This is a genomic window from Oceanobacillus luteolus (assembly GCF_042678205.1).
GTDB classification, from domain to species: domain Bacteria; phylum Bacillota; class Bacilli; order Bacillales; family Amphibacillaceae; genus Oceanobacillus; species Oceanobacillus luteolus.
In genome coordinates this window covers 1-41091 of record NZ_JBHUDE010000156.1, presented here as the reverse complement: position 1 = coordinate 41091, position 41091 = coordinate 1, and the positions used below count along the sequence as shown (strand labels likewise).

At 39.3% G+C, this 41091-nt stretch carries 39 protein-coding genes and 1 pseudogene; 26 read left to right on the top strand and 14 right to left on the bottom strand.

Going from position 1 to position 41091, the window contains the following annotated elements:
* Positions 1-118 precede the first annotated feature (118 nt).
* The 3 genes from ACFSBH_RS17530 to ACFSBH_RS17520 all read right to left on the bottom strand — a co-directional run bounded on the left by ACFSBH_RS17530 (position 119) and on the right by ACFSBH_RS17520 (position 3616).
* Positions 119-907, bottom strand: coding sequence for an IclR family transcriptional regulator (locus ACFSBH_RS17530; protein ID WP_379598877.1), 789 nt, complete (start codon positions 905-907; stop codon positions 119-121).
* Positions 908-1172: 265 nt separating this feature from the next.
* The gene (locus tag ACFSBH_RS17525) at positions 1173-2201 is read right to left on the bottom strand and encodes a PTS sugar transporter subunit IIC (RefSeq protein ID WP_251515190.1); all 1029 of its coding nucleotides are present in this window, start codon (positions 2199-2201) and stop codon (positions 1173-1175) included.
* Positions 2202-2398: 197 nt separating this feature from the next.
* Positions 2399-3616: a dicarboxylate/amino acid:cation symporter gene (locus tag ACFSBH_RS17520; protein ID WP_379598875.1), complete on the bottom strand. Its 1218-nt coding sequence runs from the start codon at positions 3614-3616 to the stop codon at positions 2399-2401.
* 191 nt (positions 3617-3807) lie between these two features.
* On the opposite strand from ACFSBH_RS17520, the gene ACFSBH_RS17515 reads away from it, so the two are divergent.
* On the top strand, positions 3808-4641 hold the full coding sequence (locus ACFSBH_RS17515) for a glycosyltransferase family 8 protein (RefSeq protein ID WP_379598873.1): 834 nt from the start codon (positions 3808-3810) through the stop codon (positions 4639-4641).
* Between the two features lie 131 nt (positions 4642-4772).
* On the opposite strand, the gene ACFSBH_RS17510 is transcribed toward ACFSBH_RS17515, so the two are convergent.
* Positions 4773-5318 carry a TetR/AcrR family transcriptional regulator gene (locus ACFSBH_RS17510; RefSeq protein WP_379598871.1) on the bottom strand — a complete coding sequence of 182 codons (546 nt, stop codon included), beginning with the start codon at positions 5316-5318 and terminating at the stop codon, positions 4773-4775.
* Between the two features lie 175 nt (positions 5319-5493).
* Between ACFSBH_RS17510 and ACFSBH_RS17505 the strand changes: the two genes are divergently transcribed.
* The 10 genes and pseudogenes from ACFSBH_RS17505 to ACFSBH_RS17460 all read left to right on the top strand — a co-directional run bounded on the left by ACFSBH_RS17505 (position 5494) and on the right by ACFSBH_RS17460 (position 15820).
* A complete protein-coding gene (locus ACFSBH_RS17505; RefSeq protein ID WP_379598869.1) occupies positions 5494-6417 on the top strand; it encodes a DsbA family oxidoreductase in 924 nt (307 codons plus the stop codon).
* 164 nt (positions 6418-6581) lie between these two features.
* Positions 6582-7306, top strand: a pseudogene (locus ACFSBH_RS17500) (ABC transporter ATP-binding protein).
* A complete protein-coding gene (locus ACFSBH_RS17495) occupies positions 7303-8325 on the top strand; it encodes an ABC transporter permease (protein ID WP_379598867.1) in 1023 nt (340 codons plus the stop codon). The pseudogene ACFSBH_RS17500 and the gene ACFSBH_RS17495 overlap by 4 nt, the downstream one beginning before the upstream one ends.
* Positions 8326-8401: 76 nt before the next feature.
* Positions 8402-9028, top strand: a complete 627-nt coding sequence (locus tag ACFSBH_RS17490) for a TetR/AcrR family transcriptional regulator (RefSeq protein ID WP_379598865.1) — start codon at positions 8402-8404, stop codon at positions 9026-9028.
* 136 nt (positions 9029-9164) lie between these two features.
* Positions 9165-10175, top strand: coding sequence for a GTP 3',8-cyclase MoaA (moaA, locus tag ACFSBH_RS17485; protein ID WP_379598863.1), 1011 nt, complete (start codon positions 9165-9167; stop codon positions 10173-10175).
* 34 nt (positions 10176-10209) lie between these two features.
* A complete protein-coding gene (locus tag ACFSBH_RS17480) occupies positions 10210-11220 on the top strand; it encodes a MoeB/ThiF family adenylyltransferase (RefSeq protein WP_379598861.1) in 1011 nt (336 codons plus the stop codon).
* Between the two features lie 14 nt (positions 11221-11234).
* Entirely contained in the window at positions 11235-12527 is a 1293-nt protein-coding gene (locus tag ACFSBH_RS17475; RefSeq protein WP_379598859.1) for a molybdopterin molybdotransferase MoeA, read from the top strand.
* The gene (locus ACFSBH_RS17470; protein ID WP_251516233.1) at positions 12524-12991 is read left to right on the top strand and encodes a molybdenum cofactor biosynthesis protein MoaE; all 468 of its coding nucleotides are present in this window, start codon (positions 12524-12526) and stop codon (positions 12989-12991) included. Before ACFSBH_RS17475 ends, ACFSBH_RS17470 begins: the two co-directional genes overlap by 4 nt.
* A gap of 43 nt (positions 12992-13034) precedes the next feature.
* On the top strand, positions 13035-14429 hold the full coding sequence (locus tag ACFSBH_RS17465) for an NAD-dependent succinate-semialdehyde dehydrogenase (protein WP_251516236.1): 1395 nt from the start codon (positions 13035-13037) through the stop codon (positions 14427-14429).
* 197 nt (positions 14430-14626) lie between these two features.
* Positions 14627-15820 carry a DUF4317 domain-containing protein gene (locus ACFSBH_RS17460; protein WP_251516239.1) on the top strand — a complete coding sequence of 398 codons (1194 nt, stop codon included), beginning with the start codon at positions 14627-14629 and terminating at the stop codon, positions 15818-15820.
* A 402-nt stretch (positions 15821-16222) separates the two neighbouring features.
* Here the strand turns inward: ACFSBH_RS17460 and ACFSBH_RS17455 are convergent, their stop codons facing one another.
* From ACFSBH_RS17455 to ACFSBH_RS17445, 3 genes are all read right to left on the bottom strand, one after another.
* Positions 16223-17539 carry a short-chain fatty acid transporter gene (locus ACFSBH_RS17455; protein ID WP_251516241.1) on the bottom strand — a complete coding sequence of 439 codons (1317 nt, stop codon included), beginning with the start codon at positions 17537-17539 and terminating at the stop codon, positions 16223-16225.
* A gap of 167 nt (positions 17540-17706) precedes the next feature.
* Positions 17707-18873: a nucleotide sugar dehydrogenase gene (locus ACFSBH_RS17450; protein ID WP_251516258.1), complete on the bottom strand. Its 1167-nt coding sequence runs from the start codon at positions 18871-18873 to the stop codon at positions 17707-17709.
* A gap of 164 nt (positions 18874-19037) precedes the next feature.
* Positions 19038-20507 (bottom strand): BCCT family transporter, encoded by a 1470-nt coding sequence (locus ACFSBH_RS17445; protein ID WP_251516261.1) that lies wholly within the window; start codon positions 20505-20507, stop codon positions 19038-19040.
* Positions 20508-20641: 134 nt separating this feature from the next.
* Here ACFSBH_RS17445 and ACFSBH_RS17440 point away from each other — a divergent pair, with 134 nt between their 5' ends.
* Positions 20642-21367, top strand: coding sequence for an MBL fold metallo-hydrolase (locus ACFSBH_RS17440; protein WP_379598853.1), 726 nt, complete (start codon positions 20642-20644; stop codon positions 21365-21367).
* 108 nt (positions 21368-21475) lie between these two features.
* Here the strand turns inward: ACFSBH_RS17440 and ACFSBH_RS17435 are convergent, their stop codons facing one another.
* The 3 genes from ACFSBH_RS17435 to ACFSBH_RS17425 all read right to left on the bottom strand — a co-directional run bounded on the left by ACFSBH_RS17435 (position 21476) and on the right by ACFSBH_RS17425 (position 23271).
* A complete protein-coding gene (locus ACFSBH_RS17435; RefSeq protein ID WP_379598851.1) occupies positions 21476-21676 on the bottom strand; it encodes a hypothetical protein in 201 nt (66 codons plus the stop codon).
* A 37-nt stretch (positions 21677-21713) separates the two neighbouring features.
* Complete coding sequence (locus ACFSBH_RS17430; protein WP_251516267.1) at positions 21714-22652, bottom strand: DMT family transporter; 939 nt, start codon at positions 22650-22652, stop codon at positions 21714-21716.
* A 64-nt stretch (positions 22653-22716) separates the two neighbouring features.
* Positions 22717-23271 (bottom strand): Gmad2 immunoglobulin-like domain-containing protein, encoded by a 555-nt coding sequence (locus ACFSBH_RS17425; RefSeq protein WP_251516270.1) that lies wholly within the window; start codon positions 23269-23271, stop codon positions 22717-22719.
* A gap of 233 nt (positions 23272-23504) precedes the next feature.
* Here ACFSBH_RS17425 and metA point away from each other — a divergent pair, with 233 nt between their 5' ends.
* On the top strand, positions 23505-24413 hold the full coding sequence (gene metA, locus ACFSBH_RS17420) for a homoserine O-acetyltransferase MetA (RefSeq protein ID WP_251516273.1): 909 nt from the start codon (positions 23505-23507) through the stop codon (positions 24411-24413).
* A 37-nt stretch (positions 24414-24450) separates the two neighbouring features.
* On the opposite strand, the gene ACFSBH_RS17415 is transcribed toward metA, so the two are convergent.
* The gene (locus ACFSBH_RS17415; protein WP_251516276.1) at positions 24451-24714 is read right to left on the bottom strand and encodes a DUF3006 domain-containing protein; all 264 of its coding nucleotides are present in this window, start codon (positions 24712-24714) and stop codon (positions 24451-24453) included.
* A complete protein-coding gene (locus ACFSBH_RS17410) occupies positions 24711-25964 on the bottom strand; it encodes an MBL fold metallo-hydrolase (RefSeq protein ID WP_251516279.1) in 1254 nt (417 codons plus the stop codon). Before ACFSBH_RS17410 ends, ACFSBH_RS17415 begins: the two co-directional genes overlap by 4 nt.
* A 239-nt stretch (positions 25965-26203) precedes the next feature.
* On the opposite strand from ACFSBH_RS17410, the gene ACFSBH_RS17405 reads away from it, so the two are divergent.
* Entirely contained in the window at positions 26204-26542 is a 339-nt protein-coding gene (locus ACFSBH_RS17405; RefSeq protein ID WP_251516282.1) for a DUF3006 domain-containing protein, read from the top strand.
* Here ACFSBH_RS17405 and coaW read toward each other — a convergent pair.
* Positions 26531-27328: a type II pantothenate kinase gene (gene coaW / locus ACFSBH_RS17400; protein ID WP_251516284.1), complete on the bottom strand. Its 798-nt coding sequence runs from the start codon at positions 27326-27328 to the stop codon at positions 26531-26533. The genes ACFSBH_RS17405 and coaW overlap by 12 nt on opposite strands.
* Before the next feature lie 200 nt (positions 27329-27528).
* Between coaW and ACFSBH_RS17395 the strand changes: the two genes are divergently transcribed.
* The 12 genes from ACFSBH_RS17395 to ACFSBH_RS17340 all read left to right on the top strand — a co-directional run bounded on the left by ACFSBH_RS17395 (position 27529) and on the right by ACFSBH_RS17340 (position 40461).
* Positions 27529-28170 (top strand): 5-bromo-4-chloroindolyl phosphate hydrolysis family protein, encoded by a 642-nt coding sequence (locus ACFSBH_RS17395; protein ID WP_251516294.1) that lies wholly within the window; start codon positions 27529-27531, stop codon positions 28168-28170.
* The gene (locus tag ACFSBH_RS17390; RefSeq protein WP_251516297.1) at positions 28170-29318 is read left to right on the top strand and encodes a toxic anion resistance protein; all 1149 of its coding nucleotides are present in this window, start codon (positions 28170-28172) and stop codon (positions 29316-29318) included. The genes ACFSBH_RS17395 and ACFSBH_RS17390 overlap by 1 nt, the downstream gene beginning before the upstream one ends.
* Positions 29319-29436: 118 nt before the next feature.
* Entirely contained in the window at positions 29437-30375 is a 939-nt protein-coding gene (locus tag ACFSBH_RS17385; protein ID WP_379598847.1) for a ketopantoate reductase family protein, read from the top strand.
* A gap of 157 nt (positions 30376-30532) precedes the next feature.
* Positions 30533-31519, top strand: a complete 987-nt coding sequence (locus tag ACFSBH_RS17380) for an NAD(P)H-dependent flavin oxidoreductase (protein ID WP_379598845.1) — start codon at positions 30533-30535, stop codon at positions 31517-31519.
* Positions 31520-31533: 14 nt separating this feature from the next.
* Entirely contained in the window at positions 31534-32307 is a 774-nt protein-coding gene (locus ACFSBH_RS17375; RefSeq protein ID WP_251516303.1) for an enoyl-CoA hydratase/isomerase family protein, read from the top strand.
* An 18-nt stretch (positions 32308-32325) separates the two neighbouring features.
* The gene (locus ACFSBH_RS17370; protein WP_251516305.1) at positions 32326-33267 is read left to right on the top strand and encodes an MBL fold metallo-hydrolase; all 942 of its coding nucleotides are present in this window, start codon (positions 32326-32328) and stop codon (positions 33265-33267) included.
* Positions 33268-33536: 269 nt separating this feature from the next.
* On the top strand, positions 33537-34361 hold the full coding sequence (locus ACFSBH_RS17365) for an aldo/keto reductase (protein ID WP_251516307.1): 825 nt from the start codon (positions 33537-33539) through the stop codon (positions 34359-34361).
* Between the two features lie 15 nt (positions 34362-34376).
* Positions 34377-34814 (top strand): hypothetical protein, encoded by a 438-nt coding sequence (locus ACFSBH_RS17360; RefSeq protein WP_251516310.1) that lies wholly within the window; start codon positions 34377-34379, stop codon positions 34812-34814.
* A gap of 442 nt (positions 34815-35256) precedes the next feature.
* The gene (locus ACFSBH_RS17355; RefSeq protein ID WP_379598842.1) at positions 35257-37152 is read left to right on the top strand and encodes a PrkA family serine protein kinase; all 1896 of its coding nucleotides are present in this window, start codon (positions 35257-35259) and stop codon (positions 37150-37152) included.
* 115 nt (positions 37153-37267) lie between these two features.
* On the top strand, positions 37268-38437 hold the full coding sequence (gene yhbH, locus ACFSBH_RS17350; protein WP_251516316.1) for a sporulation protein YhbH: 1170 nt from the start codon (positions 37268-37270) through the stop codon (positions 38435-38437).
* Complete coding sequence (locus ACFSBH_RS17345; RefSeq protein WP_379598840.1) at positions 38434-39831, top strand: SpoVR family protein; 1398 nt, start codon at positions 38434-38436, stop codon at positions 39829-39831. Before yhbH ends, ACFSBH_RS17345 begins: the two co-directional genes overlap by 4 nt.
* An 81-nt stretch (positions 39832-39912) precedes the next feature.
* Positions 39913-40461 (top strand): GNAT family N-acetyltransferase, encoded by a 549-nt coding sequence (locus ACFSBH_RS17340; RefSeq protein WP_251516321.1) that lies wholly within the window; start codon positions 39913-39915, stop codon positions 40459-40461.
* A 42-nt stretch (positions 40462-40503) separates the two neighbouring features.
* On the opposite strand, the gene ACFSBH_RS17335 is transcribed toward ACFSBH_RS17340, so the two are convergent.
* On the bottom strand, positions 40504-40980 hold the full coding sequence (locus tag ACFSBH_RS17335; protein WP_251516324.1) for a GNAT family N-acetyltransferase: 477 nt from the start codon (positions 40978-40980) through the stop codon (positions 40504-40506).
* Positions 40981-41091 lie beyond the last annotated feature (111 nt).

The window sequence follows — 41091 nt, the reverse complement described above, 5'->3', positions numbered from 1 at the left end:
TGGGCCATGGTTATGAACCAGCTTCTTCTTCATGATGAACTGAAAGATAGGGTGTTAAAGTACCTTGAATAAATGGGAACTTACACACTTTATTTGACAAGCCCGAATATACATCAAATCAGCCCAAAAATCTCTTGTCATACCCCATTCGTTCAGACGCTTCTTCCCCTGCTCGCATAACTTTTCTTGCAATTTCAGGGATTTTATAATCTTTCATTCGTTGAATCGGACCGACTACGTTGATCGAAGCGACTACTTTGCCGGTGTAATCTTTAATTGGTGCAGCTACGGAACGTGTGCCCTCCGTTAATTCTTCTGTACTTATCGCGTAGCCTCTCTCACGAATCACTCTTAACTCTTCTAAAAGTTTTTCCGGTTCTGAAATACTATTGGCGGTATATTTCTTCAAGCCTTGTCTAATAATCTCTTCTACAAGTTTTTTTTCATCATAAGCTAACAACACTTTACCTGAACTCGTACAGTAGGCAGGATTTTTCCTTCCTAGATGGGTAAGAATACGCACAGGATGATTACACTCTTCTTTATGAATATAGATAGTCGATAACCCGTCGAGAACTGCCAAGTGTGCTGTTTCACCAGTTTCACTTACTAGTTTGTGCATTACGGGAGATGCCTCGTTATGGATTTCCAATTCGTTTGTAACGATACCACCAAGGGTTAAGACGGATATCCCCAATCTATAAGCACCAGTCTTTTTATCTTTGACTACAAAACCTTCATGAGTCAGAGTAGATAGAAGTCTGCTTATAGTACTTTTTGCGAGACCAAGAGACTCTGAGAGCTCGCTGACTTTAAGTGTTGGTTTAAAGGTTGAAAAGCTTTTAAGAATTCGTAATGCATTACTGACTGAAGATAGAATTTGTGGGTTCTTATTTGTTTTAGACATGTTGATATCTCACTCCATTAGTGTCTTCATTTGGGAATTACTTTATAAAGGCAATGTTTTGTCCAAGTGTATTTCTAATCAGAAACTATATCATGTGGAGGTGTATGTGTATATTATATAATATATTAAAATATAAAGATAAATCCAAGTATTTACATTAGTTTAACCGTTTACACTAATTCTATATAATAAAAGACAAGCCCAATCCCACAAAAGAATAGAGCTTGTCCAAAATAACAAATCTATGAAAATTCAAATAAATTAATTAGCTAACTTCCATTTTTAAATCTCCGTTATAGGCCGCACCACGCAACTGCATTGCTTTGTATACAACAACAGAGATGATACCCGGCATAATCACACCTACGACAATATACATCATCAGTACGGATATGCCTTGGTTTGCAAGGATATTCAATGGTGCAATAAAGGAATTTAGTCCAAGTCCAGCTAATTGGTAAGGAACCTGAAAATCAAACATTAATATAGCGATTGGTGCACAAATAATTGATGATAAGAATGGTCCTGCGACAAGGCGCGGGTTTTTAACAATATTCGGAACTTGAACTTTTGGTGTTAAGAATGACTGTGCAATATTGGCACCTAGCTGATTTTGTCTCCAGGACATTGCTGTCCAGCCTGCAAATTGTGCGGTACAGCCAATCAATGCCGCTGCACTTGAAACTGGGTCAAGCTGCAATGCCATGGCAATTGCTGCTGATGATGCAGGTGACATAAGGAAAATACTCCAAACTAATGATATTACAATTGATGCAACAAATGGAGATCCTTCTACTGATCTTGTAATATACGCGCTTAAAGCTTCAATGAGTGGTGTAGTGACTGCGGCTATAAACACACCGCTGACTCCTCCAACAAATGTGGCTGCAAATGGGATTGCAAGCATATCCAATTTTGTTTTTCCGGCGACACGTTTACCGGCCCAAACTGCAATAACTGCAGCCAGTACAGCACTAATCGGTTGACCTGTGGTTAGCACCCAACTTCCATCGGCATTCATCTGAAGTGCATCGGCTCCTATGGTACTTGCTGCCATCGCACTAAAAATTATTAATGTATTTCCACCAAGCATATGAGCAATTCCGGCTCCAAATGCTGGTGCCAACATTAATTGGGTTGCTTTACCGACAGTGGTGAATCCTTCCCATCCCGTGAAGGTTCCAATCGTTTCAATGAGCAATCCAATCCCTAATGCTACGAGAACTGCATTTGCAATTCCTTGTGACGCTTTGTACGACCGATCTACGATGTATTTCTTAGTTGACTCCTTCAATTTACTCTTCCTCCTCATTCTATGCTAGCTCATCTAAGTTGATAGGATGCTAACTTGCTAATTAAGTAAATTAAAAATATAATACTAGTTTTCTGATTTAGAGTCAATTAATAATTTATTCTGACAATTTAGTGCGGAAAAAGGTCTATTGGACTGAATCCAATAGACCTTTATCATATTAAAAATAAACTTTAATTTTAACTAACATCCCTACGTTTTTCGTTTTCAGAAATGATATATGCACAGGCTGCATCCCCGGTAATATTTACAGCAGTCCGTAGCATATCAAGCAGACGATCGATACCGATAATTAATGCAATACCTTCCACCGGTAGACCTATTTGAGTCAAGACCATAGCAAGCATAATAAGTCCGACTCCTGGAACACCGGCCGTCCCAATGCTAGCTAAAGTCGCTGTTAAAATAATCGCAATTATTTCTGTGAAACCAAGATCGATTGCGTATACTTGTGCAATAAAAACAGCGGCGGTCGCTTGCATAATCGCTGTTCCGTCCATATTGATCGTTGCTCCGAGTGGTTGTACGAAACTACTGATACTTTTACTTACTCCTAGGTTTTCTTGTGCCACTTTCATAGAAACTGGAAGTGTTGCATTGGAACTCGATGTACTAAAGGCGACTGTCATCGCTGGAAAGAACCCTTTATAAAATGTTAATGGGTTTGCTTTACCGAGCATCCAAATTGCTAGGCTATAAATAAGAGCTGCGTGGACAATCAATCCTAATATTACTGTTCCCATATACGCCGCCATAGAACCGATGGCATCAAGTCCAGCACCACCTATGGCTGATGCGATTAGTGCAAATGCTCCATACGGTGCGAATTTCATAATTAAATTTACGAGAAACATTAAAATTTCATTCGCTTGCTCAAACAATCGGTACATTCCTGTAGTTTTATCCTTTAGAAAGGCGAGTGCTAGGCCAATAAAAATTGCAAATGCAATGACTTGCAGCATATCTCCTGCAGACATGGCAGCTACGGGGTTCTTTGGAATAATACTTATAATTGTTTCCATCACAGGCGGAGCTTCTTGAGCTTCAAAATCCGCTACACTGACATCGAATACACCTTCTGCTCCTGGTTTAATCATGAAAGCCAATGCCAGACTGATACAAAGTGCAAGTGCTGTGGTCACAAGGAAAAAAGTAATCGTTTGAATACCGATTCTACCCAGTTTTGCCGGTTCACCAAGACCGGCAGTTCCTAGTACGATGGATACAAAAACAATAGGTACGACGAGCATCATGATGAGATTGACGAATATTGTTCCGACTGGACTTAACACATACATATCAAGATTGGAGAAAACGCTTTCAGGAATGAATGTAAAAATAATACCAACAACAACACCAAGAACCAGAGCAATTAAAATCTTTTTGGTTAAATTCATCACAAAACCTCCTTTTTCATTAATTAGGTTCATTGATTTGGATAAAGGAGAGGGCTACTGTTATTTTTTTATATCCTATGTCTCAACCAGAGGAGTTAGAACCCTTGTGATTTATTTCTCGCTGTCGTTATTTTCCATAGTTTTTTAGCAGTGATGGTATAATAATAGAAATACAAAATAGAGGAGTTGGTATGAAGTTGAACATACTTGTTACACTTGATTCCAATTATATTAGACCGCTACAGGTCATGCTCAAATCGATGTTCCTCAATAATCCTGATGTAAAATTTTCTATCTATCTCATGCATTCATCTTTAAAATCGGAAGAAGTACTGCTGCTTCAAGATGGCGTGAGAGGTGAAGGCCATATCCTCCACGAACTTAAAATAACAGATGAATATTTCCGGGAGGCACCAGTGGTTAAACATTATACGAAGGAAATGTACTACAGGCTGTTGGCATTTAAGTTTTTACCAGAAACCCTCGATCGCATCCTTTACCTTGACCCTGATATCCTTATCATCAATGAGATTAAGAGTTTATATGATACAGACCTTACAGGCTACCTTTATGCCGCCGCTTACCACGATATCGCAAAAATAAAAGAACTGAATAAAATCCGCTTAAAAGCTTATGAAATGGAGGCTTATTATAATTCTGGTGTACTTTTGATGAATTTGGAAGAGCAACGAAAGAGGATAAGTGAACAGGATATCTTCGACTTTGTGGAAGAGAACAAGAAGCGGCTCGTCCTACCAGACCAAGATATTCTAAACGCGCTCTATTCCCAGGATATAAAAGAAATAGAGGAAGTGCTCTATAATTATGATGCGAGGTTTTATCAATATTACAAACTGGCCAGCAAAGGAGAATTCGGCATGGATTATGTAATTAATGAGACATCGATTATCCACTTTTGCGGGAAGAAGAAGCCGTGGTTGAAAAGTTATACAGGAAAGTTCCATTCTCTATATAAACATTATGAAAAGCTGACGTTTGGAAAGGCAGTAACTGTGAATAACTAGGGCTATAAGAATTTTCCTCCTGATACTATATATCACGGAACAACATCTGTAATGCCCTAAAAATAAACTTCGCCATCTTAACATTCAGTGGGGTAGGTAAAGCAATTCCCACTGAATGAAGTTTCACTTTTTTATGGCAGTAAGTAAGGGATGGCTGGTTTAATGAATGTTTCTGGCTCCACATCTGCATTGCCTTTTCGCCAATCTGCAGATGCTCCGTACAATCCCCAGCTAAGGATTGATGCAGTCCGCTCGAGCCCGTTCCTCTCATTCTCTGGGAATTGATTACTTAACATCTTTGCGAATATCACTTCCAGCTGATCCCTAATAATTCTAGCAATGGTCTCTTCATAACCACGATGGCAACGTGTGGATAAGGAAAGTTGAAAGTTAGTTATCTCCTTAAAGATGGCAGTCAATGTTTCTTCATTAATTTCACTCTCAACAAAATCCTCATAACTCAAGTTCACCAATAATGACTCTGTCAAAGCTTTGTCCAATAAATCGTAAATATCTTCAAAATGATAATAAAAAGTAGAGCGATTGATCTGTGCAGCGGTTGTTATATCTTTAATTGTGATGTCTTTAAATTCTTTTTTCGATGAGAGTTCTACAAAGGAGTCCATAATAAGCTGCCGCGTTCGTAAAATTCTTGGATCTGTACTGGTTTGTTTCATTTCGTCCTCCCCCTCTTTTTCCAACACTTTTGTAAATATGTAGGATATCCAACAGATTAGAGAAACTAATGGTGTTTACTGTATCTGCTATTGATTATACTAGCATTAAGAAATGAAGAGAAGAATTTTGATTACAATGAATTTTCTTCATGATAGTCTAGGGAGGAAGATAGAAATGGAAAATAGAAACAATCTTATTTGTGATATGGAGACAGGGGTATGTGGTCCTGCAGATGACACAGAAATGGAGTTGATTGATTTGAACGAACCGAAGAAAACAATTGAATTATATTATGTGACTGATCCGATTTGTTCCCATTGCTGGGCTATCGAGCCGACATTACGGAGATTCATGGAACAGTATGGTCATTACTTCAACGTAAATACCGTAATGGGTGGTTTATTGGAGAAATGGCATGATGGACCAATCGACCCAGCGAATGGTATTTATGGACCGGCAGATGTAGCGCCACACTGGAGAGAAGTTGGAGAGCATTCACGCATGCCGATTGATGGTTCACTTATGATTGATAATCCAGTGCAATCTTCATTCCCGGCATCCCGTGTTTTTAAAATTGTCCAGAAACATCATGGTGACGAAAAAGCATTCGAATATCTTCGTCGTGCAAGGGAAGCGTTGTTTGCTTTCAACGAAAATATTGGTGAGAAATCAGTACTAGTTGACATTGTCAATAATATGGGATTAGATGGTGAAGCAATTGTTACTGAGGCAGATGAAGAGGAAGGTATGACTCTTTTAAACGAAGACTTTGCACTCACACGCAGTCTTGGTGCGCGTGGTTTTCCAACCATCATCATGGCAAATGAGGAAAATAAAGGAGTCAAAATTGTTGGAGGTCGTCCGTTTGATTACTATGTCGCAGGGCTAAGACAAGTATTAGGAGAAGAACCTGAACCAAAGGAACAACCCAAATTGGAGGATTTACTTGCTAAGGAAAAATTGTTGTTCTCAAAAGAGATTGAAGTAATGTATAATTTGGAGCAGGCAGAAGTAAATGAATTCCTCGACAAAGAATTAACTCAAGGCAACTATGAAACAAAAGAGATATTAGGGGAAAAATACATTATAAGCAACTAAACGGAAGTGGATTAGTCAGGGGAAGTTCCTGATTGATCCACTTTTTTATGCGCACCCTATTTTGTATTGAAACTTAAATGAGTGATTACTCACTTTACAAATGGAACAACGTCAAGTATATTTAAAGTGAGTAATCACTCACTTTAAATAAGGGGGTACAAAGGGTGGAGGAATACTGTGTATCTATAAGGAATGTATCTAAGAAATTTGGAAAACAGCAAGTACTTTTCAATATCAATTTAGATATTAAGAAAGGAGAGATTTTCGGTCTATTGGGACCGTCTGGAGCAGGCAAAACTACACTCGTAAAGGAGTTAGCAGGATTAGATACTCCAACGACTGGTGAAAATATGGTTTTAGGAACCAAAATGCCGAATTTAAACGTAATTAATAGAATTGGCTATATGGCGCAATCGGATGCTTTATATGAAGATTTATCTGCTAAGGAAAACCTGCAATTTTTTGCGAGTCTCTTTGGATTAAAGGGAAAAGAAAAAATAACCGAATTCAAGCAGTGATGGAACTTGTTGATCTACAAAATCACACACAAAAACTTGTCGCAGGATATTCTGGTGGAATGAAACGTAGACTCTCATTGGCTATTGCCTTACTCCATGAACCTGAATTACTTATCCTTGACGAACCTACTGTCGGAATTGACCCGGTCTTACGTAAAAAAATCTGGGATGCATTTGAGAATCTAAATAAACATGGAACGACGATTATTGTTACGACACATGTCATGGGAGAGGCAGAGAAATGTCATCGACTTGGACTAATTCGTAGTGGAGAATTAATAGCTGAAGGAACTCCCCAGCAATTAAAGGAAAACACAAACACAGACTCTATAGAAGATGCATTTTTAGTTTATGGAGGTGAGGGGATATGAGAGTAAAAGCTGTAGTTACACGTATTTTACAACAAATCTTTCGGGATAAGCGGACTATCGGATTATTAATTTTTGCACCTATTTTAGTTTTAACGATGCTGCATCTGATTTTCAATGGTGATGATTATACACCCAAAATAGGAATGGTAGACGTTCCTGACATGATTTCTGATAATCTCGATACTGGTGCTGAAGTGACTTATTACACAGAGGAGGGATCGGCAGAAAAGGATTTGGAGAAACAGTTAATTGATGGCTATATAACTTTTACAGGCAATAAACCGAGCGCATATCTTGAAGGCAGTGATCCAATGGTAAATGGTGAAGTAATTCGTTGGATACACTCTACCTTTGCTCCCCTACAGAAAAATTCGCAAGAGGATTTATCGGTTCACTTTTTGCACGGAGCGAACGATATGGGGCAATTTGATTACTTTGGACCGGTTTTACTAGGTTTTTTTGTGTTCTTTTTCGTTTTTATTATTGCAGGAGTATCTTTCATTCGCGAAAGAACAACTGGGACATTGGAGCGTCTCCTATCCACACCAATCCGCAAATGGGAACTTGTAACTGGTTATACGATAGGTTTTGGAACGATCACGCTTCTACAGTCTACGCTAATTGCAGCATACGCAATCTTTGTCCTTGATATGATGATGGAAGGTTCCTTTTTCCATTTGTTAATGATTATTTTAGCACTGGCACTTACAGCACTTACCTTAGGAATCCTTATCTCATCCTTTGCAAATAATGAACTGCAAATGATTCAATTCATTCCATTGGTTGTTATTCCCCAATTATTTTTCTCTGGTTTGTTTCACTTGGAAACCATTTCGGATTGGCTAAGTTGGATTGGTCCATTAACACCACTTTATTATGCAGCCGAAGCACTAAGAGATGTCATGGTACGTGGCTATGGTTTATCGGAGATTTATAACGAGCTTGTAGTGATGATAGGTTTTTCATGTCTATTTATCTTTCTAAACATCCTTTCTTTACGAAAATACAGGAAAATCTAGTTCCAGTATAAATTGCAATTCATGAATAAAATAGCTTATCATAAGAATAAACACTTATGAATACGAGGAGATGCCTGTGTTTAATGATGCTGATAATTTAACGGAAAAACAAAAAGGTATATTGACTGCAGCCACTGAGTTGTTTGCTGAAAAGGGGTACGCAGCAACTTCAACTAGTGAAATTGCGAAAAAAGCAGGTGTGGCCGAGGGTACCATTTTTCGACATTATAAGTCTAAAAAGGATTTACTATTAACGGTTGTTTCTCCGGTAATGATAAAAATAATTGGACCATATATAAAAAAAGATCTTTATAATGTATTGGATGCTGAATTCGACCATTATGAAGACTTCCTTCGAGCTATGATTGCGAACCGTATAAATTTTATTACGGATAATATTTCATTTCTCCGTATTGTCGTCCAAGAGTTACCATTTCATGAGGAACTCAAAAATCAGGCAGTGGAACATATTGGGAAGGATATCTTTGAAAAGTTGCGTGGAGTCATTCGTTATTATCAAGAAAAAGGGCAAATTGTCCCAGGACATCCGGATGCAATTATTCGCATGGTCGGTTCATCAATTTTCAGCTATATTCTTTCGAGGTATGTACTTTTTCCGGAAAGCGCTTGGGAGGATGAAGAAATAGAGATTGACCGTATCATACAGTTACTATCTAACGGAATAGGAATGATAGATGAGTAAAAGGGCAATATTCTTGTCCTTTTTCTTATTTAACGAACTTACATATTTTATCTCTAAAAAATTCAAACTATTCGATATTGACAGGCATAAGGATTATAATAGAATTAGTTAATTCAATTGAGGGGAGTGGGTAACGATGACAATAATCACAGATAAGTTTGGCAGGCCGCTCCAAGATTTGCGGATTTCAGTTACCGATCGGTGTAATTTTCGCTGTACGTATTGCATGCCAAGAGAAATTTTCGGGCCGGATTATGAATTTTTGCCTAAAGACCATCTGTTATCAAATGAAGAAATTGTCCGGATAGCAACTGCTTTTGTTGCTCTTGGTGTGAATAAAATCCGCTTAACGGGCGGAGAACCACTGCTACGGAGAGATTTACCACAACTTATCGAAAAACTAAGTGTAATCGAGGGACTTGATGATATTGCACTTACGACGAACGCTTCCTTACTGCCAAATAAAGCCGAAGCCATTAAAGATGCAGGGTTGAAACGGATCAATGTCAGTCTCGATGCTCTCGATGACGAAACTTTCCTATCCATAAATGATAGTGGAGTACGCACGGAACGGGTGTTAAAAGGGATTGATAAAGCACTCGAAGTCGGTTTAGAAGTAAAAGTGAACATGGTCGTAAAAAAAGGGATGAATGAACAAGAAATCATCCCAATGGCGAAGTTTTTTAAGGAAAAAGGGATTACATTACGGTTTATCGAATTCATGGACGTGGGGACAACGAATGGTTGGGATTTCAGTAAAGTTGTAACGAAAAAGGAAATCTTTAATCAACTCAGTGAGCATTTTGAATTAGAACCAGTTGATCCGGATTATTTGGGTGAAGTGGCCAAACGTTACCGGTATAAAGGGACAAATACTGAGGTCGGATTTATTACTTCCGTCTCGGAATCATTTTGTTCAACTTGTACACGAGCGCGGATTTCTGCAGATGGAAAGATATATACTTGTTTATTTGCTTCAGGGGGATATGACTTGAAAAAGCTTGTCCGCTCTGAATCTGATGATGAAATAATCAAACAAACGATAGCCTCGATTTGGAGTAAGCGAACGGACCGTTACTCTGATGAGCGTACAGAACTTACAGCAAAAAATAAGAAAAAAATTGAAATGTCCTATATTGGTGGTTAAGAATAATCAGCAGGAACGAAAGGATCGTATTGTGATGAAAGAACGATATTCACGGCAAGCATTATTTAAGCCAATCGGAAAGACAGGCCAGGAAAAGATTAGTGATAGTCATGTCATGATTCTTGGCTGCGGCGCACTTGGTACGGCCAATGCGGCTAATCTTGCACGGGCCGGTGTTGGTAAGCTGACAATCATTGATCGTGATTATGTGGAACGGAGTAATTTGCAACGTCAGCAATTATTTACAGATAAAGACGCGGAAAATCAAGTTCCAAAAGTCATTGCGGCAAAAGAAAAATTAGAAGCAATCAACCCTGAAATTGAGGTTAATGCACTAATTTTAGATGTGACCGGAGAAGAGCTTGCTCCATACCTTAAAGATGTGGACCTCGTCATCGACGCAACGGATAATTTTGATATTCGATTCGTTATGAATGACTTGATTCATAAACACAAGCTTCCTTGGATTTTTGGCTCTTGTGTCGGGAGTACAGGTATGAGCTATACTATCTTACCTGGTGAGAGCCCTTGTCTTGCATGCATTTTAGATACGACGACTTTATCTGGTGCGACTTGTGATTCGGTCGGAATTATCGCACCAGCTGTGCAAATGGTTGTCGCACATCAGACGGCAGAAGCATTGAAGTTGCTTGTTGGGGATGTAAATTCGTTAAGAACACAACTAGTCATGTTTGATTTATGGACGAATCAATACCAGATGATTAAAGTTGATCGTGCCAAAAAAGCTTCTTGTCCGAGTTGTGGTGTAAATCCAAGTTATCCGGCCTTGAGTTATGACACCCGAACGAAAACAGAAGTGCTTTGCGGAAGAAACACGGTACAAATACGAGCAAACCGCCACATCGTTTTGGAAGAGCTGGCAAGCAGGCTGGAGAAACTCGGATCTATCCACGTAAATAAATTTTTGCTCTCCCTCCATTATGGTGACTATCGAGTTGTTGTTTTCTCTGATGGCCGTGCATTCATTCATGGTACAAGTTCAATGGAAGAAGCTAGAAAGATATATTATCAGTTGGTTGGTTAGGAAGGTGAGCAAAAATGGTAGAAATACGAACCCCGATTGAAGTGAACGATGCAATTAAACATGTTATGGAGTTCGCGAAAAAGGGTGAAAAAATATATGTTTCGTTAGAAGAAAGTCATGGCTATTTTCTTGCGGAAGATTTGATTAGTGATCATCCGGTCCCTCCATTTAACCGGACGAGGTATGATGGTTTTGCAGTGAGGGCTGTCGATACAGAGAAAGCATCCCAGGAGCATCCTGTCGAACTTGAAGTCGTCGCTGAAATTGGCGCGGGCAGTGTGTTTGGAAAAGAAGTTGGAGATCAAGAAGCAGTGCGTATTATGACAGGAGCCGAGATTCCACCAGGTTGTGATGCAGTCGTCATGCTTGAGGAAGTCACCGAATGGAAACGGGAAGGTAAAACTGTTATTGAGATTACTAGAAAACTCGATCACTTAGAGAATATTACCTTAAAAGGTGAAGATACGAAAAAAGGGGAAGTGCTCGTTAAAAAGGGAACGTATATCAATCCCGGTATTATGGCAGTTCTCGCGACTTTCGGTTATAAAAAAGTACCAGTAACAAAGAAACCGAGAGTTGGAATCATTTCAACGGGAAGTGAACTATTGCCGGTAGATGCTCCATTAGAGCCGGGGAAAATTAGGGATAGTAATGCGTATATGCTAATTGGTCAGATTGAACGGGCAGGGGCAACACCGGTTTCTTTAGGACAATTTGCAGATGATTTTGAGCTGTGTTATCAGCAGATTGTCGATGCATTGGAGAATGTTGATATTCTCCTTACAACTGGGGGAGTTTCTGTTGGTGATTATGATTATATTCCGGCTATTTTAGAGAAATTGAATGCGAATGTTTTATTCAATAAAATACGTATGCGTCCAGGATCCGTAACGACGGTAGCCGAAGTGGACGGAAAGTTGTTGTTTGGACTATCAGGAAATCCATCATCTTGTTATGTTGGCTTTGAAATCTTCGCAAGACCAGTGATTCGTTATTATCATACCGACAAGCCATTTTTGCAAAAAATTCAGGTGGCCCTAGGCGGAGAGTTTGCGAATTCAAATCCGTTCCATCGTTTTGTTCGAGGAAAACTCCATTTTGAGGAAGGAAATGTTGTTGCAAATCCTGTTGGATTGGATAAACCGAATATCGTCACCTCGCTGGCGGAAGCTAATGTATTAATATTGCTTCCGGGAGGAGAAATAGGATATCACCAAAGGGAAAAAGTGACGGCAATACTGCTGGATGAACAATCTGGATCTACCTGGGAAGACTGGTTGAATGATTTAGAGGAGTGTAACCTATGACAGAGAAAATGTTTGAAATTGTGGAGGAACCAATTGATGTAGATCGTGTCATTCAAAAGGTTATCCGCAGGGAGGCTGGAGCGATTACAACTTTCCTAGGCATTGTGCGGGAGTGGACACACGGTAGAAAAACAATCTATTTGGAATACCAAGCATACGTGCCAATGGCAGAAAAAATGCTTGCTGAAATTGGTGAGGAAGTAAAGGAAAAATGGCCAGATACGATCGTCGCAGTCACACATCGAATTGGACGACTGGAAATCTCCGAAGCAGCGGTTTGTATCGCTGTATCTTCACCTCATCGGAAAGCAGCTTATGAAGCGAATGAATATGTAATTGAGCGGATTAAGCAAATTGTACCGATTTGGAAAAAAGAGCATTGGGCAGATGGTGAAACTTGGATTGGGAACCAAATGGAAACGGAAGCTTATCCGGAAGGGGAACCGGGTAGAGATAAGCGTTGATGGAAGTTTAACTTATTCAACACTTTAAAAGGGAGATGTTTTTATGGTAGAAACTATTAAAGTAACAAATCCGGCTACAGGGGAACTCGTTGAAGAAGTTACACCAGATACAGAACAGGAAATAAAATCAAAAATAGAAAAAGTGACACAAGGATTTCAAAAGTGGAAGAAAATCAATGCACATGAGCGAGCTAGATTACTGAAAGAATGGTCCAATCTTATTCAAGAGCATAAAAAGTCGATTGCTAAGGTCATGACTCTGGAAAGCGGAAAACCGTTACAAGAATCTCTTGGGGAAGTGGATTATGCAACAAGCTATATTGATTGGTTTGCTGAGGAAGCGAAACGGATTTATGGCAGAACGATTCCGGCTCATACAGAATCTAAGCGTATCCTCGTGACTCGTCAGCCGGTTGGAGTTGTTGCTGCCATTACACCTTGGAATTTCCCGGCAGCAATGATGACTAGAAAGGCTGCTCCAGCTCTTGCGGCAGGTTGTACATTTATCGTGAAACCAGCAAGCGAAACGCCACTGACAACAATGAAATTAATTGAGTTGGCGCATGAAGCTGGCATTCCAGAAGATGCAGTGCAGTATGTGAATGGATCAGGTGGAACAATCGGGGAGATTTTTACGAACACCCCACAAATAAGAAAAATAACATTTACAGGTTCAACCCCGGTTGGTAAGCAGTTGATTAAACAGAGTGCAGATTCCGTCCAACATGTATCTATGGAGTTAGGCGGACATGCTCCACTCATTGTAGCAAAAGATGCGGACCTGGATATTGCTGTCAGTCAAACGATTGCTTCAAAATTCCGAAATGCGGGTCAGACTTGTATCTGTGCCAATCGTGTCCTTGTTGCAAAGGAAGTTGTAGATGAATTTGCAGAAAAACTCGTCCAAGAGGTGCAAAAGTTAAAAGTAGGAAATGGCTTAGAGGAAGGTACACAAGTTGGCCCTGTTATTAATAAAGGTGGATTTGAGAAGGTGGTAAGTCAAATCGATGATGCGGTTGAAAAGGGCGCTGATGTATTGGTAGGTAATACATTTGATGAAAATGATGAAAAAGGTTATTATTTCGTCCATCCGACGGTGCTTAATCATGTCACGAATGAAATGGTGATCATGCAAGAAGAGACATTTGGTCCAGTATTGCCAATTACTGCTTTCGAGACGATTGAAGAAGCAGTGGATATTGCGAATAATACTCCGTTCGGATTAGCGGCATATTTCTTTACCAATGATTATCGGACAGGTACATACCTGCATGAGAATCTCAATTTTGGTGTTGTCGGCTGGAATGATGGTGCTCCATCTGCCGCTCATGCTCCTTTTGGAGGGATGAAGGAGAGTGGGATTGGAAGAGAAGGCGGATTGGAAGGTATTGAACCGTATCTTGAAACTAAATATATTTCGATTGGTGGATTGGAGTAAATTCACTGAAGAGATGGAAGTCAATCAAGGTTCATCCTTGGTTGACTTTTTTACTTGAAAAAGAGCCAAATCTATTACAATCTATTACACTGGTTAAAATGAACTATGATTTGAAGAGACGAAAAGGGACTGCCTTATCGTCTCTTTTTTGTAGTATAATAGATATCATTAGTTGCAAAGATATAAGGAGTGTTTACGTGAATAAAAAGGATATTGCAAGTTTCCGCAGACAATTAAAGTTGGAAAATGATCTTTTAAAGCTTAATGAAGTTTTTAATGTATATATTATGAAAGAATCTAGTGAGATTTATCATCAAGAGAGTACCCCGTTTGAGATGCTAGATAGAGAGCAGCAAGAACTTTTCATGGACAACTTTAAAAAAGTATTAGCTGGACAGCTCGACCGTAAACTATTTGAATTGAAATTTGCTAAAGAAGTAGAAAATAGCACACAGCTAATCCTTCATCAAGGATTGCTCACAAACGATACAGAAACTTGGAAGGATCAAATGCTCAAGGTCGTAGAAAAAATGCTTCAAGTAAAACAATATGAACAAGATATTGTTCTGACATTTGTGAACGGGGAATATTTAAAAACTGTAAAGCCGATCAGTGAAGAAACAGAAGATCATGAACGTGATAAAGTATTTTCCCATTCTTTCATCATGTGTACGATAAATACAACCCAAGATCCGAAGAAGGAATTGCTATTTGATTATGTGGAAAAAGAATTCAAATACAATATTGTCGTTGACCCAATCATCGATCTGAATGCTCCGATAGGCGGATTCCTATTCCCTTGTTTCTCTGAAGGGGAGTCAGATGTAAACCATATTTTATATTCTATTGGGAAATCCAAGGAAATTGATTTTGCCTTTATTGAAGAGGTATTAAATGCAGAAGAACTTTTCACCGCGGAAGAAGATAAGTTTGTATTCGAGGAAATCGTTAAGGATGTTGCAGGTGATCAGATTACAACTTCAACTCTCGCTAATGTCTATGAAGAAGTTCAGCGCGTTATAGAAGAGACAGACCCGAAGGATACACCAAAGCTAGACTACAAGGATGTAGAGACGGTACTAAAAAGCAGCGGAATAGAAGATGTTGAAACAGAAGTGATAGAAGCGGCATTTAAACGAGTTACCGATGACGAGACATTCGAACTGAAGGCGAATAATGTTGTACCAAAATATAATTCAAAGTCTATCAAAATCCAAACAAAAGTTGCTGATTTGAAGGTCAGCCCAAGCGAACTTCGATATCTCCGCCAAATGCGCTTGGACGGAAAACTATGTCTCGTAATCGAATTGGAAGAAAACACGGTGATTGAAGGATTCGAGATTATCGAAGAGGAAATGGTAACTAAAAAATCTGACCCAGTTTCAGAATGAATTTTTAACGATTTTTTAACAGAAGGCTAGAAGTGGTCATCTCATATGGCCTTGGGGTCAAGAAAACGGTTTAAGAAGTAACGTTAGAGTTTCTCACATGCCCTCGACGAGAAGAAAATGGCTCAAGAAGTAACGTAAGAACATCTCACATACCCTCGACGAGAAGAAAATGGCTCAAGAAGTAACGTGAGAACATCTCACATACCCTCGACGAAAAGAAAAATGGTTCAAGAGGTAACGTGAGGATATCTCACGTGCCTTCATCGTCAAGAAAAGAGCCTCTAGAGGTAACATTGACTACCATAACCAGCTCTCATCTTTAAGAAACAGAACAAAGGGTGACAGGGATTCGATCAAAAGTAAGAAAGGGCCAACCAAAGTCTTGGTTGACCCTTTCTGTATTTAAAATAACAATAATCCAATTGCGATGGGAATGAAGCTGAAAAATAGAATCATTACACAGAATCCCATGATATCACGGATCTTAAGTCCAGCAATAGCTAGGACTGGTAGTGCCCAAAACGGTTGGATCATATTTGTCCATGCATCTCCCCAAGCGACTGCCATTGCAGTTTTTGGTAGGTCTGCACCTAATTCCATTGCAGCCTGAATCATTATGGGACCTTGTACTGCCCATTGACCACCGCCTGATGGTACAAAAATATTAACTAGCCCTGCACTGATAAACGTAATAATTGGCAACGTAAAATCTGTTGCAAAAGATATAAACCAATGAGAGATTTGCTCTGATAATCCCGATGTTGTCATCATACCCATAATTCCAGCATAAAACGGGAATTGAATAATGATTCCACCAGCATTTTTCACACCATTGGAAACGGTATCGAGAAAACGCTTTGGAGTTCGATGTAATAATATTCCTAAAAACAAGAATATAAAGTTAACAATGTTAATATTCAAATCAAAGCCATTGGTAGCAAAGTGATAAATAATATAGATTAGACCAAGACCACCGATTACTATAGATATGATTTGGCTGTTCTCCAGTTTTTCTGCTGGAGTGGTAGCCTTCACTACAGGCTCTTCATCCTGTTCATCGTCTTCCGGAATATGACTTGCTGAATGAGATGAAGTTGCTCCTTTTAATAAATAGCGGTTAAATATTGGTAGCGTAATAACCATTGTAAGTACGATAAAAATATTTGCTGGACTAAAAAGAGTCTCTACTACAGGAACTTGTCCCATTAAATCCTCAAGAAAGTGTCCAGGAGTAGCGATCGTCAAGGGAACGGAGCCCGAAAATCCACCATGCCATACGAGCATTCCACTATAAGCACTCGCAATCAAAACACGAAAATCCACGGTTGGCACTCTTCTCGCAACATGTACGGCGAATAAGGCGCCGACGACTAATCCAAACCCATAGTTGATCAAACATGCTATTAGTGCAACAAAAGTAACTAGAATAACAGCTTGAGCTGGAGTTTTTGCCAAGGAGCTCAGGCTTTTAAGAGCTTTTTTTACAATAGGTGTATTCGCTAAAATATAACCAGTGACTACTACGAGGGACATCTGCATACCGAATGCAAGCAAGTCCCAAAATCCATTTCCCCAAAAAGAAACCATTTCAATTGGACCACTATCAGTGAATGAGACTCCTAATACATATACTAGGATTGTTAGAATAATAGCAAATAAAAATGCATCTGGCAGGTACCGCTGGACAAGCCGATCAAATAAACTTGTTAAAGCTCTCATCATATTCCCCCCTATAATCTTTTAATAAACGTAAGACCTTTATTTAAGTAATATGCCATAATCTAGCAGATAATGAAAGTAAAAGGTGAATAATTTAGAAAAATAAATTAATTGGAAGATTATGGGATAAAATGAAGAAGGAGAGGGTCAAGGACCTTCTCCTTAGATTAATCTCTACTAAATATATCCCTTGTATAGACCTTTTCTTTACTATCCCTTATATCATCCGAAAGCCTGTTAGCTACAATGACATCTGATATTTCTTTAAATTTCTCCAGATTATTTTCTACCTTAATACCTTCAAATTCTGTACTGTCTAGTGTCGGCTCATAAATGACAACCTCAATGCCTCGAGCAATGATTCTTTCAATGACTCCTTGGATGGCAGATTGACGGAAGTTGTCTGATCCTGATTTCATCGTGAGACGATAGATACCGACTATCTTTGGATTTCGGTCTAGAATCATTTGTGACACATGATCTTTTCTTGTTGCATTTGAGGCAACGATAGCTTTAATCATATTGTTTGGAATACCCTCAAAATGAGCAAGCAACTGTTTCGTATCTTTAGGCAGACAGTACCCGCCATAACCAAAGGAAGGGTTATTGTAATGTGTGCCGATTCGCGGGTCTAAACCTACACCTTCAATAATCTGCTGAGCATTTAATCCATTGATTTCAGCATAGCTGTCCAGTTCGTTGAAGAAAGAAACTCGCATTGCTAAATATGTATTGGCAAATAATTTAATCGCTTCAGCTTCGGTCGATTCCGTATATAATACAGGAATATCCTCTTTAACGGCACCTTGGATCAGTAAATCGGCAAATGTCTTAGCTCGTTCGGATTGTTCACCGAGTACGATTCTAGATGGATGAAGGTTATCATAGAGCGCTTTACCTTCACGTAAAAATTCCGGTGAGAAAATGATATTCTGTGTATTATATTTCTTTTTCAAACTCTCCGTATACCCTACTGGGACCGTGGATTTAATGATCATTAAGGCATCTGGGTTAATCGCGAGGACATCTTCAATCACTGATTCAACTGAACTCGTATCAAAAAAGTTTTTATCAGGGTCATAGTTTGTTGGAGTGGAGATAATGACAAAATCTGCATCTTTATGCGCGGGTTCCGGATCTGTCGTCGCTGTTAAATTCAACTCTTTTGTTCGGAAGAATTCTTCAATCATATCATCACCGATTGGTGATTTTCGTGCATTAATCATATCCGCTTTTTCTTGTATGACATCTAAGGCAGTTACTTCATTATGTTGAGCAAGCAGAACAGCATTGGCTAACCCGACATAACCTGTTCCTGCTACTGTGATTTTCATGATAGGCCTCCCATATAATCAAATTGTTACGATTTGCAGCTAATCCTTTCCCATTATATCTTATTAAGTTTAAAAAATCACGAGCATTCGATTGTGCAGCTTGAACATAAAAAGGTCCATCAAGGATATCCTTGATGGACCTAGTCTACATGTGTGTTACCACATTAAATTTCTTTTTGTAAAGCCTTGAACAGTGCAACTACCATTAATATGATAACAAAGGAAAATGGCAATGCCGCAATAATAATCGTATTTTGCAGGGCAGTTAACCCTCCAACATATAGAAGAATGACGGCAACGGCGGATTGTGCAAATCCCCAAGCGATCTTTACCATATTCGGTGGAGTGAGAGACCCTCTCGTTGTTTGCATACCAAGTACGAACGTTGCTGAGTCTGCCGACGTGATGAAGAACGACGCGATTAAGATAATCGCAAGTATGGAAAGGAAGGTCGACATCGGCAGTTGGTCAAACATATTGAACAACACGAGTTCGGTTGCAAAGCCTGAAAGGTCGATACCGTTATTTTGAATATTTCCCGCAGTCGTTCCAAATGCTGCATACCAAATGGAAATAAATAGAGTTGGTATAATCATGACACCGAGAAGGAATTCTCGTATTGTCCGCCCTCGTGACACCCGTGCAATAAACATGCCGACAAATGGAGCCCAAGAAACCCACCATGCCCAATAAAAAATTGTCCAGCCATCCAACCAGGTGCGATTGTCACCTTCCAGTGGTGCTGTCTTAAAGCTCATGCTGATCAAATTCTGAATGTATAGCCCAATTGTTTCTGTGAACATATTCATAATTAAAATGCTAGGTCCGACGGCAAGAATGATCAGCAATAAAATCACGGCTAATACAATATTTGTATTCGACAAGTATTTTATCCCACGACTCAACCCAGACCACGCAGACATGATAAATAAAAATGTAGCAACAATAATAATGATTAATTGGGAGAGAAAACCTACCTCTATACCAAATAAATGGGACAGTCCACCATTAATTTGTACAGCTCCAAATCCAAGGGAAGTTGCGACACCAAATACCGTCGCGAATACTGCAAGGACGTCGATAACTGTTCCGAGCGGGCCTTTCATAGCATCTCCGAAGAGTGGTTTTAAAGTTGCTGAAATCAAGCCAGGTTCGCCTTTTCTGAATTGGAAAAAGGCAAGTGCCAACGCAACAACACCATACATCGCCCATACATGAATACCCCAATGAAAGTAAGAAAAGGCGAGTGCATCTTTAAACGCTGCATCACTTCCAACTTCGGCATTTGGAGCATCGACAACATAGTGGAAGAGCGGCTCCGCTGCTCCGTAAAATACAAGACCGATCCCCATTCCAGCAGAAAAGAGCATTCCAATCCATGTCGGTGTAGAAAAATCTGGTTTCTCATAATCTTTTCCAAGGCGGATTTTTCCAAATCTGCTGAATGCAATCATGATTGCGATGATTACTAACGCTGACATCAATAACATGTAATACCAGCCAAATGTAGTAGAAACAAGCGATTGGATATCACTTGTAATCCTTTCAAATTGCTTCGGGAAACTAGCTCCCAAAATTACCATAAATACAACAATTGCTATAGCTATGTAGAATACTTTCGAAACCTTCTTCATATTTCCTCCATTTTTCTTAAATTAAACATATGGAACCTATTATACCCTTATTGATTGAAAATGAAACGTAAAATTGTCAAGATAGATTAAAAAAGGTTGGTCTTGAATATGGCTTGAATGAAGGAGAGATTTCCATGAAGATTACCGTTATTGGCATGTGGGGCGGATTCCCGAAGAAGGGTGAACCTTGTTCTGGATATCTGATTCAACATGAAGGATTTTCATTGCTTGTGGATTGTGGCAGTGGGGTTTTGATGAAACTACAGGAATTTATCAATTTGAATGAGATTCATCATGTCGTATTATCCCATTATCATTATGATCATAGCAGTGATGTTGGTGCTTACCAATTTTCTCGACTAGTCAATACTAAGTTGGGAAAAGTTGATCATCCATTGTGTATTTATGGACCGGAAAACCCTGTAAAAAAAGATGAATTTACATCGATACCTTATACTCAATTTCAACGTATTGATCAAGATACCGAGCTTACAATCGGACCTTTCCAACTGAATTTTTTAAAAAGTATACATCCAGTTGAGACCTATGCAATGAAGATTACGTGCAAGAATCAAACCATTGTCTATACTGCAGATACAAGCTATTTTGAAGAGTTGGCAGTATTTAGTAAAGGGGCAGATCTGTTGATTGCAGAGTGTAGTTTATATGAAGGAATGGATGGTAAATCATTTGGTCATATGAACGCAAGAGAAGCAGGACTACTTGCAGCTGAAGCAAAACAAACAATCTTAACTCATTTACCGCACTATGGGAACCTTCAGGAATTGTTACAAAGTGCCCAAGTAGTTGGTGGTATGGCAATAGATTTGGCAAAACCAGGAATGACAGTTAAGTTTTGAGCTTTTGATGACCTTATGTTGAGAACTGGTGTTCGATGATTGGTTTGTGGGAAAAAGCTATATTTTTTAATTATCGTTCGTACGGGGCGCTAGAATTGGCCATATCCTTCAGGTAAACAAGGCGGTATCTACTGAAGAAGGAGTTGTTTGGCAAGATAGTGGATGAATTATAAAGAATCGCTTTTTGACTGGTTCATTCGTATCGATTATCCTTTGCTTTAGAGATGGTTCAAGGCCCCACGCCCAAAAAGTCATGGAAAGGAATTGTTTCCTTCCCATCCTTCCTCTTACGAAACGTTTCATTTCCATGACCAGTTTATATCCCCTCTCTTTTTAGGCTACCCTATCATCCTTGACCATCTCGATTTACTTCTTTTTTACCGGTATTTACAATGATTATACCCATAGCAACTAAAGCAAGAGCGATTAAAACAGCAGGGGTTAAATTCTCTCCAGGAATAAATATAGTGGACAAAATGGATCCTGAAACAGGGACAATAAATTTGTACATTGAAATTTCTCCGGCAGGATTATATTTCAATAAGGAGTACCAAAGTGCAAAGGCAACGGCGGATAAAAGTGCAGAGTAGATGAACAATCCCCAGCCGAATGGAGTGAAAATCATCGCGTTCTCATCTAACTGCGGTAAACCGATAATCAGCAAAAAGAGTGCACCTAGACAAAATTGCCACCCGGTAATGGCAAATGGATGAATCCCTTTTGCCAGTTCTTTTGCCAAAATCGTTGCAAAAGCGCTTGTTAGGCCGGATAATATCATAAATCCTTCACCCATAAACGTGAATTGGAAAGTAAAATCCTGTCCCCAGTTTGCAGCAATGATCCCTAAGAACCCAGCTAGTAGTCCGAGTGCTTTTCTTGTGCTCATTTTATCGTTGACATAAAAATAATGAGCTAATAGTACTGTAAGAAACGTTCCACTGGAATTCAGAATTGCTCCTTGCATACCTGTGACATGTGCTAAACCATTATAAAAGAAAAAGTATTGCAAAGCAGTTTGTACTAGTCCTAGAATGGCAAGTATCCCCAGTTGTTTCTTCGTGATATAAAGGTGTTTAAGATTACTGATGAGAAGAAAGGTGAGTACAATCATCCCAGCAAGCAGAAATCGCAGACCGGCGAATACTATTTTTGCTGCAATGTCATCAGCAGCAATTTGGAATTCCTCGTAACTTACTTTTAATAGAGGAAATGCACTTCCCCATAATAACGAACAAAAAACAGCAATCAATATAACAGACCATTTCATTTGTAAAAATTTTTGCATGTAAGACCCTCTAATCTCAAAAAAATTAAGGCCAATCAGATTAAGCTCTGATTGACCGAATGATTTACTTCTCTACTTTTACTGGAATCAACAGCTCATTTTGTCTGGAGCCGTCTTCTGCACTTTCTTCATAAAGAATAAGTGTACCTGAATCAAAAGCAACATCTTCAAACGTAATTGTTATTTCAAACTCGCCCCATTCCGGAGCCGCTGCGCTCGCAGTGACGAACCCTTCGTCTAAAATATTATGTCCATCTTCGAATTCATACTGGACTGTACCTTCGAAGACCCGTGCTTCTCCACGTACAGTAAATTCATTGTCCACAACTGTATTGGGTGCAGGTTCAAAAATTCGAAAAGCTTCATTTTCTTCAACTATTTGAGACCCGTCACCTTCAGAGTCAGTTTCTTCACCATCAGGTTCCTCTGTTTCTTCTTCTGTGCTGTCTTCTTCGGGAGCCTCAGATTCATCTTCAGTTGCTTCTTCATCAACTGCAGATGTATTTTCTTCTTGCTCTGGTTGTTCCGTATCTGGGTTGTCATCCCCAGTTCCACACGCACTTAGAACAATCAAGCTAGAAAGCAACATGGTCATGAAAATAAACAGTTTTTTCTTCATTTCCTTCACCCCTCTAAAATGTACTAGTTACTCCATCATTATATATGAAAAATCGACAAGCTGAAAGTAACTCAATATGCAACTGCTATTTTGCTGTTTTTATAGGCTTGCTGTTTCAAGATTTAGTATTTATAATAAGTTTTATCATACATTAAAGTTTATATACCTTCATATCTAGTTTGGGGAGAGGGAATTGTTTCTGCATGATCATACAAAGAGGGGAGAGGTGTGGATTGCCGATTAATATACCGAAAGAGCTGCCGGCATGGGAAACATTGAAAGAGGAGAAAGTCTTTATCATGGACGAAGATCGGGCTCGGACGCAGGATATTCGTCCGCTTAATATTCTTATTATGAACTTGATGCCCGAGAAAGAAAAAACGGAACTTCAGCTTTTACGTTTATTAGGGAATACACCGTTGCAGGTAAATATCACATTTCTGCGGACTGCAACATATCAATCTAAGAATGTGAGCAATTATCACTTAGATACGTTCTACAAGACATTTGAAGAAGTGAAATCCCAAAAATTTGACGGCTTAATTATTACTGGAGCACCTATTGAGCATTTGGAATTTGAGGAGGTCAATTATTGGGAAGAGCTTAAAGAGATTATGGATTGGGCAGAAGAAAATGTAACATCGAACCTTTACATATGCTGGGGAGCTCAAGCAGCGTTGTACCATCATTATGGAATCAACAAGGAGATGCTCCCGAAAAAATATTTCGGTATTTTCAATCATGATATTGCTGATCCGACGGAAAAACTTGTTCAAGGTTTCAACGATACATTTTTAGCACCTCATTCGAGGCATACAACTGTCGATACGTCCGCTATCGAGAAGCATCCAGATTTATTCCTGCTTTCAAAGACAGACGATAATTCTGCATTTATTGTTCTTTCACAAGACAGGAAAAATATTATGATCACAGGTCATCTCGAATATGATGCGACTACATTGAGTGATGAATATTACCGTGATTTGAGAAAGGGTAAGGAGATTGAGATTCCGGTTAATTATTTCCCGGAAGATAATCCAGAGAACACACCACCAAACACTTGGCGCTCTCATACCCATTTATTGTTTTCGAATTGGCTGAACTACTACGTGTATCAAGAAACTCCATATTATTGGAATTAAAAAGAGCGGAATATGCTTCATGCATGTTCCGCTTATGTTATGACCTTTTAAATTTACTTCCTTTACTCTTCGCCCGAAGCTGGTCCATCAGACTGGCTGATTTTGCACTCGCTTGGTTTGTTGCTGTGTCATCTATGCCAGTAATTCGATATTCTCCATTCTGTTTTTTCAATTTGAAGATGGTATTCTTTTTGCTGTTTGGCGGCAACTCACTTTTTTGAACAATGATTTCTTCTTTATCTTCTTCTATCAAGATAACTGCTTGTTCACCTTCGAAACGATCTAAGATACCTTTTTTCATCGTACACATGCATTCCCTTCAGATTTAATATCTGCAATACGTGCTGGCCCAATTCCCTTAATACGTGTAAGATCGTCCACGGAATGATATGGTCGGAGGTCGATGAGATCTTGAGCGCGTTCAGGGCCGATATGGATAATTTTCTGTACCTCTTCATAGGATGCTTCGTTAATATCAACACAAGAGGCTGACTGGTTATTATCATTCTCGGATACTTCTTGCTCCTTACTAGTTGTGTCCTCCTCATTTTGAGGAGCTTTCATTGAAGAATCAGGACCACTGAACTCCACTGAGATTTCTTCGCCATCTGATGTGAGGATGATGGTTCCGTGGGTATCCGTCCCATAGATATCTATATTGCGTTCTTCAACAGCTTCTATAACTTCGGGACTAGGGTGACCATAACTATTATTAGCACCTGCACTATAAATCGCGATATCGGGCGAAACTGCATCGATAAAAGCTGGATCATTCGATGTCTTGGAACCGTGATGACCTAGATGCAACACGTCGGCATCGACAGTAAAGTTGTTCCTCATATACGATTCTCCACTACGATCAGCATCCCCTGTTAATAAAAACTGTAAACCTCCATAGGTAAAGCGTGCGGCAATGGACTCTTCGTTGGATTTTCCTGAAATGCTTTCTGGATAAATCACTTCAATATCCATTGGTCCAATTGTGAAAGTTTCGCCAGCACGTGGTTCGTGATAATCAGCATCACTTTCCAAGACTGCTTCAATAGCTCTCTGAAATGTTTGTGATGAACTTTCATTTCCAGACATCCATACTTCTCCAACCTCGAATGACTGCATGACTTTATCCAACTGACCAATATGATCTGCGTCTGGATGACTGACGATGACTAGATCAAGTGTACTGACTCCTTGGGAGTTTAAATACGGAACCACTTCATCTCCACGCCAGTCTCCGGTATCATACAGAATTGTATAATCTTCTTCAGCTTCACTGTATTGGAAAAGGGTGGCATCTGCTTGTCCGACATCGATGAAATGAATTTTCAGCTCCCGAAGGTTGGCAGGGGAGGAAGGTTCTTCTTCTATCTCCTCTTTTGTACTTATCTCTTCCTCATCTTTATCATCAGACTTTGCAGCGGATTCCGTTTCCTGTTTCTCTTTTACAGCAATAGATGCTTGCTCATGATTACTGACAGAATCAGGAGCAGATTCTCCACATGCGCTGATGAAAAATACGGCTATTAAAGCAAATATAAATGTCAAACGTCTCACATAATTTCCCCCTACTATGTCAATCTAGCAATTTCAGCGTATCAAATGAGCCGTTTAAAAGCTAGCAAGCTTAACTGGGAAAATTAAATTTTGTTACTAGAGATGTAGTATAGTTTTAGATTTTTTCATTTGGAAAACTTGAATTACGTTATGGATTTCTGGCTTTAAGAATGAAAGATACAAAGATGCAGATTACTCATTGGTTTGAAATAATACAAACAAAAATGGAGGTTTTGCATATGAATGTCTTGATAACCATATGTCTTTCACTTTACGTATCACAGATAACAACAATGGAGTGGGTAACAAGTTGGAAAAACGAAGAAATCGTCATTGGAGTAGTCGATCGTATAGAAGGGGAGACAGTCGTCATTTTAGTAGAGGAACAGCATCAAGAATTCCACATAGAAAAAGAGCGGATTCCTGTCTCCGCTCATAAGGGGGGTTGGTTTCTATTATTGATACAAGATAAGGAGCTTATCATTCTCAAAGAATTGCCGATTTTTGAGAAGAAACAAAAAAAGATAAGTAATCAATTACTTGAAAGATTACGAAAGGAAAAGCAATTATTCGAGTAATGCTCCAATCGCACCAGCATAAGCCGCTTTATCGGGAAATATAGGTTGGTAAGATAGCATTTCCTGGAAACTTAAGAATACTTCTTGAAGAGGTTTATTACCTTCTACCGTACTTCCGACAAAGACAATTTTTCCAATACCTTTGATGGCGGCAACGTTTCCAGCTAAGGAGAGAATAACTTCACCAATCAATTGTGTTAATGAGCGAAGCAGATCAGCCTCCGAATGTTCCTCTTGCAAATGGACCTTCCCAAAGTTTGCTGCTGTCAGTTCTCCTGTAAGTGGGGCATGCTGCTCTCCATAAATATCTTTAACTAATAAATCGCTGTTTTGATGATTTCCTTTCGCACTAAGTTCGACTAATTCACGGAAACTTTTGCCCTTTGCAATTAGGGAGCCTAAGCCCATCAAGGTCCCGCCGCCAACACCACTACCGAGTACCCGTTCAAATGACTGACCCTTTACATGAAAAATTGACGTACCTGTTCCTATACTAACAAGGATATATTCATCAATTTTTTCAGGGAATTCTTCCAATAGATAATTGGTTCCCTGTACGATCGCAGTAAATTCTTCCACAGTATGATTAGGCTGTTTCATGGACGCTTTAAGTTGATTCCATCTTCCTCCTGTACCGTATATATGAGCATCTGGAGCAAGCATCTGCAGCCATTTTGCCAACTGCTCTTGTTGATTGTAGGAGTATGTTTTAACATGCAGTAACCCTTTTTCTTCATAAGCTAATTTGATTAAAGAACCACCAGCATCGATCCCAATTCTTTTCACTCTTATTCCCCCTTTGTAAAATCGTTACCGTTATTATCTTAATGTAGTTATTTCTAGTCAAGTCAGGTAAAATGTAATTAAGTGAAACTTTTCTAGGGAATATGACGTATTACAAGATAAGAAATAGTGAAGTATATATCCATGTCTGACTGATAGAACGATATCGTAAGGGACATGTACTTTTATATAGGAGTGATGAAATGAAAGCATTTTTGCAATTTGTCTTACGTTCTGCGGCGGCTTTCACTGCAACGGGAAGTGTATGGTTGGTCAGTTTTTTCGCCTTTGAGCAAGTTGTTTTGTGGTCGACGGTTTTCGCTCTTGCTGGTGGTACCGGAACATACTACTCTGTAAAGCAAATACAGACTTACCGCTATGCGAAAAGCAATGGGCTTACATGGAAAGAATATAAATTTATTATCGAGAACTTGAAAGATGCAAAGGTTAAAATCAACAGGTTGCAACGTGCGTTTGTTCAAGTTCGTCGGCTTGGTAATGTAAGAGAGAACTTTGAGATCTTAAGAACGGTCAGGAAAATTTATGCCAACACGAAACGGGAACCACGTCGTTTTTTCCAAGCAGAAGCTTTTTATTATAAACATCTTGATTCTTTAGTCGAGATTGCAGAGAAATATGCTTATCTTTCCCAGCAGCCGGTGAAATCAAGGGAAATGAATGAAACGATGCGGGATAGCCGTCATACAATCATCGTGCTCGGACAGACAGTGAATAAAGATTTACGAGTGATGCTCAATGACGATGTGGACACACTTCATTTTGAACTGGACGTCGCGAAGAAGACAATCCAGAAACCGAAAAAATCCAATGGGAGGGTCATTTAATGAACGAAGAAAAAAAACATGAATTCAATATGGACGAGCTCTTAGCGAACCCGTTCGGTAGTGACTCCATTGATACAGATATTGTTGAAAAAGAAAATGAACCTAAAAAGTTAGTCGATTTGCTTCCGGAAGATAAGAAAAAACAAGCGCTTCAGCTGGCGGAGCAGATCGATCCGAAAAATCATCAAAGTGTCTCACAATATGGAACAGAAGCACAGTCCAAACTTATGGATTTTTCGCATAACATGCTGGACCATGTAAAAAACAGTGATATAGGCGATATTGGTGGTATTTTATCGGATTTAATGAAAAAGTTGGAGCAGGTTGACCCAGATGAATTGAACCCAGAGAAGCGTGGTTTTCTCGCTAAAATCTTTAATCGGGTGTCGAATTCAGTGAATCAGGTCCTTTCCAAGTATCAAAAAACTGGTGCACAAATTGACCGAATCAGCGTAAAATTGGATCGCAGCAAAGATGAGCTTATGAAAGATAACAAGTTGTTGGAACAGCTCTTCATGAGGAACAAAGAATATTTTGACGCTTTAAATATTTTCATCGCTGCCGGTGAAGTGAAAATTGAAGAGCTCCGTACAAAAGAGATTCCAGCTTTAAGAGAAAAAGCAGAGGCAAGTCAGAACCAGATGATGGTCCAAGAAGTGAATGATTTGATTCAATTCACCGATCGCCTGGAAAAGCGGACCCATGATTTGAAATTAAGCAGGCAAATCACAATCCAGAGTGCACCACAGATTCGTCTTATCCAAAATACGAACCAGGCCCTAGTGGAAAAAATCCAATCATCTGTATTGACAGCTATTCCGTTATGGAAAAATCAAATTGCGATTGCACTCACTTTGTTGCGTCAACGAAATGCTGTGGAAGCACAAAAGCTTGTTTCCCAGACGACGAACGATTTGTTACTGAAGAATTCTGAGCTATTGAAGACGAACACCATCGAGACAGCGAAAGAGAATGAACGTGGTTTAGTTGACATTGAAACATTGAAGAAGACTCAAGAACAACTCATGTCTACAATTGAAGAAACACTCTCTATCCAAGCGGAGGGAAGAGCGAAACGTCAAGAAGCCGAAAAAGAAATGCTGCAGATGGAAGAAGAAATGAAACAAAAATTATTGGAACTTAAATAAACTGAGCTTCATTTAGTTGGGGTTTCGCCCCCTAAATGCAAGTGCTAATAAATAATTTGAAATTGGGTCATTCAGGATTCTTCTGAGTGGCCCATTTCTTAAGAATAGAGGGATTGAGTTGAGAACATTGATTGTCGGGGCTGGAGCTATGGGATGCTTATTCAGCGCTAAATTGCATCTTTCAGGATTTGATGTGACATTGTTCAATCGGGAAAACGAACGCGTGAAATGGATCGAGCGCGAAGGGATTCAGCTTATTACTGTGGATAATGAACAAGTACAAGCGTTTGTACCGGTTATCTATGATACTGGTAAATTAGAAAAATATGATCTCATCCTTATCTTAGTGAAATCATTTGCAACCGAAGCTGTATTGACGGAATTAAAACATATTGTAGATGAAAACACTATCGTACTATCTTTACAAAACGGAGTAGGGAACCTTGAAATAATGCAGAAAGTGGTTCCTCGTGCTGACCTTGGAATAGGTGGAACAGGAAGTGGTGCGAGTGTATTGAATATTGGCATGATAGCACATCGGGCAACAGGCGTTACGAACATCGGTTTTATTGAAGATCGCCAGCCTGATAAATATTTATACATAAGTGAAATGTTCAGTAAATCAGGAATCGAGACGGTTATAACGGAAGATGTTCAATCTGTCATATGGACGAAGTTGATGATCAATGTGGCCTTCAACAGCTTAACTGCAATTACCCGCCTGCGAAATGGTGATGTGCTTTTACCGAAAGCGGGAGAGTCCCTCGTACGGGAGTTATTGACAGAAGCACTGGAAGTAGCTGAAAAGGAAGGTGTGGAAATTTTATATGCCAATCCAATAGAGGATATTCTTCAAATCGGTCATACACAAATAGCGAGGAACCAATCTTCCATGCTTACAGATGTATTGAAAAGTCGTAAAACAGAAATTGAAGTCATCAATGGCGCTATTGTAAAGTATGGAAAAAAACATGGCATCTCAACACCATACAATGAATTAATGATGGCTTTAATTAAAGTCATTGAAGAAAGCTATCCAAAACAAATAGAAAGATAAGTATTTTATCCAATTGTTCAGAGAAATGACTTGACTTTAAAAGTATGAAAATTTAGAATTAGGTTAATCTCAACATTACCATTTATTAATGGTAATTTTTTTCTGTGAATAATGAATGACCATTCACTCGAAATGAATGTCAAAGGGAGGAAATCATATGATGCATGAAGCGACGAAGAAGTTGAAAAGGGGAGTGAAGCTGCCAGTTATTATGGCCCCGATGTTCCTTATCTCTAATCCAAAAATGGTTTTGGCAGCATGTGAATCTGGTATAATCGGTACTTTTCCTGCATTGAATGCGCGTACAACCGAAATGTTGGATATGTGGTTGCAGGAAATTACGGACGGTATCCAAAGAATAGAAGAAGGTGGCGAAGAAGCTGCACCTTGGGGGATTAACTTTATCAGCCATCGTTCGAACAAAAGATTTAACGAGGATCTGGCATTAATTGAGAAATATGAACCACCGCTTGTCATTACTTCTTTAGGGGACCCAAGTCCAGTCGTTCAAATCGTAAAGAATTATGGTGGGGTCGTTCTTAGTGATGTGATTGATATGAAATTCGCCAAGAAAGCCCTTGAAAAAGGCAGTGATGGATTGGTGTTGGTTGCTGCCGGAGCAGGAGGTCATGGCGGTAGATTGAATCCCATCGCATTCATGCATGAAGTCAGAGAATTTTTTGATGGCCCCATTGCGTTGTCTGGTACGCTTTCTAAAGGAGAAGATATTCTTGTCGCCGAGACGTTAGGTGCTGACTTTGCGTATTTCGGAACTAAATTTATTGTCGCAGAAGAAGGCAGTGCAGAAGATGCATACCGAGAAATGATAGTAGAATCCAATATTTCTGATATAACATACACTCCAGCATTCAGCGGAATTCACGCAAACTATCTTACACCGAGTATTATAAGAGCTGGACTCGACCCTGCTCAGCTTCCGGAAAAAGGAAAAATCGATTTTTCAGAACGAGGCAATCATGATGCAAAGGCATGGCGAGACATATGGGGTGCAGGACAGGGAGTAGGGCCAATTAAAAAGGTGCAATCGGTCAAGGAAATAACAACCGACTTAAGTAAAGAATATTTAGCTGCTGTCGAAAAAATAGCAAATAAATACAATCAAACCATGCAACGTTCTAATTGAGAGGGGGAATTTAAATGAGTTTAGTAGATGTTAAGAAAGATAATCATATTGCTTATATTACGATGAACCGTCCTGAAAAACGAAACGCATTATCATATGATTTAGTAAATGATCTGATTCCAGCACTTCAAGAAGCTGATAGTGACCAAGAGATCCGTGTAGTTATTTTATCCGGAGCAGGAAAGGGTTTCTCGGCTGGTGGTGATTTAGAGACCATTCACGGTTTAAATGAATCCGCTTCCATTATGAGGTATATGAAAAGGGCGCTAGCAGTCGTGCAGACGATCCGTAAAATGGATACGTATGTAGTTGCTGCGGTGCAGGGCTTTGCAGCAGGAGCAGGGTTCAGTATTACCTTAGCGGCAGATTTCATCGTTGCCGAAAAACAAGCCCAATTTATCAGCAGCTTTTCAAATATTGCATTAATCCCTGACCTTGGCTTAATTAAAGCGTTAACCGATAATATTCCGCGGCCACTTGTCAAAGAATGGATTTCTTCGGCAAGACCTATTTCTGCTGAAGAACTTCAAAAGTATGGACTGGTGAATCGCGTGGCAGAAGGAGATTTATTGGAAGAAGCAACAGAATTTGCTCAATTTATTGTCGATGGACCACCGCTCGCCAATCAGTTTGTCAAGCACTTCGTCAACCATGCTGCTGATTACAATTACGAAACAAGTGATTTGCAAGAGACAGCCATTCAGACCTTGCTTCTCCAGTCACAAGATAATAAAGAGGGAGTCACTGCATTCTTTGAAAAGCGAAAACCAAATTTCACTGGGAATTAATATAAGGGACGTGGAAATATGCTGAAGGAATATGGATTACAATTAATTCGGCTGGATTTGCCATTTAGACTTAATCATGTCAACTGTTTTCTAGCTGAGGGATCAGACGGCTATACGGTCATCGATGTCGGCTTACATAACAAGGAAACCGTAAAACGTTGGGAAGAAGAACTCAGAGGAAAAGAAGTGACAGACTTGATCATTACTCATTATCATCCAGACCATTATGGATATGCTGGAGGGTTTCAAGAAAAGTATGGCGTCAATGTCTCGATGACAGAAGTTGACGCCGAAAATGGCAGAGTCAGTTGGGAGGATCTATTATTATCAAAATTAGAGAAGTACTATGCGTTATCTGGCATTCCTAGAACTATTGGTCGGGAGATGGTGAATAACACGGGAGAATTCATACCAAGAGTAACCCCATATCCGACGATCCAACATTATTTGGAGGAAGGGGAAAAGATTATCCTTGGAAAATATGAATATGAAGTTATTTTTACCCCTGGTCATTCGGAGGGTCTAGTAACTTTTTATAATAGAGAAAAAAATGTGCTGCTTAGTACTGATCATATATTACCAAAAATTACTCCAAATATTTCTTATTGGTATCATGGTGACCCTAATCCTTTGGCCAGTTATTTTGATTCACTTCGCAAGATTGAAGCGCTAGAAGTTGATTTTGTCATACCTTCTCACGGTAAACCATTTTACGATGGGCATCTTCGTGTGTTGGAATTGATGAAACATCATGAAGAACGACTGGAAACCTTATATGGCATCATTCGAAATGGGTGTACGGTATATGAGGCTTGTGAGAAGCTTTTCAATAAAACTTTAACCATTCATGAAACACGTTTTGCAATAGGCGAAACCTTAGCACATTTGGAGTATTTACGTTTAAACGGCAAGAGTACTCGGGAATTGCAGGAAAATGTCTATGTTTATCGGGCAATATAAAATTTGCTGGAAAGGGAATATGAGAGCATCTCATGTTCCCTCTTTTTTTAAGATTTGTCATCCGAGGTAACATGAGAATCAGTCATGTTACCTACTTCCTTAAATTTTGTCCACCGAAGTAATGTGAGAAATCTCACTGTGTCATAAGTACTTTGTTAATTCGTACCTAACTATCTTAAATATGAAACTGCATATTGTGGTATCTTATTTGTTCGAAATAATTCGATAGTGTTAATATAAAGGTAGTATAAGTAACGGGGAGGATTGGAATGATTAAACATTTGCAGGATACGATTACATTAAATAATAATGTAAAAATGCCTGGCTTTGGTTTAGGTGTTTATAAGGTTGAGGATGGTGAAACTGTTATTGATGCGGTCTCCTCAGCTCTATCCGTCGGTTATCGATTAATTGATACAGCTGGTTTTTATGATAATGAAGAAGGTGTTGGAAAAGCAATCAATGAATCCGGTATTCCGAGGGATGAAATCTTTGTAACATCGAAAGTTTGGAATGATAATCAGGGATATGAGTCCACATTGCAAGCCTTTGATGAGTCCCTGAAAAAATTGAACTTAGATTACATGGACCTTTATCTGATTCATTGGCCGGTGTCCGGAAAATTCAAAGAGACGTGGCGTGCAATGGAAAAGCTTTATCAAGAGGGAAGAGTCCGAGCAATTGGAGTAAGTAATTTCCATGTGCATCATTTACAGGAGCTCCTAAAGGATGCGGAAGTGACGCCAGCCGTCAACCAGATTGAATTTCATCCACATTTGACTCAAGATGATGTATTGAATTTTTGTAAAGAGAATCAAATTCAAATGCAGGCTTGGTCTCCATTGAAGAAAGGGCGTATTTTCGAAGATCCTCAGCTAGTGGAGATTGCGAATAAATATAATAAAACAGTGCCGCAAGTTATATTACGCTGGGATATTCAGAAGGGAGTAGCAACCATACCAAAGACGATAAATAAAAATCGGATGGTAGAGAATGCACATATCTTTGATTTTGAACTGACTTCAGAGGAAGTGGAGCAGATTACGAATATGAACAAAAATGAACGGACCGGTTCCAACCCAGATGATTTCTAAGGAGTATATCTTTTTATGAGGAAAGTATTACTAATAATTGCAGGTTGTGTCATTATGTTGAGCGGCTGTTTGAATTCAGTAGCTGTTAAAGTGGTAGATGATATGTACACTAATGCAATTATGGAGGAAAGCGAAACAGTGGAGTTTTATTTTAGTGATGAATTTTTATCTCAATATCCACTGGATTCGTTAATTGAAGAATTGGCAAGCCATATGCGCCATGCAGGTGGCGTCACGTTATTAAATACAATTGAGCTGACTAGAAATCAACTCGATGAAAATATTGTTCATGAGTTAGATGAAAAATATGATGAGAAATGGCATTTTGTCGTCAACGATGCAGATGACGAACATGTCATGACTTGGATCGTAGTGAAGACATCTACACAGTATGAAATCATTGAAGGTAATAAAGTAACGATTAAGGATTATCAAGATCAAATCAAAAAATAACGAGGGTCATGAAAGGATTCCAGCGTTTAAAGTGAGGCATGTTAAAAATCGAAATGCCTCCACCAATTGGAATATTTCTGAGCCTCGGTTGTTTTATTCTTGATTTTCACCATTTCCCTAGAGAATTCCTTCTCCAGTATTTTTAGTCTAGAAAGTAAAACTCCTACCACTGTGTTGTTCTTTCATATTTTAATAGCTATAGTCTACTACTATTTCTTCACAGAAAGTTCTACGTTTATATGACAGACTTCAACAATCTATTCCACACAAAAAAATTGTCCAACCAAATTCCTTGCATTGCATGTTACTTCAATATCCCTACTCCCATCGAGGGCAAAAACTTCAAGTCATTGTTATCTTTAAGATTAATAATTCCAAGGTAATGTTACCTCCCTGTCCGGCATAGGATATATAAATCGCTGCTATCTTGGAGGGAGTATATATGGATATCTTAAACAGAGTTCGAGAGTATCGCGAGGAAGAGAGTCGTTTACGATGGGAAGGCACTTTTGGTGAGTATTTGGAGATTGTGAAGGAAAGACCTCATGTTGCTCAATCTGCTCATTCCCGTATATATAATATGATTAAAGACAAAGGTTTAACAGAGAAAAATGGAAGAAAAACATATCACTTTTTCGGGAATGATATATTCGGTTTGGAGGAAGCGGTTGAGCGTCTTGTAGAGGAGTATTTCCATCCGGCAGCTAAACGATTAGATGTAAGAAAAAGAATCCTGTTATTGATGGGGCCCGTCAGTGGTGGGAAATCGACACTTGTAAACTTATTAAAGCGTGGATTAGAAGAATACTCACGGACGGATGCTGGGGCGGTTTATGCGATTAAAGGTTGCCCAATGCATGAAGATCCGCTTCATTTGATTCCACCACATCTGCGAAAAGAGTTTCAAGAGGAGTATGGGATCCGTATTGAAGGGAGTCTATCTCCATTAAATACGATGCGTCTGGAAAAGGAGTATGGCGGTAGAATTGAAGATGTGCTCGTCGAACGAATATTTTTCTCAGAAGATAAGCGGGTTGGTATAGGAACATTCAGTCCATCCGATCCTAAATCTCAAGATATTGCTGATCTAACTGGTAGTATCGATTTCTCAACAATTGCAGAATATGGTTCCGAATCAGATCCGCGGGCGTACCGTTTTGATGGAGAGCTCAATAAGGCAAACCGTGGAATGATGGAATTCCAAGAGATATTAAAATCTGATGAAAAATTCTTATGGCATTTGTTGTCCTTGACACAAGAAGGAAACTTTAAAGCGGGAAGATTTGCCCTCATTTCGGCGGATGAAATGATTATCGCCCATTCGAATGAAACCGAGTATCGCTCATTTATTGCCAATAAAAAGAATGAGGCATTGCATTCTAGAATCATCGTGATGCCTATCCCATATAATCTTCGAGTAAGCGAAGAAGAAAGAATTTATGAAAAAATGATTAAAGAAAGTGACATGGCGGATGTGCATATTGCTCCACATGCTTTACGTGTAGCGGCAATTTTCTCTGTACTCACCCGCTTAAAAGAATCGAAAAAACAGGGAATTGATTTAGTCAAAAAAATGCGGCTATATGATGGCGAAAGTGTAGAAGGATATAATCAGGTGGATTTGGAAGAATTACAGCGGGAGCATAAAGATGAAGGGATGAGCGGAATTGATCCGCGTTATGTCATCAACCGGATATCATCTGCGATTATCCGAAAAGAAGTTCCATCCATTAATGCTCTAGATGTACTGCGTTCCTTAAAGGACGGTCTGGATCAACATCCATCGATTTCACGAGAAGATGCAGAGAAATATATGAATTATATCGCTGTTGCAAGGAAGGAATACGATGATATAGCGAAAAATGAAGTACAGAAAGCGTTCGTCTATTCCTATGAAGAGTCTGCAAAGTCATTATTGGATAATTACCTTGATAATGTGGAGGCTTATTGTAATAAAAATAAACTGCGTGACCCACTGACCGGTGAAGAAATGAATCCAGATGAAAAGCTGATGCGGTCGATTGAAGAGCAAATTGGCATATCGGAGAATGCGAAAAAAGCTTTCCGTGAAGAAATCTTAATCCGTCTGTCCGCTTATGCAAGAAAGGGCAAACGTTTTGACTATAACTCACATGAGCGTCTGCGTGAAGCGATTCAAAAGAAACTATTTGCTGATCTAAAAGATGTCGTAAAAATCACAACCACATCGCAGACTCCAGATGAAAATCAGTTGAAGAAAGTGAATGAAGTGATTGCAAGATTAATCGATGAGTATGGATATAACTCAACTTCGGCGAACGAACTGCTTCGTTATGTTGGAAGTTTATTAAATCGATAATAATTTTTCAAATATTAGAGCCTGAATCGGATGCGTTGGAAGCAAATGAACTTGGAGATGAATAGTATATTACAAGCAGTAAATATTTTTTTAGGCATGATGAAGGAGGAGAAGGATGAGAGAAAAGCCGAATCGACAGCCATTTCTCGTTTCCAAGGAAAATTGGTCTCTCCATCGTAAGGGAAATCAGGATCAAGATCGACATATGGAAAAAGTGAAGGAAGCAATTAAAAATAATCTCCCCGATTTAGTCAGTCAAGAAAATATTATATTATCAGATGGTAAAAACGTAGTGAAAATTCCAATCCGCTCCTTGGATGAATATAAAATCCGATACAACCATGACAAGACTAAACATGTAGGTCAGGGGGATGGAGAGAGTCAGGTCGGTGATGTGATTGCGCGGTCAGGAAGTGGAGATGAGCAGGGCAGCGGTGAAAAGCCGGGAGATCAACCGGGCAATGATTATTATGAGATGGAAGTTTCCTTAGCTGATATTGAAGCCGCTCTATTAAAAGAGTTGGAATTACCGAACATCGCAGAAAAAGAAACCGGTGAGATGGTGACAGAGAGCATTGAATTTAATGATATCCGTAAAAAAGGCCTCATGGGTAATATCGATAAAAAACGGACAATTTTATCAGCACTGAAAAGGAATGCAACGAAAGGGGAACCGACGATTACTCCAATTCACCCTGATGACCTTCGTTTTAAGACGTGGAATGAGGAAGTCAGGCATGAATCAAAAGCGGTCGTGCTTGCCATGATGGATACGAGTGCCTCGATGGGAACGTTTGAAAAGTATATGGCACGCAGTTTTTTCTTTTGGATGAACCGCTTTTTAATCAAGAAGTATCAAACGGTAGAATTTGAGTTTATCGCTCACCACACCATGGCGAAAGTTGTTACGAAAGATGAGTTCTTTTCCAAAGGGGAAAGTGGAGGGACGATTTGTTCTTCCGCTTATATGAAAGCATTGGAACTAATCGAAGAGAAATATTCTCCGAGCCGTTACAATATTTATCCAATTCATTTTTCCGATGGTGAGAATATCACTTCGGATAATGTGAAATGTTTGAAGTTAGTTGATGAGCTGCTTGATGTGTCGCAAATGTTTGGATACGGCGAGGTCAATAGTTATAATCGATATTCTACTTTAATGAATACGTATCAAAACATCAAGCATCCGAACTTTCGATATTATCAACTCCGGGAGAAAAAGGATGTATACCCGGCATTGAAAACGTTCTTTTCGCGAGTAGAGACGAGGGAGGGTTCTCGTTGAACGACCAAAAGGAATTGGAATATGCCATAAGTGAAATTACGGAAATAGCAGAAGGATTCGGATTGGACTTTTATCCGATGCGTTATGAAATTTGTCCGGCTGAAATCATTTATACTTTTGGGGCTTATGGAATGCCTACAAGGTTTAGCCATTGGAGCTTTGGAAAACAGTTCCACAAAATGAAACTGCAATATGATTTAGGGTTAAGTAAGATTTATGAACTGGTCATTAATTCCGATCCATGTTATGCATTTCTACTTGATACGAATTCGTTGGTCCAAAATAAAATGATTATCGCTCATGTGCTGGCGCATTGTGATTTCTTCAAAAATAATGTACGTTTTTCAAAAACTCGACGTGATATGGTAGAGAGCATGACAACGACAGCAGAGCGGATTGCAGCATATGAAATGCATTATGGAAAAAAAGAAGTCGAGGATTTCCTCGACAGGGTGCTGGCGATTCAAGAGCATGTTGATCCGTCATTGGTACGTACGGAAATAGAAGAGGACGACGAACAAGAAGAGACGCTTGAAAGAAGACCAACTCCTTATGATGACCTTTGGAGTTTGGATGAAGAGAAGAAGGAAGTAAGGCCTCATAGGGAAAGAAAAAAATTCCCTCCAAAACCTGAGAAGGATTTACTCTATTTTCTGGAACAGCATAGTCGTGAACTCGATGATTGGCAGCGAGATATTTTGACGATGCTTCGTGAAGAGATGCTTTATTTCTGGCCACAGCTTGAAACGAAGATTATGAATGAAGGATGGGCATCCTACTGGCATCAACAGATTATGCGGGAAATGGATTTGACGAGTGGAGAAGCAATTGAATATGCAACATTGAATGCAGGAGTATTGCAACCTTCCCGCACTTCCATAAATCCGTACTATCTAGGTATAAAAATGTTTGAGGATATTGAGGAACGGTATAATAATCCGACAGAAAAAATGTTGGATCGGGGTGTTAAGCCTGGCAGTGGCCGTGAGAAAATGTTTGAAGTCCGCGAGATCGAGTCGGACATTTCATTTATCCGCAACTATCTAACGAAAGAACTCGTTGAGCAGGAAGATATGTATTTGTTTGAAAAGAAAGGCAGAGATTATCGCATCTCGACAAAGGAGTATGAACAGATTCGAGATCAGCTCGTTTCCATGCGGGTGAATGGCGGTTTTCCTTATATCACCGTAGTTGATGGAGACTATAATCGGAATGGGGAACTATATCTCATGCATCATTACGAGGGGACAGAGCTTGATTTGCCATATTTGGAGCATGTACTGCCTTATATTTATGACCTTTGGGGTCGCCCAGTGCATATGGAGACAGTTGTTGAGGAGAGAGTGATACGTTACAGTTTTCTTGGCGACGGAGTCAAAAAGAGATTTCTGTAGGACTACAGGTCCGTCAGTCTAATGGCTGATGGACCTGCTCTTGTGTTACAATATCCCTCAAATGAGCATAGGGGGATAAAAATGGAGATACGAGATATTTTTCATGAATTGCCGGAGCTGGAAACAGAGAGGCTTATTTTACGAAAAGTGACTGAAAATGATGTAATATCCATGTATGAGTATGGTAATGATCCGGAGGTTAGTAAATATGTAACATGGGAAAGGCATCTTACCCTTTCGGATACAGAAGACTATCTAAATTTTGTGTTGGAAAATTATCAGGAAGGTCGTCTTGCGCCTTGGGCCATCGAATATAAAGCAGATGGTAAGATGATTGGTACCATTGACTTTGTGCAATGGAAACCATCTCACCAAGTCGCTGAAATTGGTTATGTGTTGCACCGTGAATACTGGGGGAAGGGTATCATGACTGAAGCCGCGAACCGGGTGATTCAGTTTGGCTTTGAACATATGGACCTTGTTCGGATTCAGGCGGTGTGTTTACCGGAAAATACGGGTTCTTTCCGAGTGATGGAAAAAGCAGGATTAACTTATGAGGGAACATTAAAGAAAGCGAGAAAGATAAAAGGGAAGAATCAGGATATCAAAATGTATGCAATTGTAAAATGAAATGTGGGTCGAAGCAGGAATGCAGCTCCTGCTTCGACCCACTTACAATTCCTTTATATACCAAGTATCACACGCATTATGTTCCGAACCTGATAAAGGTTGCTCAAGCTTTTTAAATCCATATTTTTCATATAGATGGTTTGCTTGAAATAGTGATTCAAAAGTTTCCAGATAACAATGTGTATAATGTTTACTGGCAAATTCTAAAGCTATATTCATCAGCTTTTTAGCAATTCCTTTACCCTGTGCTTCTGGAGCCAAATAAAGCTTTTGCAATTCGCCAATACCTTCATGATTCACGAATGGGCCGATGCCGACACCACCAACAGCCTCATCTTCGTCATTCACTGCGACCCAATAACTTGCTTGAGGCTGTGTATCGTAATAGGATGTTAGTTTGCCAAGGTAAGGGTCAAAGTAGGCTGTCCCAGGAATATTCAAATTTACTGATTCAAGAGATTGTTTGATGATTGCTTCCATATTTTGATTATCTTTTTCTTGGATTTCCCGGATAATCATGATCCATCCCCCTCGTATATTATGTTTAGGCCTACATTTTCCGCCTATTATTTCCTTGTAATTCACCCTGTTGATATGTCAAATGACTTGGACGCTCTGGGATATTCCTAG

Coding starts and splice junctions, on each gene's coding strand:
- ACFSBH_RS17445 (WP_251516261.1), bottom strand. CDS start 20,507: ATGAAGAAGGTTTCGAAAGTATTCTACATAGCTATAGCAATTGTTGTA.
- ACFSBH_RS17465 (WP_251516236.1), top strand. CDS start 13,035: ATGGTAGAAACTATTAAAGTAACAAATCCGGCTACAGGGGAACTCGTT.
- ACFSBH_RS17425 (WP_251516270.1), bottom strand. CDS start 23,271: ATGAAGAAAAAACTGTTTATTTTCATGACCATGTTGCTTTCTAGCTTG.
- ACFSBH_RS17395 (WP_251516294.1), top strand. CDS start 27,529: ATGAAAGCATTTTTGCAATTTGTCTTACGTTCTGCGGCGGCTTTCACT.
- ACFSBH_RS17475 (WP_379598859.1), top strand. CDS start 11,235: ATGGTAGAAATACGAACCCCGATTGAAGTGAACGATGCAATTAAACAT.
- ACFSBH_RS17365 (WP_251516307.1), top strand. CDS start 33,537: ATGATTAAACATTTGCAGGATACGATTACATTAAATAATAATGTAAAA.
- ACFSBH_RS17340 (WP_251516321.1), top strand. CDS start 39,913: ATGGAGATACGAGATATTTTTCATGAATTGCCGGAGCTGGAAACAGAG.
- ACFSBH_RS17530 (WP_379598877.1), bottom strand. CDS start 907: ATGTCTAAAACAAATAAGAACCCACAAATTCTATCTTCAGTCAGTAAT.
- ACFSBH_RS17390 (WP_251516297.1), top strand. CDS start 28,170: ATGAACGAAGAAAAAAAACATGAATTCAATATGGACGAGCTCTTAGCG.
- ACFSBH_RS17495 (WP_379598867.1), top strand. CDS start 7,303: ATGAGAGTAAAAGCTGTAGTTACACGTATTTTACAACAAATCTTTCGG.
- ACFSBH_RS17505 (WP_379598869.1), top strand. CDS start 5,494: ATGGAAAATAGAAACAATCTTATTTGTGATATGGAGACAGGGGTATGT.
- ACFSBH_RS17470 (WP_251516233.1), top strand. CDS start 12,524: ATGACAGAGAAAATGTTTGAAATTGTGGAGGAACCAATTGATGTAGAT.
- yhbH (WP_251516316.1), top strand. CDS start 37,268: ATGAGAGAAAAGCCGAATCGACAGCCATTTCTCGTTTCCAAGGAAAAT.
- ACFSBH_RS17415 (WP_251516276.1), bottom strand. CDS start 24,714: ATGAAAAAAGGTATCTTAGATCGTTTCGAAGGTGAACAAGCAGTTATC.
- ACFSBH_RS17375 (WP_251516303.1), top strand. CDS start 31,534: ATGAGTTTAGTAGATGTTAAGAAAGATAATCATATTGCTTATATTACG.
- ACFSBH_RS17360 (WP_251516310.1), top strand. CDS start 34,377: ATGAGGAAAGTATTACTAATAATTGCAGGTTGTGTCATTATGTTGAGC.
- ACFSBH_RS17355 (WP_379598842.1), top strand. CDS start 35,257: ATGGATATCTTAAACAGAGTTCGAGAGTATCGCGAGGAAGAGAGTCGT.
- ACFSBH_RS17370 (WP_251516305.1), top strand. CDS start 32,326: ATGCTGAAGGAATATGGATTACAATTAATTCGGCTGGATTTGCCATTT.
- ACFSBH_RS17515 (WP_379598873.1), top strand. CDS start 3,808: ATGAAGTTGAACATACTTGTTACACTTGATTCCAATTATATTAGACCG.
- ACFSBH_RS17380 (WP_379598845.1), top strand. CDS start 30,533: ATGATGCATGAAGCGACGAAGAAGTTGAAAAGGGGAGTGAAGCTGCCA.
- ACFSBH_RS17405 (WP_251516282.1), top strand. CDS start 26,204: ATGAATGTCTTGATAACCATATGTCTTTCACTTTACGTATCACAGATA.
- ACFSBH_RS17455 (WP_251516241.1), bottom strand. CDS start 17,539: ATGAGAGCTTTAACAAGTTTATTTGATCGGCTTGTCCAGCGGTACCTG.
- ACFSBH_RS17435 (WP_379598851.1), bottom strand. CDS start 21,676: ATGGAAATGAAACGTTTCGTAAGAGGAAGGATGGGAAGGAAACAATTC.
- ACFSBH_RS17335 (WP_251516324.1), bottom strand. CDS start 40,980: ATGATTATCCGGGAAATCCAAGAAAAAGATAATCAAAATATGGAAGCA.
- ACFSBH_RS17510 (WP_379598871.1), bottom strand. CDS start 5,318: ATGAAACAAACCAGTACAGATCCAAGAATTTTACGAACGCGGCAGCTT.
- ACFSBH_RS17430 (WP_251516267.1), bottom strand. CDS start 22,652: ATGCAAAAATTTTTACAAATGAAATGGTCTGTTATATTGATTGCTGTT.
- ACFSBH_RS17520 (WP_379598875.1), bottom strand. CDS start 3,616: ATGAATTTAACCAAAAAGATTTTAATTGCTCTGGTTCTTGGTGTTGTT.
- ACFSBH_RS17450 (WP_251516258.1), bottom strand. CDS start 18,873: ATGAAAATCACAGTAGCAGGAACAGGTTATGTCGGGTTAGCCAATGCT.
- ACFSBH_RS17440 (WP_379598853.1), top strand. CDS start 20,642: ATGAAGATTACCGTTATTGGCATGTGGGGCGGATTCCCGAAGAAGGGT.
- ACFSBH_RS17480 (WP_379598861.1), top strand. CDS start 10,210: ATGAAAGAACGATATTCACGGCAAGCATTATTTAAGCCAATCGGAAAG.
- moaA (WP_379598863.1), top strand. CDS start 9,165: ATGACAATAATCACAGATAAGTTTGGCAGGCCGCTCCAAGATTTGCGG.